This window comes from Planomonospora alba (genome assembly GCF_039534085.1).
Classification (GTDB): Bacteria; Actinomycetota; Actinomycetes; order Streptosporangiales; family Streptosporangiaceae; genus Planomonospora_B; species Planomonospora_B alba.
The window spans coordinates 1-54610 of record NZ_BAAAUT010000016.1 but is presented as its reverse complement, the minus strand read 5'-3'; the positions used below and the strand labels follow the sequence as shown (position 1 = coordinate 54610).

Below are 54610 nucleotides of genomic sequence, written 5' to 3'. Positions count from 1 at the left end.
AGCCCGGGCGGGCCTTCGTCCACCGGCGGCACCCCCTGCCACCGGTCTTCCACCGGCGGCGCCCCCGCCGCCGGTCCCCTTCTTCCCACTCCGGTCCCCTGTCCCGGCCGCCGGGCACGACCGCCCCCGTACGGGGCCATGCCCGGCATGTCGCAAGAATCCCGCCGACGGCTCAACGCCCGATCAATGGACGATCAACCCCTGCTCGACGGCCGGTCGGCCCCCGATCGCCTATGGAGCAGGGGGAAAAGGATCTATATTTGGCAGAAAAGCGTCCCATTAAGGGTGGAGAGTACGGGTCATGGCTGCTCCCGACGGCGAGGGCGGGCTGCGCTTCGCCGTACTCGGCCCCGTCCAGGCGTGGCGCGACGGTGCCGAGCTGGATCTGGGCACCCCGCTGCAACGTTCCATAATCGCGATGCTGCTGCTGCGCGAGGGCCGCGCCGTGACGCCGACCGAGATGATCGACGGCGTCTGGGGAGAGGACGCGCCGCCCCGCGCGCTGGGCGCGCTGCGCACCTACGTCTCCCGGCTGCGCGCCGTACTCGAACCGGGCCGCTCCCCCCGCACCCCGCCGGAGCTGCTCACCTCGGTGGGCCGCGGCTACGCGCTGCGCCTGGGCGGCGCCTGGTTCGACCTGGTCCGCTTCGAGGACGCGGCGCGGCGGGCGGAGGCGGCCCGCCGGGCCGGAGACCTGCGCGGGGCGGCGGAGAGCCTGCGCGCGAGCCTGGCGCTGTGCACCGGCGAGCCGCTGGCCGGAGCCGTCGGCCCCTACGTCGAGCACCAGCGCGGCCGGCTGGCCGAGCGGCGGATGACCGCGCTGGAGACCCTCATGGACCTGGACCTGGAGCTGGGCCGGCACGCCGAGGTCGTCTCCGAGCTCATCGCGCTCACCGCCGACCACCCGCTCCGCGAGCGGCTGCGCGCCCAGCTCATGCTCGCCTACTACCGGTGCGGGCGGCAGGCGGACGCGCTGGCCGTCTTCACCGACACCCGCCAGGCCCTCATCGACGAGCTGGGCGTCGACCCCGGCCCCGAGCTGACCGCGCTGCACCAGCGCATCCTCGCCGGCGACCCCGGACTGGCCGCCCCCGCCGAGCCGGTACGGCTGCGCACCGCACCGCCCGAGCCCCCTGCCGCGCCTCCGGCCCCGGAGGGCGGCGGGTTCGAGCCGCCCGAGCTGCCGCGCCCGGCGCAGCTGCCCGCGGCGGTGAACGACTTCACCGGGCGCCGCCAGATCACCGACCGGCTCCGCGCCGTGCTGTCCGCCGCGGAGGGCGCGGCGGACGGGGCGGGGGACGGCGCCGAGAGTGGCGCGGGCGGCGTCCCGGTGGCGGCCGTCTCCGGCATCGGCGGCGTCGGCAAGACGACCGTGGCGGTGCACGTCGCCCACGCCATGCAGGACCGCTTCCCCGACGGGCAGCTCTACGCCGACCTGCGCGGCTACGGCGACGAGCCGACCGCGCCGGAGTCGGCGCTGGCCGCGTTCCTGCGCGGGCTGGGCCTGCCCGCCGACGTCATCCCGGACGGCCTGGCCGAGCGCTCGGCCCTGTTCCGCTCACTGCTGGCCGACCGCCGGATCCTGGTGCTGCTCGACAACGCCCGCGACGCCGCCCAGGTCGCCCCGCTGCTCCCCGGCGCCGCGGGCTGCGCGGCGATCGTGACGAGCCGCCACAAGCTGGCCGACCTGCCCGCGGCGCGCCTGATCGACCTGGACGTGATGGAGCCGGACGAGGCGCTGGCGCTCTTCGCCGCGGTCGCCGGGCCCGAGCGGGTGGACTCCGAGCGGGCCGCCGCCATGGACGTAGTCGCCGCCTGCGGTTTCCTGCCGCTGGCCGTACGGATCGTCGCCGCCCGGCTGGCCGCCCGCCCCACCTGGACGGTCGCCTCCCTGGTGCCCCGGCTGGCCGACGAGCGCCGCCGCCTGGACGAGATGCGCGTGGGCAACCTCACCGTCGAGTCGACCTTCGCCCTCGGGTACGGCCAGCTCACCCCGGCCCAGGCCCGGGCCTTCCGGCTGCTCTCGCTACCCGGCGGGCCGGACATCTCGGTCTCCGCGGCCTCGGCGGTGCTCGGCCTGGACCCCACCGAGACCGAGGACCTCCTGGAGTCCCTGGTGGACGCCAGCCTGCTGGAGGCCCCGGCCCCCGGCCGCTACCGCTTCCACGACCTGCTCAAGCTCTTCGCCCGCCGGGTCGCCGAGCGCGAGCCCGACCCCGACGGGGAGCCCGGAGCGGACGCCGCGGGTTCCGCGCCGGGCGCGGCCGGTCCCGGGGCGAGGGCGCTGCGCAGGCTGCTCTGCTTCCACCTCGCCTCCGCGCGATCGGCGCACCGGCTCGCCTACGAGGGCAGCACCATCGCCGACCGGCTCGCCGTCTCCGCCTGCGGGCACGACTTCTCCTCCGCCGACGAGGCCGTCACCTGGCTCTCCGTCGAGGCCGAGGGCCTGTTCGCGTCCATCTCCCAGGCCGCCGCCGGGGCGCCGGACGCCGACGCGCTGCTGCCCGCGGCCGACCTGCTGCTGGCCATGGAGCCGCTGCTGGAGTCGGGCAGCCACGTCCGCGAGTTCGACCTGCGGATCCGCGAGCTGCTCGCCGCCGCCCGCCGCCTGGCCGCGCCCTCCTGCGAGCTGCGCTGCCGCTACGTGCACGGCCGGCTGCTGTTCGGCATGAACCGGCTCGCCGAGGCGGAGGAGGAGTTCCGGGCCGTGCTGGAGCTGTCCGCGTCGGGCGACCGGATCGTCACCGGTGAGACGCTCAACGCGCTGGCCGTGGTGGTCGGGCGGCAGCGCCGCCACACCGAGGCCCTGGCGTGGTTCGACGCGGCCCGCAAGGCCTTCCGGGAGATGGGCGCGCCGGGCGGCGAGGCCCTGACGCTCAGCTACTCCGCCCGCGACCACCTGTTCCTCGGCCAGCCCGAGGAGGCGATCGCCGCCGCCGAGCAGGGGCTGGCGATCTTCAGTGAGATCGGCTCCGCCGCCGGCACCGCCCGCGCCCGCTACCACCTGGGCATCGTGCTGTCCCGGGTCGGGCGGCTGAACGAGGCGGTCCACCACCACGCCGAGTGCCTGGCCTTCTTCCGGGCAGGCAACCAGCGGGTGTGGGAGCAGCGGGTCTGCGCCCGCCTCGCCGAGACGCTCATCGCCGCCCAGCGGTTCGCCGACGCGGCCCGCCACGCCGAGCAGGCGCTGACCGTCAGCCGCGAGATCGGCCACCCGTACGGCGAGGCGCAGGCGCTGTGGGTGCTAGGCCGGGCGCTGTCCGGACTGGGCGAGACCGAGCGCAGCCGCGCCTGCCTGGTCCGCGCCCACGACCTCTTCGCCCGCCTCGGCGCCCCCGAGACCGGGGACCTGCGCGCCCTCCTCGACCGCGACCAGGTCGGCGACGGGACCGAGCCCGTCGTATAGGGCGTCGTCGAGGCGCGTCATCCACACGTGGTTGATCACCGGGCTCCCATCTGCGCTGTGCTGACCGCTGTGCCGATTGCGACGCCGCACGCCGCGGCCCGGGGGGCCGGCGCCCTCTCGCGTCAGGGGTCCGGCCGGTCGTCAAGGCCACCGTCCGGCGCGTAGGGGGCCCGGGATATCCGGTACGCCGCTCGGTGACCAGCCGCCTCTCACGACGACCGGCCGGACGTGCGGCGCGGATCCACAACCCCCCGGATCCGCGTCCGCCCCCCGAGCGTCCTCCGCCGCGTTCAACATCCGATCAACAAGCGATCGCCGAAGATGTCCACAGGCTGTGGACAGTCACCCTGTGGATATGTGGAAAAACCCTTCGGCGATCAGCAGGCGGAGCCGCTCCAGGGCCTTGCCCGGCAGCTCGTCGCCGTTCTCCCCGGTCAGGTCGGCTATCGCGGTGAGCAGCGGGGCCAGTGGATACTCGCCGTCGCAGACGCCCGCGAGAGCCGCCTCCACCGTTCCCACCCGCGCACTGCGGCACAGCCCCCGGGTCTGCCGGAGCACGATCGTGGCCGGATCCTCCGCGCCGGGCGGGCCGATGCGCTCCTCCACCACCCCGGGATCCACCACCAGCCGGGCCGCGAGCAGCTCGGCGTCGGACAGCCGGTGCGCCGCGGTGATCGAGCCGAGCACCTCCTCCACGTAGCCGCCCACCGGCAGCTCCACGCGCCCGCCGTACTCCTCCACCCGGACGACCGGGTCGAGGGTGCCGGAGTCGTGCAGGGTGATCCAGCCGAAGCCGACCCCTGTGACGCGCATCGCCTCGAACCAGCCGAGCCAGTCGTCGTAGAGCCCGCGGTAGCGGTCGGTGCCCTGCTCGGCGGCGTCACGCAGCCACAGCTCGACGTACTCGGCCGGGTCCTGGACGTCCCGCTGCACCGCCCAGCCGTCGCAGCCGGCCAGCGTCAGCCAGCCGCCGACCCGGTCGCGCCAGTCCTCCCCCTCCACGTGCAGCCAGTTGGCCAGGAGCTGGCAGGTGCCGCCGGGGTTGAGGAAGCGGGGCGCCTGCCGTACGAGGTCGCGGCAGAAGCCGTCGGCCTCGAAGCCGGACTCGCGGTAGGTGAACCGGCCGGCGGGGGAGATCACGAACGGGGGGTTGGAGACGACCAGGTCGAAGCGCTCGCCCTCGACCGGCTCGAAGAGCGACCCCTCGCGGGCGTCCACCCCCTCGATCCCGGACAGGGCCCAGCTCAGCCGGGCCAGCTCCAGGGCGCGGGGGTTGACGTCGGTGGCGGTGATCCGGCCGGCCCGGCCGGCCAGGTGCAGCACCTGGACGCCGCAGCCGGTGCCCAGGTCGAGGGCGGCGTCCACCGGGCGGCGGGACACCAGCTGGGCGAGGTTCGCCGAGGCGCCGCCCGCTCCGACCACGTGGTCCGCACGGAGCGCCGGGTCCCCCGGCCTGACCTTCCGGTCGGAGACGACGTAGCCGCCGGTCTCCCACGGCTGGAGGTGGACGCGGGAGACGACCCTGGGCCCGTCGGCGGCCAGCAGGCCCGCGGCCGTCAGCTCGGCCGCGGGAAGGCCCGCGGGCGGCTCGACCGGGACGCCGAGCCACCACAGCCGGATCAGCGTGCCCAGCGGGTCTCCGTCACGGGTGGCGCGCAGGGCGGGGACGAGCTCCTCGCGGGAGAGGGCGGTGGCGGCGACGTCGCCGAGGCGCTCGCGCACGCCGTCGATGGTGTAGCCGGTCTCGAGCAGCAGCTCGCGGAGCCGGTCCAGCGGATCTTTCACCGGCCTATCGTCGCACTGTTCCCCACCCCGGACCCAGAGTGACTAAATCGTTACGCAACGTGGTAAGCGTTCTGTAAGCGGGATTCAAGGGCTTGGCGGTAATCCTTTGTATCCGCCCGCACGCGTCCCGGAGGACCCACCGATGCTGATCCCGTGCCTGGCCTGCGAGTCCCGTTTCCGCCCCGACGAGTACTTCCAGGCGTGCCATGACTACAACCGGGGCCTGGACCGGGTCGCCTGGACCTGCCCCCGCTGCGGGAACCGCGACGAGCTGCGGGTGCTGCCCGGGGAGCTCGGCTTCGGCTACCCCCGCAGCGGCAGGTTCGACGTGAGCGAGCGCGTGCGCGTGCCCGGCCTGCGCCGCCGCCGCCAGGAGCTGCGGCTGGACATCTCCCTGGACGAGAAGGTCTGGCGGGTCCCCACCCGCCTGGTGGCGGCGCGCTGACCCGAGGGAGCGGGGTCAGTCCTCGTGGCGCCGCAGGCTCTGCCAGGCGGCGGCGCACAGGGAGGCGATCTCCTCCTCCGTGGGCTGGTGCGCCCCGGCGAACCACAGGCGGCACATCTCCACGGCCGGGCCGAGCCAGAGCACGTAGCACATCGTGGGAGGGACGGGCTGGAGCACGCCGGCCTTCATGTGCGGACGCCACCAGTCGGCGACGTTGCGGAAGAAGACCCGGCGCGACTCGGCGACCTCCGGGCCCCCCGGCTCGTTCCGCTTGGGCGGGCGCTCGCTGATCAGCAGGTGGGCCCGCTCGCGGTGCTCCCCGCACCAGGACATGTGCAGCGCGACGATGGCCTCGACCCCCTCGCGTGCGCCCTCGTGGCTGCGCAGCTCGGCGAGGAAGGCGTCCTGGTACATGTCCAGCGTCTCGGCGTACAGCGTGCCGAAGACGTGCTCTTTGCTCGCGAAGTGGTGGTAGAAGCTGCCGACGCTGACGCCGCTCTCCTCGCGGAGGCTGGCCAGCGTGGTCGCCGAGACACCGTCCTGGCTGAACCGCCGCAGGGCTCCCTCGACGATCCGGGTCCGGCCGTCGCGTCCGTTCTTGGCACTCTTCACGGGGTCAATAGTGCGGCAACAGAACCTTGTTCTGCAAATATCCGCCCGCGTCCGGAGTGCCGATGATCATACCGCATCCGCCGCGGCGGCGTCCCCTCGCCCCCGGCGGCGCAGTTGCGCGACGACCTCCACCGTCCCGGCGGAGACCGCCATGGCCGCGTCCGGCCACCACGCGCGGATCATGGAGAGCACCTTGCGGTTCTCCGCCAGGACGTCCATCCCCACCGCCTCGGCCCCGCGCGCCTCGGCCCGGTGCAGCAGCCGGCGGACGAGCCGCGAGCCGATCCCGCGCCCCTGCCACTCGTCCGCAACCACGACCGAGATCTCCACCCCGCCGTCCCGGTCGAAGCCCATCACGTGCCCGACCACGGTCTCGCCGTGGACCGCCAGCAGCACGTCGCGCCGCTCGTCCACCCTGAGCAGGGCGCGGACCAGACCCTCGCCCGGACGGCCGAGACCGGTGAAGAAGCGCAAGGTCTGCGTGTGCAGGGAGAGCCCGCACAGGAAGGCGCGCATCCGTTCCCCGTCGTCCGCCAGGACGGGCCGGATCTCGACCTCCCGCCCCGCCGCGACCCCCGCCGCGACCCCCGGTACGGCCGGCGACACCGCCGGCGCCGGGTCCCGGCGCGGGCGCACGAGCTGAGTTCTCATCATGGACTCAGCCTCTCGCGGATCACCTGAGTCTGTCAACTAGACTTAGATGCGTTGGAGGTGGTCCCATGGCCGCTTACGATGCGGATATGAGTGAGGCGACCGTCGGTGACGCGCCCCTGCGGGCGGAAAACTGCTCGATCGCGCGCACGCTGGGCATCGTGGGCGAGAAGTGGACCTTCCTGGTGCTCCGCGAGGCGTTCAGCGGAGTGCGCCGCTTCGCCGACATGCAGGCCGGCACCGGAGCCCCCCGCCAGGTGCTGAGCGCCCGGCTCACCCGGCTGGTGGACGAGGGGCTGCTCCGCAAGGTCCCCTACCGCGAGCCCGGCCAGCGGCAGCGCGACGAGTACCGGCTGACCGAGATGGGCCGCGACCTCTATCCGATCATGGTGGCGCTGATGCACTGGGGCGACCGCTACCTGTCCGACCCCGACGGCCCGCCGGTGCTCCTCACCCACCGCGGTTGCGGCGCCCCCATCGAGCAGCACTTCCGGTGCGCCGAGGGCCACGAGGTCGGCGGTCCCCGCGACGTCACCCCGCTGCCCGGCCCCGGCGCCAAGCCGCGCGCGACCGGCACCGACGGCTGAGCACGGATCCGACCGCTGAACACGGATCCGGCGGCGCGCCGGAGACCCGGTCGGCGGACGGGGCGGTCGGTGCGGTGCCTACCCTTGGTGGCGTGTACCGCTTCCTGCTGACCCGCCGCTGGATCGCGCTCCACATCGTGGTGCTGCTGGTCATCCCCGCCTTCGCCCTCCTGGGCCGATGGCAGTTCGGGCGCTTCGAGGAGCGGTCGTCCAGCAGCGACCGGATCGCCGCCAACCTCGCGGCGGACCCGGTCCCGCTCACCGAGCTCACCTCCGTCGGCGGCACCGTCCGCGAGCAGGACAAGCACCGCCGGGTGACGGTCTCCGGCACCTTCGACGCGGCCCACCAGCTCCTGGTCCGCCGCCGCACGCAGAACCGGGCCGTCGGCTTCTACGTGCTCACCCCGCTGGTCACCGGCGACGGGCCAGCCGTGCTGGTGAACCGGGGCTGGGTCCCGGCGGGCGCCACCGCCGAGGCCCTGCCGGAGGTGCCCGCGCCCGCCACCGGCCAGGTGACCGTCACCGGGCGGCTGCGCCCCGCCGAGAGCGAGGAGTCCACGGGCATCCGCGACCTGCGGGGCCTGCCCGCCGGGCAGGTGATGCTGATCGACACCGCCGCGATCGGCGCGGGCCTGCCGTACGAGCTGTTCGGCGGCTACGTGGAGCTGACCGAGCAGGTCCCGGCGGCCGCCGCCGCGCCCGAACCGGTGCCCGAGCCGGACACCGGCGAGGGCGGCGGACTCAACCTCGCCTACGGCGTGCAGTGGTGGCTGTTCATCGGCGTCGCGATCGGTGGCTGGGTCCTGCTGATCCGCCGGGAGGCCGCCGATCTGAGGGCCAGGACCGCCCCGGAGATCGCGGAGAAGGCGAACGCTTGACCTCCGGGATCAACACGAGACCCCATCGCTTGTCCAGCGTGATGCCGACACCGTACCGTTGACCGCGTGACTACGCCGCTACTGCCCGACCCCGAGCCCAGGCGGCGGGACTATGTCATCATCTCGGCCGACGACCACCTGATCGAGCCGCCCGACATGTTCGAGGGCCGGCTCCCGGACAAATACGCCGAGCTGGCCCCGAAGGTCGTCGAGACCGAGGCGGGCCACCAGGTCTGGCGGTACGGCGGGGCGACCTACCCGTGCGCCGGCCTCGACGTCGGCGCCGGCCTGCCGCGCGAGCAGTGGACGCTCGACCCCGTCCGGTTCGAGCACATGCGGCCGGGCTGCCACGACATCGAGGCGCGCATCCGGGACATGGACAGCGCGGGCGTGTGGGCCGCGCTCTGCTTCCCCGGCATGCTCGCCGGCCAGGCCGGCACGGTCTTCTCCCGCACCCGCGACCAGGAGCTGGGCCTGGCGGTCCTGCGGGCGTGGAACGACTGGCACGTCGAGGTCTGGGCGGGCACCTACCCCGAGCGCATCATCGCCCTGCAGCTGCCCTGGCTGACCGATCCGGAGATCGCGGCCAAGGAGATCCGGGACAACGCCTCCCGGGGCTTCAAGGCCGTGCTGTTCCCCGAGTTCCCCACCCGGCTCCGCCTGCCGTCGATCCACGGCGACCACTGGGACCCGTTCTTCCGGGCCTGCGAGGAGACCGGCACCGTCATCTGCCTGCACACCGGCGCGGGCTCCTGGACGCCCGTGCCCTCACCCGACACCCCGGTCGAGGCGATCACCACGCTCGTGCCGGCCAGCGCCATGTTCGCCTGCGCCGACTGGCTCTGGTCGGGCGTGCCGCTCCGCTTCCCCGGCCTGCGCATCCTGATCGTGGAGGGCGGCGTGGGCTGGCTGCCGATGCTGGCCGAGCGGGCCGACTACGCGCTGGACCACCCGGTCGCCGGCGAGGCGTCCTGGGACGGCGGGCTGAAGCCCAGCGAGGTCCTGCGCCGCAACTTCTTCTTCGGCACGCTGAACGACCACGCCCTGTCCGGCGTGCGCCTGGCCGTCGGGCTGGAGCACGTCCTGCTGGAGAGCGGCTACCCGCACTCCGACTCCACCTGGCCCGACACCCAGCAGGCCGTCGCGCGCAACCTCGGCAGCCTGCCGCCCGCCGACGTCGCCCGGGTGACCTACGGCAACGCCGCGCGGTTGTTCGGCCACCCGCTCCCGTCCCGGGCCTGGCTCAGGATGGAACGCCTCTGACGGCGGGACGGGCACGCTCCCACTCGACGTAGCGCCCGCTCTCCCCGAGCAGCGAGCCCGTCAGCCAGAGGAAGACCCCGAAGTCGTCGGCGACGCCGACGAGCGCCAGGAAGTCCGGGACGACGTCGATCGGCGAGATCATGTAGAGCACGCCGAGACCCATCAGGGCGAGCCTCCCCCTGCCGATGCCGGGGTACTCCCCGCGCAGCGCCGAGCCGACCATCCGGGGCAGCGCCCGCAGGCGCGCCCCGAGCTTCGGCGAGCCGGGCCGGCTCACCTCCCGGTACGTCCGCCAGACCTGGGCCGCGCGTGCCGCCTTCGCCATCGGAAACCTCCTCGCAGAACGCGTCCGCCGGAACGGGTACTACCCGTCTCGTTGCGATATAACGCGTCATTCCGCCCGAAGGTTCCGCACGGGACCGTGACCGGCAGGCTCCGCACGGGACCGTGACCGGCAGGTCCCGCGCGCCCCCTCCCGCGCCGGGGAGCCCCGGCTCACTCCATGCCGGGCGCCAGATCCCGTACGGCCTGCGCGATCGGCACCTCGCCTCCGGGAATGGGGGCGAGCACCGGGGTGTCGAGGCCGCATGCCACGTACTCGCGGATCCTGGCCCGGCAGGTGGCCGCGTCCCCGTGCACGATGAGCGCGTCCACGACCTCGTCGGGGATGGCTTTCAGCGCCGCCTGCCGGTCCCCGGCCGCCCAGGCCTCGTGCATCGGCCGCAGCTGCTCGCCGCGGCCCAGCCAGTCGTGGAAGGCCGCGTAGACCGGGACGGTCAGGTAGCTGGCGAGCATCCACCGGCCGAGCTCCCTGACCTTGTCGGCGTCCTCGCTGACGCACACGAACAGCCGGGCGATCAGCTCGGTGTCCGGCCCGATCTCGGCCCGGACCTTCCGCACGTCCTGCGGTGCGAGCCAGTTGGTGATCGCGCCGTCGGCCTCCTCGGCGGCCAGGTGGAGCATGCGCGGCCGCAGCGCGGCCAGCACGATCTTCGGCGCGACCTTGGGCGCGCGCTCCAGCTTGAAGCCCTTGACCTCGAACGTCTCGTACTTCTCCGTGACCTTCTCGCCCGCCAGGGCCTTCCTCAGGAAGCGCAGGGTGTCGCGGGTCCGGGAGAACGGCTTGGTGAACTCCCCGGCGTTCCAGCGCTCGACGATGGCCGGGGAGGAGGCCCCGATGCCCAGCACGAACCGGTCGGGGGCGAGGTCGGCAAGCGTGGCGGCCGACATGGCCAGCAGGGCGGGCCCGCGGGTGGAGGCGGGCACGATCGCGCTGCCGAGACGGAGGCCGGGGGCCCACTCGTTGGCCAGCGCGAGCGGGGTGAAGCCGTCGACGCCGTTGACCTCGGCCGACCAGGCGTCGGTGTAGCCGAGGGCGGGGAGCTCTGCCACCAGCTCCTTGGAGCCGGCCAGTGAGCGGTCGTAGAAGGGGACCGTCATGCCCCAGCGTGCGCCCGTCGCCATCGTGCCGCCTTTCGTGGTCCTTGCCTGTGGTCCCACCGTGGTCCGCCCGGAGGAACGCCTAGAACGACATTCTGGTCCAGCTTGCCGTACCCGACCCGGGAGCCGTCAAGAGCCGACCATACCAACCGGACGGTATGCGAGGGGAGAGGGGATCCGGCCCCTGGCGGCGCCCCGGTCCCGCGGCGCCCCGGAGCACGGATCCCGGGGCGCTCGGTCCCGGAAGCCCTCTCAGGAGCGCAGCTCGTGCACCCCGGCGATGAAGTCGCGGGCGATGCCCCGCAGCCCGGGCAGGTGGGAGAGGGAGACCAGCCGGTCGACCAGCGGCACGGTGAGCTCGATGAACCGGTAGGTCCGTCGGCAGCCCTCGGAGGTGTCGTGCACCCAGAACAGCACGACGCCCATCGAGAGCAGCCAGAGCAGCTCGGGCAGCTCCTCGCGGAGCTCGGCGTCGATCCGGTCCGACGCGCCCTCCACGACCCGGCGGTAGATCGCGATCGACGCCTCGCGCGCGGGCGACGACTCGGCGCTGAACGGGCTGAGCGGGTTGCTCGGCTCGGCCGCGTGCTTGAAGAACTTCACCGCGAACTCGTGGTAGGGCTCGGAGACCCGCACCCACTCCCGCAGCACCCCGTCCAACCGCCCGGCCAGGCTCCGCTCGGCGGCCAGCACCCGCTCGCACGCCGCCTCGTGCTCGGCCTGCGCCCGGTCGTAGTAGGCCTGGACCAGCGCCTCCTTGGAGGAGAAGTAGTAGTAGGCGTTGCCCACCGAGACCCCGGCCTCGGCGGCGATGGCCCGCATCGTGGTCGCCTCGTACCCCCGCTCGCGGAACAGCCGCAGGGCCGTCTCGACGATGACTTCACGGGTCCTGTCGGACCCCCTGCTCCTCCGGGTCGGCTCGGCCACGCTCGTCACTGTACGGCCCGCGTCCCTGTGAGTCATGGCGCCTCACGGTGATCGGCATCACAGTGCAAAGATCCGGTAGCCGGGGCGATCACGTGGTTTCGGCGCCGTTCCGGCGGTGGGATTGATCTCCTCGCGGAAGGGCGAACCGCGACAAGGATCGGATCGATGGGAACACGTCCCACCAGACACAGGGCTGTCCGGCTCGCTGCCGGGGCCCTGCTCGCCGTGCACACGACGACGCTCTTCTCGCCGGCCACCGGCGCCGCCCCGGCCGCGGGCGCACCGCCCGCCGCCACCCCGGCCGGGAACGCCGCCCCGGCCGCGGGCGCACCGCCTGCCGCTCCGGCCTCCGACGCGCCGCCCGCCGCCCGCGTGCCGCTGGCCGCCGTGGCCCGCAGGATGCCGGCGGACCCCCGGAGCGAGGGCAGGACCACCCTGCGGCGGGAGCGCCCGGTCTGGCTCACCCACACCCAGGCGATCAGGAGGCTCGGCCGGGCCGGGCTGGGCCTGTACTCCTCCGGCGGGTGCTCCGACCGGGCGAACAGGCGGTGCACCTCGCTGGAGGCGATCCGGACGGAGACCCTGCGGGGGGTGATCCGGCTCAAGCGCCGCAGCGGCTGCCCGGTCATCCTCACCGGCGGCACCGAGACCGGCCACACGCCCGGCCGCTACAGCCACGCCAACGGCTACAAGCTGGACGTGGAGCCCAACGCCTGCCTCGACCGGTACATCAGGCGCACCGAGCCGTTCCGCGGCCTGCGCTCCGACGGGGCCCTCCTGTACGGCACCGCGCAGGCCCTCTACGCCCGCACGCCGTCCCACTGGGACATCGTCTTCGTCTGAAAGGCCCCGCCCGGACCACGCCCGGGGAGACCCGGGAAGCAAGGCCCGGGCGCGGTCCGGGGCGGCCCGTGAGAACCCCGCCCCGGATCCCGGCGGGCCCCGTGCGCACGTGAGGCCCTCCCGCCGCGCGGCGGGAGGGCCTCACACGAGACAAGGACCGTCCGGGGACTACCCGGCGAACTCGGCCGCGACCAGCTCGGCGATCTCCGCCGCGTTCAGGGCCGCGCCCTTGCGGAGGTTGTCGCCGCAGACGAACAGGTCGAGCGTGTTCGGGAAGTCGAGCGCCTGGCGGATCCGGCCCACGTAGGTGGGGTCGGTGCCGACCACGTCGGCCGGGGTCGGGAAGACGCCGCTCGCGGGGTCGTCCATGACGACCACGGTGGGGGCGGCCTCCAGGATCCGGTGCGCGTCGGCGACGGTGATCTCGCGCTCGAAGGTCGCGTGCACGGCCAGCGAGTGCGTGGTGATCACCGGGACGCGCACGCAGGTCGCCGAGACCTTCAGGTCGCCGATGCCGAGGATCTTGCGGGACTCGTTGCGGAGCTTGAGCTCCTCGGAGGCCCAGCCGCCCTCCTTCAGCGAGCCCGCCCACGGCACGACGTTGAACGCCACCGGCGCCGGGAACGGCGACTCGCCGTCGCCCAGCTTGTTCTGGAGCGCCTTGCGCACGTCACCGGCCGCCTGCCCCACCGTCCGGTCGCCCGCCAGCGCCTCGATCTCGTCGTAGAGCCGGGCCGAACCGGCCACGCCCGCGCCGGAGACCGCCTGGTAGGAGGCGACGACCAGCTCGCGCAGGCCGTACTCGCGGTGGAGCGCGCCCATCGCGGCCATCATCGACAGCGTGGTGCAGTTGGGGGTGGAGATGATGCCCAGCGGACGGTTGCGCGCGGCCTCCGGGTTGACCTCGGGCACCACCAGCGGGACCTCGGGGTTCATCCGGAAGGTGCCGGACTTGTCGATGACGACCGCGCCGCGCTGGGCCGCGACCGGCACCCACTCGGCGGAGACCTCGTCCGGGACGTCGAAGATCGCGATGTCCACGCCGTCGAAGACCTCGGGGGCCAGCGCCTGGACGGCCACGTTCTCGCCGCGGACCTCAAGGACCTTCCCGGCGGAGCGGGCGGAGGCCACCAGGCGGATCTCGCCGTAGACGTCCTCACGGGAGGAGATGATGTCGCGCATGACCGTGCCGACGGCTCCGGTCGCGCCGATCAGTGCGAGGGTGGGCTTGCGGCTCATCGTCCGGTACCTCCGTAGACCACTGCTTCAACCTGGTCGGCGTCGAGGTCGAACGCGCGGTGCGCGGCGGTGACGGCCGCGTCCACCTCGTCCAGCCCGACGATCACCGAGATGCGGATCTCCGAGGTGGAGATCATCTCGATGTTGACCCCCGCGTCGGCGAGGGCGGCGAAGAACGTCGCGGTGACGCCGGGGTGCGAGCGCATGCCTGCGCCGACCAGCGAGACCTTGCCGATCTGGTCGTCGAACTGCAGCGACTCGAAGCCGATCCGCTCCTGGACCTTCTTCAGGGCGGTCAGCGCCGCGGAGCCGTCGGTGGCCGGAAGGGTGAAGGAGATGTCCGTCCGGCCGGTCGCCGCCGCCGACACGTTCTGCACGATCATGTCGATGTTGATCTCGGCGTCCGCCAGCGTTTTGAAGATCGTCGCAGCCTCGCCGACCTTGTCGGGCACCCCGACAACGGTGATCTTGGCCTCGCTCCGGTCGTGCGCGACGCCGGAGATGATCGGCTGCTCCATCTCGTTTCCTTCACTGTCGGGGTCGGAGACGACCCACGTGCCTTCCTTGGTGCTGAACGAGCTTCTGACGTGGATCGGCAGGTTGAACCGGCGGGCGTACTCCACGCAGCGCAGGTGCAGGATCTTCGCCCCGCAGGCCGCCAGCTCCATCATCTCGTCGTAGGAGATCCTGGGGATCTTGCGGGCGGCCGGCACGATGCGCGGGTCCGCGGTGAAGACGCCGTCCACGTCGGTGTAGATCTCGCACACGTCGGCGTCCAGGGCGGCGGCGAGCGCGACCGCGGTCGTGTCGGAGCCGCCCCGGCCGAGCGTGGTGATGTCCTTGGTGTTCTGCGAGACACCCTGGAAGCCGGCGACGATGGCGATCTGACCCGCGCTGATCGCCTCCTGGATCCGCCCCGGCGTCACGTCGATGATCCGCGCCTTGCCGTGCGTGGAGTCGGTGATGACGCCGGCCTGCGAACCGGTGAACGAGCGCGCCTCGTAGCCCACGTTGGCGATCGCCATCGCCAGCAGCGCCATCGAGATGCGCTCACCGGAGGTCAGCAGCATGTCGAGCTCGCGGCCCGGCGGGAGCGGCGAGACCTGCTGGGCGAGGTCGAGCAGCTCGTCGGTCGTGTCGCCCATCGCGGAGACGACCACCACGACGTCGTTGCCGGCTTTTTTCGTCGCGACGATCCGCTGCGCGACCCGCTTGATGCCGGCCGCGTCGGCGACGGACGAACCACCGTACTTCTGAACAACGAGCGCCACGAGATGTCTCCGAAGCAATCTAGGGCTGTGGAGCTCACAGTCTACTGGCGCACTACCAAGGTTCTCCTGGTTTAGACCACTATGTGGACGATCACACCGTTGTGCGCTCTTCGGCCACGTCAAGCCGGGTGTGGGCGACGAGCGACTGCAGCGCCCGCATCGCCGCTCCGGCGTGGTTCCCCCACGTGTTGAAGTAGGAGTACTGCCACCACCACAGCGCCTCCAGCGGCCGCCCCGCCTGGTAGTGCCGCAGCCCGTGGATCAGGTCGGCCGCCACCGCCGCCAGGTCGTCCGAGAGCCGGTACGGCGTGACCGCGGTGTCCTTGTACGGGTCGAAGACCTCGGCGTAGTCGTCCACCGGGCCCAGCCGCTCGGCCAGCGCCGTGCGGAGCGGGTCGACGTCCGGGTCCTCGCTCAGGTGCGGCTCCCAGTTCTCGGTCAGGATCACGTCCTGGCTCGCGCCGAGCTGCGCGCCGGCCGAGCTGACCTGGGCCACCTCCACCAGCAGCAGCGGCAGGATGGCGTCCCCGCCCTCCCCGCCCGCCAGCCTGGTCAGGCCGTCGAGGTAGTTCTGCGCGTGGACCGCGATCCGGTCCGCGACCGCGCTCCACTCATCGGTCGTCTCAGACATCCAGCAGCCTCCGTCCTTCGAACGCCCGGCCCAGGGTGACCTCGTCGGCGTACTCGAGGTCACCGCCCACGGGCAGACCGCTCGCCAGTCGTGTCACTTTCAGGCCCATCGGCTTGACCAGACGGGCGAGGTAGGTCGCCGTCGCCTCCCCCTCCAGGTTGGGGTCGGTGGCGATGATCAGCTCCGTCACCCGGCCGTCGGCCAGCCGCGTCATCAGCTCCCGGATCCGCAGGTCGTCGGGGCCGACGCCGTCGATGGGGCTGATCGCCCCGCCCAGCACGTGGTAGCGACCGCGGAACTCGCGGGTCTTCTCGATCGCCACCACGTCCTTGGACTCCTCGACGACGCAGATGACATGGGGGTCGCGCCGGGTGTCACGGCAGATCCGGCACTCCTCCTCGGCCGCCACGTTCCCGCAGACCCGGCAGAAGCGGACCTTCTCCTTGACCTCCAGCAGCGCGTGCGCGAGCCGCTTCACGTCGGCCGGGTCCGCGGCCAGCAGGTGGAAGGCGATCCGCTGCGCGCTCTTGGGACCGACGCCGGGCAGCATGCCCAGCTCGTCGATCAGGTTCTGGACGACCCCCTCGTACATGGCTCAGAACCCGGGCAGCTGGCCAAACCCGCCCCCGCCGCCCAGCCCCTGGGCGAGCGGACCGAGCTTCTCCTGCTGCAGCTCGTTGGCCGCGCGGACGGCGTCCCGGATCGCCGCGATCACCAGGTCGGCGATGGTGTCCGCCGTCTCCTGGGCGTCGCCGGGGTCCACGGCCTCCGGGCTGATCTTCAGTTCCAGCAGCTCGCCCCCGCCGTTGACCGTGGCCACGACCAGACCGCCGCCCGCCGAGCCCTCGATCTCCGCGTCGTTCAGCTCCTGCTGGGCGCTCACGAGCTGCTGCTGCATGAGCTGTGCCTGCTCCAGCAGCTGCTGGAGGTTGACATCCCCTGGGTTCACCGTCGTGCGCTCCTCGTCAATGACATCAGTCGTCACGAGCCTACGGGGTCGGGGCCGCGTCGTGCACCGGCGCCCGCACGTGTTCCCCCACCGCACGCGGTAAACCTCGCCGGATCCCGGCCCCCCTCCAGACGTCCGGGACCCGGCGCACGCCACCGGAGCGACCACCCGCGGCGGCGTGTGGCGCCACGGTAACGAAGCGCGGGTTGCACACACGTTGCGCCCGACCGGTCACTCATCGCATACGGTTCGGCCGAACCACTTGCACGGCCCCCGCCCGGCGGAGATGCTTCGAGCCATCGGCTCGACTGCTGGGGGTGGCACATGGCCGGCGGCCACCTGGGATCCGCGCCGGTCCCGGACCTGGACGCCTATTCGGCGCGACTGCGCCGCCTGCACGAGACGACACCGGTCGGCGAGCTGCCGGCGAGCGACGTCCCGCGCCGCCTGATCGCCTCGTCCTGGCGGCGCTCCCTCGACGCGGGCGTCGACCCGGACACCGAGGCCGCGCCCGCCGCCTTCGCGCGCGAGGACCTCCGGGACGTCCGCGCCGCGCACCCGCTGGACGCGCTCCTGCCGCTCGTCACCGGCACGCTGCTGAAGACGGTCACCGAGATCGGCTGCATCCTGCTCGCCACCGACGCGCAGGGGCGCGTGCTCTGGCGGGACGGCGACCACCGGACGATGGCGCGGGCCGACGGGGTGGGTTTGGCGGACGGCTTCCACTGGGGCGAGCAGGCGGTCGGCACCAACGGCATCGGCACCGCCCTGGCCGTCCGCGCCCCCGTCCACGTCCGCGCGGCCGAGCACCTGCTCCGCGTGCTCCATCCCTGGTCCTGCGCGTCGGCTCCGATCACCGACCCTGACGGCGGCGCCGTCCTCGGCTGCGTCGACGTCAGCGGCGTGGCGGACAGCCTGCACCCGGCGGTCGTCGCCCTCGTCGAGGCCACGGCCCGGCTGGTCGAGGGCCGCCTCACCCTGCGCATGCGCGAGGACGACGAGCGGTTCCGGGCCCGCCACGAGAGCCGCCTGCGCGCGCTGCACGGCGAGCCGGGCGCCCTGGTCACCGGGACCGGCCGGATCCTCTGGCCGGAGCGGGCCCGGCAGCAGTGGGGGGTCCGGATCGGCCCGCCCGGGTCCGGCGGCGAGGTGACGCTGGCCGACGGGCGCAGGGGCGTGCTCGAACCGCTGGACGGCGGCTTCCTGCTCCGGCTGCCCGGCGGCAGGCGCGCGCCCCTGCTCACCCTGGCCTTCCTCGGCGCGGAGACCCCCACGGCCCGCCTGGACGGGCTCCATGTGCCGCTCTCCCTCCGGCACGCCGAGATCCTCGCCCTGCTCGCCCTGAACCCCAAGGGCCTGACCGCCGACCAGCTCTCCTTCCACCTGTACGGGGACGAGGGCAACCCGGTGACGATCCGCGCCGAGATCCACCGGCTGCGCACCCAGCTCGGGCCGGTCGTCGCGGCCAAGCCGTACCGGCTCACCTGCCCGGTCGAGGCCGACTTCATCGACCTGAAACACCTGCTCGTCACCGGAGACGCGGCCCGGGTCGCCCGCGCCTACACCGGGCCGCTGCTGCCCCGCTCCGAGGCCCCGGCCGTCCGCGCCGAGCGCGAGGAGCTGGAGGGCCAGGTCCGCGCGCGGATCCTGAGCCGGGGCGGCCCGGAGGACCTGTGGGCCTATGCCGGGACCGAGTACGGCAGGAACGACGTCCACGTCCTGCAGCGCCTGGTCGCGATGCTCATGCCGGACGATCCCCGCGCGGTCACCGCCCGGATGCGCCTGGCCACCCTCGACCGGGCCTGACCGGACCGGCGCCGCGCGACCGGCCCTGGCATGGTCCGGGCCAGGCGCCGCGCGACCGGCCCGGCCGGGTGCCGCGCGACCGGTCGCCGCCGGCCGTGGCCGGTCCGGCGGGCCGCCGTCAGCTGTGGTCGATCTCCTCGATGATCTGCCCGCCGAGCTCGCGCTGGATCAGCGCCATGCCGGTGAGCTCGTCGACGTCGGCGTCCTCGTCGTTCAGCGGGTCCACCTCGTCGGCCTCGGAGGCGGGCCCGCGGCCCGGCACCGCGTCCGGCCAGGCGGACGCCCCCCCGGCGGAACGGCCTGCGCCGCCCGGGCGGGCGGCGGGACCTCCGCTCTGCGCGGCGGCCCGGGCGGCCGAGCGGGCCGCCGCGAGACCGGGCCCCGGAGGAGGCGGCGAGCCGGTGTCCTCCGGCAGCGGCGCGTCCGGCCAGGACTCGTCCGTGGCGACCGCCTCCCGGCTCTCGGGAGCGGGGGCCGGAGCCGGGGCCGCGGGGGCCGCCGGAGCCGGAGCCGCCGGGGCGCTCCGCGCCGGCGGGGGAGCGGCCCTCGGCGCGTCCGGCTGCGGGCGGGAGGCGGGGGCCTGCGGCGGGACCGGCGGGTGGTTGCCGCCGAACGGCACGGGCCCGCCGGCGCCGCCCACCACGGCCTCGACCTTCCAGCTGCCGCCCAGCACGTCCTGCAGGGCCGCCTCGACGACCGCGTCCTTGCCCCCTCCGAGGAAGTTCTTCATCGCGCCGATCTGGCTGAACCCCAGGGTGAGGATCTTCCCCTCGACACCGACGACCTGGGCGTTGGTGTTGACGTTCGCCCAGACGACGATGCTGCGCCGCTTCAGTGCGCCGAGCACCTGCGGCCACGCCTGCTGGACGGCCGCCATCTCGGACCCGGAGGGCACCCCCCCGGCGGAAGGCGCAGCGGAAGGCACGGCAGAGGACCCGGCGGGGGACGCGACCGGATGTGCGGGCGGGGACTGCGGCGGGCCTCCGGTGCCCGGCCGGACCGCGGCGGGCCAGTCGTCGGCGGGCGGGCCCGCGGGGGCGACCGGAGCCGGGGTCGTGGACACCGCGGGAACCGGCGCGGAGGCGGGTTCCCGGGCGGCGGGAGCCGTACCGGCCGGAGCGGGCACGACCACCGGACCGGCCTGCGGCGCGGCCGCGGCGGGCGGCGCGTACCCGGCGGCGGGTGGCGCGTACCCCTGGACCGGGGCGGGAGCGGAGGCCGCGTACGCCGGGGCCCCCGCCCCGGGGCCGCTCCGCTCCAGCCGTTCCAGCCGGGCCAGCAGCGCCGCCTCGTCCTGCGCGGCCCCGGGCAGCAGCACCCGGGCGCACATCAGCTCCAGCAGCAGCCGGGGCGAGGTCGCCCCGCGCATCTCGGTCAGCCCCGCGTTGAAGACCTCCGCCGCCCGGGTCAGGTCGGCGGGCCCCATCGAGGCCGCCTGCTCGCGGAGCCGTTCCAGCTCGTCGTCGGGCCGGTCGAGCAGGCCGCTGCCGGCCGCGTCCGGCACGTTGGCCAGGACCACGAGGTCGCGGAAGCGCTCCAGCAGGTCCATGGCGAACCTGCGGGGGTCGTGACCGCCCTCGATCACCCGGTTCACCGTCTGGAAGACCCGGGCGCCGTCCCGTGCCGCGAACGCGGCGACGATCTCGTCGAGCAGGCCACCGTCGGTGTAGCCGAGCAGGGAGACCGCCCGCGCGTAGGTGATGCCGTTCTCGTCCGAGCCGGCGAACAGCTGGTCGAGGATCGACAGGGAGTCGCGGGCCGAGCCGGCGCCCGCCCGCACGACCAGCGGGAGCGCGGCGGGCTCGAACGGGACGCCCTCGGCGGTGAGGATCTCCTCCATGAGCGCGCGCAGCGACGCGGGCGGGATCAGCCGGAACGGGTAGTGGTGGGTCCGGGACTTGATCGTCCCGATGACCTTCTCGGGCTCGGTGGTGGCGAAGACGAACTTCAGGTGCGGCGGAGGCTCCTCGACGAGCTTGAGCAGCGCGTTGAACCCCTCGCGGGTCACCATGTGCGCCTCGTCGATGATGTAGATCTTGTAGCGCGCCGACACCGGCGCGAAGAAGGCCCGCTCCCGCAGGTCGCGGGCGTCGTCCACACCGCCGTGCGAGGCGGCGTCGATCTCGATCACGTCGAGGTGGCCGGGGCCGGTGGGGGAGAGCGCCACGCAGGACTCGCACTCACCGCACGGGTCCGGGGTGGGCCCCTTCTCGCAGTTGAGCGAGCGGGCCAGGATGCGGGCGCTGGAGGTCTTGCCGCACCCCCGGGGCCCGCTGAACAGGTAGGCGTGGTTGATCCGCCCGCTCCGCAGCGCCTGCCGCAGCGGCTCGGTGACGTGTTCCTGGCCCACGACCTCGGCGAAGGTCCCGGGCCGGTACTTGCGGTAGAGCGCCAGACTCATCAAGGAGCTCCCGCCTGCGAGGGGTCCTGCAACGAAGGAACCCCTCGCACACCCGCCAGAGCCCGCTTATCCTTGCTGCCTTCCGGCCCTGGGGAGGTTCACAGGATGACGCCGCGCGAGGGGTCCGGGGACAGTCTATCCCCCGGCGGAGGTACTCGGGTCCGCGAATGTCACACCGTTATGCGGTCACAGCATCCTCGGAAGTCCGCTAAGCTTTCCGGCGGAGGATTCGCCTAGTTGGCCTAGGGCGCACGATTGGAAATCGTGTTGGGGGCAACCCCTCAGGAGTTCAAATCTCCTATCCTCCGCCAGCCCGAAGGGGCCGGTCCGCACACGCGGACCGGCCCCTTCGGCGTTTCGGGGGCGGGCCGGGGGTTCAGGCGGGCGAGATCCCGCCGGACATGTCGGTGATCCGCCCGTGCTCGTCCAGCACGGCGCGCAGGGACATCCCGTCGGCGCGCCGGCCCTCGACCGCGCCCGGCGCGGTGGTGACCTGGAATCCCTGCTGGGACAGGAAGCCCTCGACGAGGGTCCGGTGGTCGACGGGATAGGTCTGGAGGACCTGGGCCAGGACACGCAGCAGCCGCTCCGGGGCCACCGGGGCGCTCACCCGCGGCGGGGTGTCCTCGACGAGGAAGAACAGGGCACCGCCCTGGTACGGCCCGCGGTAATAGCAACGGCCGGTCAGCGCGCCGGCCAGCAGCGCGATCAGGTGGCCGTCGACCTCGCCGAGGCCCATGCCCGGCTCGGTCAGCTCCGCCAGGCCGTACCGGCCGCCGTAGTCGCGCAGCCACAGCGCGGCCCGCAGCACCTCGCCCGGCAGGTCGCTGCCGCTGTTGGCCCAGGCCCACAGCCAGGTGCGGTCGAGGTGGCTCTCCGTGCCCAGCAGCTGGATCGGGAAGGTCAGGTCGTCGCCGAACGTGACCCTTCCGGCGGATATGTCCACCTGCCAGCCCCGTTCGCCGATCAGGTCGCCCAGCGCGAGCTGCCGGGCGAAGGCGGAGGCCAGCCCGGGCGCCAGATGGGAGTAGATGTCGCTCATCGGAGCACCGTATCCACCGGCGAGCCGGCTCCTGCCGCTGCGGGGCGGCCCCGGCGCACCGAGCGCCCGGCCGGTCCCTCGCGCCGCACGCCCCCCTGCGCCCCCGGCGCGCCGCCCCCTCGGGCGCTCCGGGCATACCGCGCCCCGCCGTGGGCAGTGGGGCCTCCCAAGCGGATCGGAAGGGACGCCGGCGATGGATTTCAAGGACGACGTCCAGCTGGACAGTTCACAGGTGCAGAGCGGCGGCCGGGGGCGGATCCCGGGCGGCGGGCTCGCGATCGGCGGCGGCGCGGCCGGAATCATCGCGCTCATCGCCGCGCTGGTGTTCGGGGTCGACATCGGCGGCCTCACCGGCGGCGGCGCCCCCGCGCCGGTCGACTCCGGCTCCGACCTCACCGCGCAGTGCCGGACCGGCGAGGACGCCGACCAGAACGAGGAGTGCCGGGTGGTCGGCGTGGTCAACAGCATCCAGGAGTACTGGCCCACCGCCCTGAACGGCTATCAGGAGGCCAAGACCGTGCTGTTCTCCGGCGCGGTGAACACGGGGTGCGGCGCCGCCGACTCCTCCGTCGGGCCCTTCTACTGCCCCGCCGACCGGCGGGTCTACCTCGATCTGAGCTTCTTCGACCAGTTGGAGAGCAGGTTCGGCGCGCAGGGCGGGCCGTTCGCCCAGGCGTACGTGATCGGGCACGAGTACGGTCACCACGTGCAGAACCTGACCGGCGTCCTCGGCCGCGCGCAGGGCGACCGGCAGGGCCCCGAGAGCGACGCGGTCCGGGTGGAGCTGCAGGCCGACTGCTACGCGGGCGCCTGGGCCAAGAACGCCTACGAGACCGGCCTGTTCGCCCAGCCCTTCACCCGCGACGACATCGAGCAGGCGCTGAGCGCCGCCGCGGCGGTGGGGGACGACAGCATCCAGCAGCGCACCCAGGGCCGGGTCGACCCGGAGGGCTTCACCCACGGCACCTCGGCGCAGCGTGTCAAGTGGTTCACCACGGGTTACGAGAGCGGCGACCCGGGCCGCTGCGACACCTTCTCCGGGGACGTCTGAGCAGGCCGCCCGGCCCGTGCCGGACCGGTGGAGCGGGCAAAAGGCCGGATTGTCTCTTAAACTACGTAGGGTGATCTTCAAGCTGGTCGGCGATGGACGGCCCTACCCCGAACACGGCCTCTCGAATCGCGAGTGGGCGCAGATACCGCCGCGGCAGGTCCGGCTCGACACCCTGATCACCACGAAAGCGGTGCTCGACCTGCACTCCCTGCTCGCCAAGGACTCGACCTTCTACGGCGACCTGTTCCCGCACGTGGTGCAGTGGCGCGGCGAGCTCTACCTGGAGGACGGTCTGCACCGGGCCCTGCGCTCGGCCCTGCACCAGCGCCCGGTCCTGCACGCCCGGGTCCTGGAGCTGCCCGCGGACTGAGGTCCCGCACCGGGGCGTCCGGCCGGGGGCGGACGCCCCCGGGCCCCCGGGCCCGTGAACGCACCGCGGCCGTCCCGCGCGGGCACCGGGACCGCCCGGTGCGGGCACCGGATCCCCGCGGCACGACCCGTGAAGAGGGACGGAACGGAACGCGAAAAGGGCCTCCGACCCGCGACCGGGTGGAGGCCCTGCTCATGGCGGTGGTGGTGGGATTTGAACCCACGGATGAGTTGCCCCATCACACGCTTTCGAGGCGTGCGCCCTCGGCCACTAGGCGACACCACCGCCGAGCAGCTTACCGGATAATCACGGTTGCTCGCGCAGCCTGCGGGCGGCGAAGAACCCCGTGAGCACCCCGGCGCACTCGTCCGCCAGGACGCCCATCAGGACCTCGGGCCGGTGGTTGAGCCTGCGGTCCCTGATCACGTCCCAGAGCGAACCCGCCGCGCCTGCCTTGGCGTCCACCGCGCCGTAGACGACGCGGTCCACCCGGGCCAGCACCGCGGCCCCCGCGCACATCGTGCAGGGCTCCAGCGTGACCACCAGGGTGCAGCCGGTCAGCCGCCACCCGCCCCGCGCCCGCGCCGCCCGGCGCAGGGCCAGGACCTCGGCGTGCGCGGTCGGGTCGGACAGGGACTCGCGGTCGTTGCCCGCCTCCGCCAGCACCTCGCCGCCGGGGCCGAGCACGACCGCGCCGACCGGCACCTCACCGCGCTCTCCCGCACGTACGGCCTGCGCCAGGGCGAGCCGCATCGCCGGGCCGTACTCGGCGTCCGGGTCCGCCACGTCCGGCGCGGCCCTCACCGCAGCCGGTCGAGCTCGTCCGCGAAGGAGAGCCGCTCGGCGATCACCGAGAGCGTGTCCGCGGGGAGCGCCCCCTCCTCCATGCTCAGCTCGATGAGCTCCTCGGGGCTCATGCCCAGGTCGCTGAGGAGCTCGAAGTCACCCGCCGGCCGTACGCCGACCTCGGGCGTCTCGTGCTCCGGCGCCACCCCGGCCAGCTCGCCGAAGAGCTCGCCGAGCGCGTCGGTGCGCGCGGCCTGGGCGTCGGACAGGAAGGTCCGGGGCTCGCCGTCGCCCTGATAGCGGACGATCCCGAACCACTCGTCCTCCACCTCCACGCAGAGCAGGGCGAGCTCGTCGCCGGTGAGCCCGAGGCTCTCCTGCACGGCGTCCCCGAGATCATCGACGATCTCGGCCTCGCCGAGGTCGACCTCGGCGCCGCTCCAGCCGCTCGCGGTGCGGACGAACGCTGCCGAGAAAACACTGCTGCCGGAGGGTCTGGAGGCCATGGAGATCTCCCGGGCTCAGCCGAACATGGAGTCGATGGCGCGCTCGAACGGCTCGGAGAACCCCAGCCGTGCCGCGATGCTGGACAGCACGTCCTCAGGGAGGAGGTCGATGTCCCCGGAGAGGATGCCGAGCTCCATCTCGTCGAGCCCCAGGTCGGCGAAGATCGACAGGTCCCCCGCGGGGAGCACCGCCTCCTCGTCCTGCAGGATCGCGTCGAGCTCCTCCTCGTCGGGCACCGGCACGTCGAGGTACTCCAGCACCTGCTGTGCGAGCGGGAAGTCCAGCGACGCGGCGATGTCGGAGAGGAAGACGTCCACCCGTTCGCCGAACACCCGTAGCGCCACGAAGAACTCATCCCCCACGGCGACCAGGCCAATCGTGCCGCTGATGCTCGGCTGCTGGCACAGCGCCTGGATCAGGCCGTGGAGATCGGAGGTGAGCGCCGCGGGAAGCATCTCCGCCTCCCAGCGGTCATCCTCGCGATAGACCACGATGGCGAAGTCGAGCGCCTCTTCGTCTGTCATCGTCATCCCCACCGAGCCGGCCTGTACGGATGTCAATGCTTTCAGAAGTGGAGCACAACCGTACGCCACTCCGGCCAAATCGTGATCAAAATCCCCTCCTGTAACGGGTGTCATGCCTCGTCCGTTATCCACCCGGTCGTCGTCCGGGATACCGTGGGGGTCCATGGAGACCCTGGTCATCGACCACCCGCTCGTGGCCCACAAGCTGACCGTCCTGCGGGACGCGGACACGGACTCGCCGACCTTCCGGCGCCTCGCCGACGAGCTCGTCACCCTGCTCGCGTACGAGGCGACCCGGCACGTCCGGGTCAGCGAGGTGACCGTGGAGACCCCCGTCGCGTCCGCCACCGGCGTGCGCCTCGCCCACCCCCACCCCCTGGTGGTCCCGATCCTCCGCGCCGGCCTCGGCATGCTGGACGGGATGATGAGGCTGCTGCCGACCGCCGAGGTCGGCTTCCTGGGGATGATCCGCAACGAGTCGACGCTCCAGGCGGAGACCTACGCCACCCGGCTGCCCGAGGACCTGTCGGGCCGTCAGGTCTACGTGGTCGACCCGATGCTGGCCACCGGCGGCACCCTGGCCGCGGCGATCGAGTTCCTCTTCGAGCGCGGCGCCGACGACGTGACCGCGATCTGCCTCCTGGCCGCCCCGGAGGGCCTGGCCTACATGGACGAGGCCTTCGCCGGGAGCGGCAGGCCGATCCGCGTGGTGACCGCGGCCCTCGACGAGCGGCTGAACGAGCACGGCTACATCGTGCCCGGGCTGGGGGACGCCGGGGACCGCCTCTACGGCGTCGCCTGAGACCCGCCGGGCCGCCCGGCCCGGCGGCGGGCCGCGGCCTCTCCCGAGTCGGCGCCCTCCCCGGGCCGACGCCTTTTCCGGGCCGGGGTCCTCCCTTGCCGAAGCCCTTCCGGGTTGAAGCGGTGTCCACCCCTCCTTCCGTTACCTTCTGTGATTAGATGGGTACGGAGTGTCACAGGACGACATCTCTTCGGCGCGCCCGGCCGGTCGACCGCGGCCGCACACCAGGGAGAGGCAGTGAACGAGCGAATCCTCCCGGCCCCGGAGCCGGACCCCTACGCGACCCTCAGCGCCGTGCTGCGCGAGGAGTTCTCCGCGGTCCACCCGGCCGCCACGGTGATCCGCTGCGTCGACGCGGCCCGCTACGGGGCGCTGGAGGTCACCGGCCACGCTCATCCCTGGCTGGTGGAGCGGATCGCCCGCAAACACCTCGAGGTACTGGCGATGGCGGCGAGCGGGCACGACCGGTAGCCCCGGTCCCGCGCCGGGCCGGACGGCTCCGCCCCGGAAGGCCGGCGGGCCCTTCCGCGAGCCCCGCGGGCCCTTCCCCGCGAGCCGCCGCGGGCACAAGACCGGGAGCGGCGCGGGACGGCGCGGTCCGCACCGGGAGGGGAGGGATCCGGTGCCGGAAGGTCCGCCCCGGGCGGAAGACCGAATCGGTTGACACGCTTTATCCGAGCTAAGGCGTGGGTAATGTATACGTCGGGTGCAGTGGGTGAGTGGTAACGGGAGGCTCAAGTGCAGGCCAAGCAGGTTCTGAAATGGAGCGCCATCATCTTCGTGGTGTTCTTCCTGTTCACCCGGCCGGATGACGCGGCCCACACGGTCAGAGGAGCCATCGACTCGATGTACACCGCGGCCGATTCCCTGGCCCAGTTCGTCTCCCATCTCTCATGAGGCTGGTGACTCACGGGGACTCCGCTCCCTCGTCGGTCAACCGCTACCTGCTCCCCCACGAACACCAGGTCATCATGGTGCGGCGTCACCCGGCCGTGCTGCTCCGCCCGGTCGCCGAGGTCTTCGGCGGCCTGATCCTCGCCGGACTGCTCAGCAAGTGGCTCGGCGACCAGAACGCCGGCGGCGGGCTCGTCGTCGTCTGGTGGGCGTGGCTGCTGCTGCTCATCCGCTTCGTGTGGAAGGTGGCGGAGTGGTCGGTCGACTACTTCGTCGTGACCTCCAAGCGCATGCTGCTCACCACGGGGCTGATCACGCGCCGGGTGGCGATGATGCCGCTCAGCAAGGTGACCGACATGAGCTTCCAGCGCTCCCTGCTCGGGCGGATGCTGGGCTACGGCGAGTTCATCCTCGAGTCGGCCGGCCAGGACCAGGCGCTCTCCACGGTCCCCTACATCCCCTATCCGGAGACCCTTTACCTGGAGGTCTGCCAAATGCTCTTCCCGGGCGGGAACGACTCAGACGACTAATGACTCGATGTCCACTGTGACGTAGAGAAGCGCAAAGAGTTTGACCTGGGATCCTGTCTGGGGGTTACCCGATTCGACTGAATCATGCAATCATGGCTGGAACATTGACCGTCCCCCGCCCTGAGAGATCAGATGCCGAGTCAGGGAACCATCGGTGACCGCGTCCGCGGACTGCGGTTGAGCAGGCGTATGTCCCAGGCCCAGTTGGCCGGACCCGACCTCTCCGACAGCTACGTGTCCCTCATCGAGTCGGGCAAGCGCACGCCGACCCCCGTGGTCGCGCGCCTGCTCGCCGAGCGGCTGGGATGCACCACCGAGTTCCTCCTGCACGGCGTCGAGCCGCGTCAGCGCATCGACACCGAGCTCGGCCTGCGCCACGCGGAGCTGGAGCTCCACCACGGAGACCCCGCCGTCGCGGCGGAGCGCTTCGCGGAGATCGTCAAGGCGGCCGGCGACGAGAACGCCGTCCTGGGCGCCCTCGCGCGCTTCGGCCGGGCCAGGGCCCTGGAGGCCCAGGGCCGGACCGACCTCGCCGTGGAGGCGTTCGAGCGGCTCCGCCGCGAGGCCGCCGCCCATCCCGAGCGCCTGGCCGACCTGCCCCTCGCGGTCGCCCTGAGCCGGTGCTATCTGCGGGCCGGCGACGTCCTGCGCGCCCATGACCTGGCCGCCGACGCCCTGGTCCAGGTGAAGCGGCTGGGCCTGACCCAGGGCGAGATCGCCGTGGACCTGGCCTCCGCGCTGCTGGAGAGCGAGGCGTCCCGGCGGGCGGACACCCCGGGCCTGGACTACGTCCGGCAGGTCATCCTGGACGGCGGCGTGCCCGCGGCGGTCAACCGCGAGGCGGAGATCCACGCGCTCTGGCAGGCGAGCACGGCCGCGGCCGAGGGTGAGGACTCGGCGCTGGCCGTGCGCCTCGCCGACGACGCGATCGCCACCGGCCACCCCGCCCGGATGGCGGTCAGGCTGGCCCGGGTCGCGATGGAGTGGTCGCGCCTGATGACCGCGCTCGGCGAGTCCCTGACCGAGGCCCAGGAACTCGTGACCGCGGCCGGAGAGGTCTTCGCCGCCTTCCCCGAGCGCGTCGCCGAGCACGCCAAGAGCCTGGTCGTGCTCGCCCGGCTCCGGCTGCGGAGCGGCGACCCCGAGGGCGCATTCCGCCTGTCCGGCTCGGCCCTCGACCTCCTCGGCGACCGCTCGGGCGCCGTCGGCGCCACCGCGCACCTGGTCCGCGCCGAGGTCGCCCTGGCCCGCGGCGGCGACGTGCTGGCCGGCCTGCACAGCGCCCAGGCGCTTCTGGAGCGTTCCGGCGCCTCCTCCTCCGGCTCCGACCGGGAGGCCGCGCAGGTCTGGCGCCGCCTCGGCGACCTGTACGGCGAGGCCGGTGCGCGGGAGGAGCAGACCGGCGCGTATCGTAAGGCTCTCGAGGCGGTCGGTGTGCGCGGCGCGCTGGTGGGCATGACGGTCGACTCCGCCCTGGTGCGGTAAGACTTCTCTTGCTCCTGGGTCCAGGATTTGGATTTGTGCCTCCGGAATAATTAGGGTCGATCAGTCATTGACTCATAGGATGATTGGTTCCCCATAGGAGGCGGACTGTGAGTCTGCGTACGGCGCACCGAGCGTCGCTCGTCGACCAGGTGATCGATCAGCTCAAGGAGCAGATCACGTCGAACTCCTGGCCGATGAACGCGAAGATCCCCACTGAGACGGTGCTCGCCGAGCAGCTCGGGGTCGGACGCAACACCGTGCGGGAAGCCGTCCGGGCGCTCACCCACGCGGGCCTGCTGGAGTGCCGCCAGGGTGACGGCACCTACGTCCGCGCCACGAGCGAGCTGTCCGGCGCCATGCTGCGGCGGCTGCGCGCCGCCGAGCAGCTGGAGATCTTCGAGGTGCGGCGTGCGCTGGAGGTCGAGGCGGCCCGGCTGGCCGCCACCCGGCGCACCGACGACGACATCGTACGCATCGACGCCGCCCTGGCCGCGCGGGAGCACGCCTGGGAGGCCGGCGAGCCCGACGGGTTCGTCGAGGCCGACCTCGCCTTCCACATGGCGGTCGTGGAGGCCACCCACAACCGCGTCCTGATCGATCTCTACCAGGACTTCTCGGCCGCGCTGCGGGCCAGCATCAAGGCCGCGGGGACCTCGATCAACAGCAGCTACATCCCGCACGACGCGATCGCCCGCGCCATCGCCGCCGGTGACGCGACCGCCGCCGAGCGCGCCGGCCACGCGTGCATGGAGCACATCCTGATCGCGCTCACCGAGTCGCAGGAGATCTCCGCCTGACTCCGTCGGTCACGGCCGATCCGCTCGGCCGCCCGGCGGACGGACGAAGGCACGCCAGGGGCCCGTCCCGGCCGGGACGGGCCCCTCGTCGTCCTCCGGAACCGGTCGCCGGCCCGGCGCCTCGCGGGCGGGGCGCGCCCGCCTCAGACCTGGCGCGCCCGCCTCAGACCTGGCGCAGGGACATGACGAGATAGCGGAACTCGGGCTCGGCGTCGCCGGGCACCTCGGCGATGAGCGCCGGACGCGTCGGGGACTCCAGGTTGAGGCGGACGAACTCCGTCCCGACGCCCGCCAGCCCGTCCAGCAGGAACTGCGACTGGAAGGCGATCTGGATGTCGTCCCCGGACAGCTCGGCGTCGAGGACCTCCGTCCCCCGCCCGACCTCACCCCCGCCCGCCTGCACGGTCACCCTGCCCGGGGTGAACGACAACCGGATCGCGGTGTTGCTCTCGGCGACCAGCCGGATCCGCTTGATCGCGTCGAGGAACGGCGCCGTCCGCAGGTCGGCCCGGATGGACCAGTCACCGGCCAGCCGGGAGCGGTAGTCGATGAACTGCTCGTCGAGCAGCCGGACCGTGATGCTCCGGCCGGCGCTCTCGAAACCGGCGATGCCGTCGCCCAGCCCCACCGTCACCTCGCCGCCGCGGAGCGACCTCGCCGCCTCGACGAGCACCCGGGCCGGGATCACGGCGGCGGCCTCGACCCCGGGCCGCTCCGGCCTCCAGTCGAACTCCCGGGCCGCGATCCGGTAGCGGTCGGTGGCGGCCATGGTCACGCTCTCCCCGGAGATGTCCACCCGGACGCCGGTGAGCATGGGCAGGGTCTCGTCGCGGCTGGCCGCGGGCGCGACCTGGCCGACCGCGCTCGCGAAGACGCCGCCGCCGACCGCGCCGGCCTTCGGCGGCATGGCGGGCAGCGCCGGGAAGTCCTCCACCGGCATGGTGCGCAGGTCGAACGTCGCGCTGCCGCAGGTCAGCACCGCCTCCGCCCCGTCGGCGACGACCTCGACCGCCTCCCCGGGCAGGCTCCGTGCGATCTCCGCCAGGACCCTGCCGGGGAGCAGCACCCGGCCGGGCTCGGACACGTCGGCGTCCACCCGGATCCGGGCCGAGACGTCGTAGTCGAAGGCCGAGAGCACGAGGTCCTCCCCCGCCTCCAGGAGCAGGCAGGACAGGACCGGGACCGCCGGGCGGCTCGGCAGCATGCGGGCGGCCCAGGCCACAGCCTCGGCCAGGACCTCGTGGTCAACCCGGAACTTCACCCAAAGCCCCTTTCTGCGGACGGATGCCGTACTCCGACAGACGTTATCCGCTGCCACCGACACTCGGTCCCGCCCGCGTCGGCGGCCGCCCGGACGCCTCCGGGCGAGCGGACGCCTCGATCAGGAGCGGGCGGCGTTGAGGTAGGCCAGGACCGCCAGGACGCGGCGGTTGTCGTCGTCGGAGGGGGCCAGACCGAGCTTGGTGAAGATGCCCGCGGTGTGCTTGCCGACCGCGCTCTCGCTGAGGAACAGCCGCTGGGAGATCGCGGCGTTGGAACGACCCTCGGCCATCAGCTCCAGCACCTCGCGCTCGCGGGGCGTCAGCGCCGCAAGCGGCTCGTGCCGGGCCGTGCTGACCATCAGCTTGGCGATCACCTCGGGATCCATCGCGGTCCCGCCCGCCGCGACCCGGTGCACGGCGTCGACGAACTGGTCGGCGTTGAAGACTCGGTCCTTCAGCAGGTAGCCGATCCCGCCGGTGCCGTCGGCGAGCAGCTCCCGCGCGTAGAGCTGCTCGACGTGCTGGGACAGGACCAGGACGGGCAGGCCGGGAACCGCCCGGCGGGCGGCCAGCGCGGCCTGCAGGCCCTCGTCGGTGAAGGTCGGCGGGAGCCGTACGTCGACCACCGCCACGTCGGGCCGCTCGCCGGTCAGGGCGGCGAGCAGCTCGGGGCCGGACTCGACCGCGGCGACGACCTCGAAGCCGTGCGCCTGGAGCAGGTGGACCAGGCCCTCCCTGAGCAGGTAGAGGTCCTCGGCGATCACGACGCGCGCGCTCATCGGTCCCGTCCCGGACGGCGCGGGGCCCGTGGGCGGTGCAGGACCCGTGGGCGGTGCGGGGCGGCGTGCGGGCTCATCGGTCCGAAGCTCATCGGTCCGAACATAGGCGATGCGGAGCGGCCTCGGCCATCCAGCGCCGGCGGGAGTGCTGGATCGGGAGCAGGACGGCCGCGGCGTACATGGCGGTGCCCAGGGCGATGTCGAAGACGATCAGCAGCCACGACCACGGATCGGGCAGGTAGAGCGGGAGGATCCAGCTGCGGTCCTCCATCTCGATCAGCTTCATCACCATGGCGACCAGCCCCTGGGGGAAGAGCGGCAGCCAGGCCAGGCCCCAGCCGGTCCCCACGATGACCCACTTCCACCCGGGCATCTTCTCCGCGTTCCGCGGATCGCGGGCGCCCCGCGCGTGCGGGAGCTCGATCACCGCGGTGGTCGGCCCGCCCGGCGGACTGCTCAGTGCGAGCACCCCGTCGAAGGCGGACAGCCGCCGCTCGATGCCGCGCAGGCCGCTGCCCCCGGCCGGGTCGGCGCCACCGGAGCCGTCGTCGGTGACGGTGATCCGCAGCGCCCCGCCCCTGCTGCCGATGTCGATCCAGACGCGGTCCGCGCCCCCGTGGCGCGCCGCGTTGGCCAGCAGCTCGCTGACCGCGAAGTAGGCCGCCGACTCCACCGGCGGCTCGGGCCGCACCGGCAGGTCGACGGTGACCTCGGCCTTGAGCGGGCTGTCCAGGGCCAGGGCGCGTACGGCGTCGCCGAGGCCGCGCTCGGCCAGGACCGGCGGGTGGATGCCCCGGACCAGGCCGCGCAGCTCGGTGAGCGCGGTGGAGGACGCCTCACGCGCCTTGGCCAGCAGCGCCCTGGCCGCCGCGGGGTCGGACCCCACCAGCGCCTCGGCCGCGCCGAGCGTCATCCCGATGGCCACCAGCCGGGCCTGCGCCCCGTCGTGCAGGTCGCGCTCGATCCGGCGCAGCTCGGCCGCCTGCGAGTCCACCGTCTCCAAGCGCTCCTGGTTGAGCCGGTGGACCCGGCTCGCCAGCAGGGACTTGGCCGTGGGACCGAGGAACAGCTCGTTCCACCAGCCGTACAGGGACAGCAGCCGCGGGAGCGCGGCCGGCCCGGCGGCGGCGAGGAGCAGGCCGAGGGGGAGCGTCAGGAGCTTCGGCGGCGTCCACAGCCACGGCAGGGACAGACCGAGGACCGTGACGGCGAGCGGCAGGAGCAGGAGCAGGCCGGCGGCCAGCGGGTTGAGCAGCAGCCAGGCCGTGTCCCGCCAGGTGGCCGGGTCGCCGAACATCCACTGCCAGCGGTTGTGCCAGTCCGGCCAGCGCGGCGTGCGGTAGAGCTGGCGGTCGTGCCGGTACCAGCCGTCGGGCTGCGGCCGCACCGGCGGCGGGGGCGGCAGGTAGGACGGCGCGATCTCCCTGCCGAGCCACCGGCCGCTCAGCCTCCGCGCCAGCCCCGTACGGCGCCGGACCGCCCTGACCGCCGAGGGGAAGAGGAAGATCATCCCCAGCGCGAACGCGAACAGCGCCGTCAGCAGGACCCCCGCCGCCAGGAACAGGTCGGCCACGGCCAGCAGACCCAGGAGCGCCGCCCGCAGCGCGGCCGTCGCGTACCGCCGCACGGCCTTCATACCCTTCATGCCCTGAAGTCTCCGCCATCGGAGCCGGTGCCGCCCAGTGGGGCCGGGCACCGCGCAGGAGTGGAGATAACCCCACCCCCGCCGGGTGCCCAGGCCGATTCTCCCGGCGCGGGCCCGTCCGTAGCGTCGTCGCCATGAAGGTCATCGAGGTCAGCGACCTCCGCAAGCAGTACAACGGCCGGCCCGTGGTGGACGGCGTCTCGTTCGCCGTCGAGGAGGGCGAGATCTTCGGCGTCCTCGGTCCCAACGGCGCCGGCAAGACCACCACCGTCGAGTGCGTCGCCGGCCTGCGCACCCCCGACTCCGGCACCGTGAAGGTGCTCGGCGGCCTGTCCGGCGACCGGATCAAGGAGGAGCTCGGCGTGCAGCTGCAGAGCTCCGCGCTCCCCGAACGCCTCAAGGTGTGGGAGGCCCTGGACCTGTACGCCTCCTTCTACCCCCGTCCCGCGGACTGGGAGGCGCTGCTGGAGCGCGTCGGGCTCGCCGACAAGCGGGACACCCGCTACGGCAAGCTCTCCGGCGGCCAGCAGCAGCGCCTGTCCATCGCGCTCGCCCTGGTCGGCAACCCCCGGGTGGCGATCCTCGACGAGCTGACCACCGGGCTGGACCCGCAGGCCCGCCGCGACACCTGGGACCTCATCGAGCAGGTCCGCGCGGACGGCGTGACGATCGTGCTGGTCACCCACTTCATGGAGGAGGCCGAGCGGCTCTGCGACCGGATCGCACTGATCGACTCCGGCCGGGTCGTCGCCCTCGACAGCCCGGACGGGCTCGTCGCCCGGCTCGACCGGCGGCAGACCGTCCGGTTCCGGCCCTCGCAGCCGTTCGACCACGCCGTCCTGACGGCGCTGCCCGAGGTGGCCGAGGTCCGCCGGGAGGGCGACCGGGTGGAGGTCACCGGCACCGGTGACCTGCTCCTCGCCGTCGCGGGGGCGCTGTCCGCCGTCGGCGTCGTCCCCGCCGACCTCCGCGTCGAGCAGGCCACCCTGGACGACGCCTTCCTCGCCCTCACCGGCAAGAAGATCCACACGGGAGACGACCGATGAACAAGATGATCATGACCGAGACCAGGCTCTTCCTCCGCGAGCCGGGCGCACTGATTTTCGCGATCCTGCTCCCTCTGGGGCTCCTGCTCGGCCTGGGCAGCACCTCGGGCATGCAGGAGGTCTCCGCCGATCTCGGCGGTCAGCGGATCATCGACAACCACTTCCCGGCGATGATGACGATCCTGTCCGTGGTGACGATGGCGCTGACCATCCTGCCCAGCACACTGGCGACCTACCGGGAGAGCGGCGTCCTGCGCCGCATGGCGACCACGCCGGTCAGCCCGGTGCGGCTGCTGACCGCCCAGATGGTGATCAACCTCGCGGTGGCGGTGGTCTCCACCGCCCTGCTGATCGGACTGGGCCACCTCTTCCTCGACATCCCCCTGCCGGGGAGCCCGCTGCCGTTCGCGGGGGTGTTCCTGCTCGGCACGGCCTCGATGTTCGGACTGGGGCTGCTGATCGCCGCCCTCGCGCCCACCGGCAAGTCCGCGCCCGGCATCGGCTCGCTGCTGATGTTCCCCCTGCTGTTCATGTCGGGCATGTGGATCCCCCGGGAGATGATGCCCGACCTGCTCCGGAGGATCGGCGACTTCCTGCCGATGGCCCCGTTCGGCCAGGCGCTGCGGGACACGTGGGCCGGCGGCGCGCCGCAGGCGCTGCACCTGGTCGTGATGGCCGCGACCCTGCTGGTCCTCGGCGGCCTGGCGGCCCGCTTCTTCCGCTGGCGCTGACCCCCGGACCGGGTCAGTCGCAGCCGCAGCTGCAGCCGTCACCGCAGCAGCCGCCCTCGCCGCAGCAGTTGCAGCAGCACTGGCAGCCGTCGCAGCACGAGGAGCACGCGTCGCAGCACTGCCCGCAGGCGTCGCAGCCCATGCGCTCGTACCAGGGCAGGTCGCGCTCCTCGTCCCACGGCGGCCGGTAGATCCCGCAGGTGCAGGCCATGAAGCTGAGCGCGAAGCAGAGCCGGGGCCCGCAGTCCGGCTTCACCGGGCGCTTCGGGGTCCGGGGCAGGACCGCCTCCGGGTGGCCCGGCGGCGGGGCGCCCACGGGGGCGGTCCTGCCCCGGACCTCCCGGGCACACGTCCCGGCGGTCCCGGGCGCGTGCCGCGCGAAGACCCGCTCCACCGAGCGGCGGACCTCCTTGACCAGCAGCGCCCGCACCAGGCTCCGCTCCGCGAGGTCCAGGTCGTCCACCGCCAGCCGCAGGCCCAGCAGCGCGTCGTCGCAGAGGCGGCGGGCCTCGGCCGTGCCGGTGCCGGTGGCGAGCAGCGGGTTGTACGCGCCCGAGACGCGGTCCTCCTCCAGGTCCTCCACCGCGTCCACCAGGTGGGCGATCCGGCCGAAGCAGCGGCCGGCCTCGGCCAGCGCGGCGGCGTTGTGCGGCTTGCCTGCGAGCACCGCGGTGTGCGCGAACGCCGCGGCGACCGCGTCCTCGGTGGGCGCGGTCAGGTCGAGCAGGACCCGGCCGGGCTCGGCCTCCAGCCGGGCCTGGCGGGCCACCGCGTCCACCAGCACCCCGGCGTCGAACCCGACGGCGGCGGCCGTCCGGGTGCCCGCCGCCTCCCATCGCGCGGCCACCCGGCCCGCGACGGCGGCGACCGGGCGGCGGGCGTACATCCCGTCGCGGTCGGCGATGTGGTCGCCGACCTTGCCCGAGGCCAGGATCAGCGAGGTCGCCGCGGCCAGCCGCACCCCCTCGGCCCGCGCGCCGACGACCTCGGCGCCGGAGAACCCGCGCAGCGCGCAGGGCGCGGCCCGGCGGCGGGGGGAGAGCTCGGGCGCCTGCGCCTCGGCCAGGACCGAGACCAGCAGCCCGTCGTAGTTGGTCACCAGGCGCGCCGCGTGGCCGTGCTCGTCCCGCAGCGCCAGGCAGAGCCCGCACAGATGGGCCATCCACGACGTGAACAGCCCCCGGCACATCCCGTGGCGGCACGGCCGAACGATCCCGAACATCCTCACCCCGCACTCGTTGCGACTGACGCAAACCATGCCACAGGCGACTTGAGGATGACTTGACCGGCTCCGCACCCGGGACCGCGGACATGCGAGGCTGTCCGCATGCTGACCCTGGCCCATCTGAGCGACATCCACATCGACGGCACCCCGCGCAGCGCCGAGCGGACCCGGGCCGTCATGCGGCACCTGGAGAGCCTCCCCGGCCCGCTGGACGCCGTCCTGGTCACCGGCGACATCGCCGACCACGGTGCGGTGGAGGAGTACGAGACCGCCCGTGACCTGCTGGCCTCCCGCTTCCCCACGGTCGTCTGCCCCGGCAACCACGACGCCCGCGCGCCCTTCCGCAAGGTCCTCCTCGGCGAGGGCGGCGCCGGGGACGGGAACGACCCGGTCGACCAGGTGCTCCGGCTCGACGGCCTCACCATCGCCCTGTGCGACTCCAGCGTGCCGGGGCGGCCCGAGGGCTTCCTGCAGGACGAGACGCTGGCCTGGCTGGACGCCGTGCTCGCCGAGGACCCCGGGACCCCCGCCCTCGTCGGCATGCACCACCCCGCCGTGGCCCTGGGCGTCCCGTACGTGGACGAGATCGGGCTGCGCGCCCCGGAGCGGCTGGCGGAGGTGCTCCGGCGCCACCCCCGGGTGGTGGCCGTGCTCGCCGGGCACGCGCACACCCCGGCGAGCACCGTCTTCGCGGGCCTGCCGCTGCTCGTCGCCCCCGGCGTGGTCAGCACCGCCCTGACCTCCGCCGAGACCGCGGAGCGGGTCCCGATCGACCGCGAGCTGCCGCCCCAGATCGCCCTGCACGTCTTCGACGGCGGCCGCCTCACCACCCACGTCCGCCCGGTCCTGTAGACCCGTGCGGCCGGCGTCCCGGGAGCGGGCGGCACTCCCCCGGATCCGTACGGGGCCCGGACCCCGTACGGGCCGAAGGTTCCGAGTCCACAGGCTCCGGCTGCACAGGACGGCGCCCGCGGGCGGATCCGTGGTTTCATGATTCATGAGCCATGGAGGGCGCCATGACCGATCACCGGAAACTTCGGGCCAGTGATCAGGACCGCGACAGGGTCGCGGAGCTGCTCCGCGTCGCCGTCGGCGAGGGGCGGATCAGCCTGGAGGAGCTGACCGAGCGGATCGACCGCGCCTACACCGCCCGCACCCTGGGCGAACTGGACGAGATCGTGTCCGGCCTGCAGCGGTACGGCGCGCCGTCCCCGGCCGCCCCGTTCCCCGCACCGGCCGGGGGTGACGTGCTCCGGCTCCACGCGGGCGGCGGCAGGATCGCGCAGACGGGCCGCTGGACGGTGCCCCGGCACGTCAGCGCCCAGGCCGGCAGGTGGGGCAAGGTGCGGATCGACTTCACCCTGGCCGACTGCCCGCACCGGGAGGTGCTGCTCGACGTCGAGATCACCTCCTGGTTCGGCGACATCGTCGTCGTGGTGCCCCGCGGCTGGGTGGTCCGCGACGGGGAGGTCGTCCGGCACCGGATGGGTGCCGTCCACAACCGTCCGCCGGTGCCCCTCGCGCCCGGCGGCGTCACCGTGCGGCTCACCGGCTACGTGCGGACCGGCGACGTCTGGGTGCGCTACCGCAGGGTCACGGGCCGGGGAGGACCGGAGCTCGGCCCCGGCCCTCGGTGATCCGCGCGTGCGGGCTCCGCGGACGAACGCACGGCGTCACCGCCGTCACCCGGCAACCGCGGCGGACGGACGCCCTGCGGGCCCTGGGGCCCTAATGGGCGGCCATGTCGACGAAGCGGCTGTAGTGCCCCTGGAAGGCGACGGTGATCGTGGCGGTCGGGCCGTTTCGGTGCTTGGCCACGATCAGGTCCGCCTCGCCCGCCCGGGGCGACTCGCGCTCGTAGGCGTCCTCCCGGTGGAGGAGGATGACCATGTCCGCGTCCTGCTCGATGGAGCCTGATTCGCGAAGGTCGCTGACCATCGGCCTTTTGTCCGTCCGCTGCTCCGGGCCGCGGTTCAGCTGCGAGATCGCGATGACCGGGACCTCCAGCTCCTTGGCGAGGAGCTTGATCGCACGGGAGATCTCGGAGACCTCGTTCTGGCGGCTCTCGGTCTTCTTCGGCGACGACATCAGCTGGAGGTAGTCGATGACGACGAAGCGCAGGTCGTGACGTTGCTTCAGGCGGCGGCACTTGGCCCGGATCTCCATCATCGACATGTTCGGCGAGTCGTCGATGAACAGCGGGGCCTCCGCCACCTCGCCCATCCGCCGCGCCAGCCTCGCCCAGTCCTCGTCGGTCATCGAGCCCGAGCGCATGGAGTGCAGCGCCACCCGGGCCTCGGCCGAGAGCAGGCGCATCGTGATCTCGTTTCTGGACATCTCCAGCGAGAACACGACAGTCGTCATGCCGTGCTTGATAGCGGCAGATCTGGCGAAATCCAGACCCAAAGTCGACTTGCCGATCGCGGGTCGCGCGGCCACGACGATCATCTGGCCGGGGTGGAGGCCGTTGGTGAGGGCGTCGAGGTCCTGGAAGCCGGTGGGCACGCCGACCATCTGGCCGCTCCGGCCGCCGATGGCCTCCAGCTCGTCGAGGGCCCCGGGCATGATCTCGGACAGCGGGGCGTAGTCCTCGGAGGTGCGGCGCTCGGTGACCTTGTAGATCTCGGCCTGGGCGCGGTCGACGAGGTCGTCGACCTCCTCGTCCTGCCCGCCGTACCCGTAGGAGACGATGCGGGTGCCGGCCTCGATGAGGCGGCGGAGGATGGCCTGCTCACGGACGATCTTCGCGTAGTAGCTCGCGTTGGCGGCGGTGGGCACGACGGCGGTCAGCGTGTGGAGGTAGGCGCCGCCGCCGATCCGGGCCACCTCGCCGCGCTTCTGCAGCTCGTCGAAGACCGTGACGGCGTCGGCCGGGTCGCCCTTGCCGTACAGGGTGGTGATGACGTCGTAGATGATCTGGTGGGCCGGGCGGTAGAAGTCGTCCGAGCGCACGATCTCGACGACGTCGGCGATGGCGTCCTTGGACAGGAGCATGCCGCCCAGCACGGACTGCTCCGCCTCGATGTTGTTCGGCGGCGTGCGCTCGAACCCCGGCTCGAAGACCGGTGGATCTGCGATGCTCACCGCGCACCCCCTTCGTGCTCCATCGCGGCCGTGCTGCCTTCAATTTCTAGCCGACCGGTCTGACAGTCTCGCCGCTCCCCGCAGGTGCGGCAACGCGGCCTGTCGACAGACCTGTGGATAACGTGTGCAGTTCTCCCCCAGACATGTGAAAACCCTGGGGACAGCCCTGTGGATAACTCTCGCCCTGAGTCCACAGCACCTCTCCTGCCTGCGAGAACGTCATCCACCGCCTGTGGAGGAAAGAAAGTCGGAGTTCCACGCCCGGACCGCGCCCGCGGTGCCCGCCGTACCCGCCGGAACGGCCCGGGGTGCCGCCCGCACGGGACGGAGGACCGGGAACGTGCAGGAAGGAAGCACGGGAGCACACGGACCCGACCGCCGGGAACGGGTGCCGCCCCGGCCGCAGGTAAGAGGCACAATGAATCGGTGCCCGTTACCCCCCACCCCGACGACCGGCGGATCCTCCGGCTGGCCGTCCCCGCCTTCGGCGCGCTGGTCGCCGAGCCGCTCTTCCTCCTCACCGACACCGTGATCGTCGGCCGTCTGCCCTCGCCCGCGCTCGGCGCGCTGGGGGTGGCGAGCACCGTGCTGAGCCTGCTGGTGGGCATGTGCGTGTTCCTGGCCTACGGCACCACCGCGTCGGTCTCCCGGCAGCTGGGAGCGGGTGACCGGCCGCGGGCGCTCCGGCAGGGGGTGGACGGCCTCTGGCTGGCCGCCGGGGTCGGTGTAGTGATCATCGTGGTGGTGTGGCCGCTGGCGCCGTACCTCGTCCAGGTGCTCGGCGCGGAGGGCGAGCTGGCCCGGCAGGCGGTGACCTACCTGCGGATCAGCCTGCTCGGCGTCCCGTCGATGCTGCTGGTCCTGGCCGGGACCGGGGTGCTGCGCGGCATGCAGGACACCGCCACGCCGCTGCTGGTCTCCGTCGGGGCCTTCGCGCTCAACGCGGTGCTCAACGGCGTGTTCGTCCTCGTCCTGGACTGGGGGGTGGCGGGATCCGCCTGGGGCACCGTGCTGGCCCAGACGCTCGCCGCCGCCGTCTACCTGGCGATGATGTTCGGCCGGTACCGCGCTCCGGTCCGGCCCGACCTCGCCGGGATCAGGGCCGCCGGATCGGCCGGGATCGCCCTGGTGATCCGCACGCTCTGCCTGCAGGCGGTGCTGCTCATCGCGACGGGCGCGGCCACCCGGATGGGCGAGGAGCAGCTGGAGGCCCACACGATCGCCTTCCGGATCTGGACCCTGCTGGCCTTCGCCCTGGACGCGATCGCGATCGCCGGGCAGGCCATCACCGGGCACACCCTGGGCGCGGGCGACGTGGCGGGGACCCGGGCCGCGACCCGGCGGATGGTCGCCTGGGGCATCGGCTCCGGGGTGGTGCTCGGGCTGGCGGTGGTGGCGGCCAGGCCCCTCACGCCCGGCCTGTTCGACGCGGGTCCGGGGACGGCCGGGGAACTGCTCGCCGCCCTCTGGGCGGTGGCGCTCCTGCAGCCGGTCGCCGGGATCGTGTTCGTGCTGGACGGGGTGCTGATCGGGGCCGGAGACCAGTCCTACCTCGCCTGGGCGGGGGTGTGGACGACGCTGGCCTACCTGCCCGCCGCCGGGCTGGTCGCCCTCTCCGGCGGGGGCCTGGTCGCGCTCTGGGCGGCGCTGGGCCTGTGGATGGTGGCCCGGATGGTCACACTGGGCCTGCGCGCCCGCGGCGACCGGTGGCTGGTGACCGGGGCCTGACGCCCCTCAGCGCCCCGCAACGTCTCACGGCGCCCCGCGGCACCCCATGCGCCTCACGCATTTCACCGGGTCCGGCAGTCCCGGACGACCGGTGCGTGACCGCGAGGTGTCCACGCCGTAATCGCTTCTCTATTGTCCGGCGTGACCTCCTGCGGCACTGTGAACAGATCCGGCAACACAGGGTGTTGCTCCGATCATGATTGGCCGCGCCGTGTCCGAGGACCGCTCTTCATCGATCACCCGCCGCCTCCCGCCGAACGAGGCGACGGAGCGCTGGACCGGCGCGCGCCACGGCATGGCCACGACCTACCGGCCGCGCGACCTCATCGTGCTGGGCGTCGGCGTCATGATCGGGGCGGGCGTCTTCAGCCTCGCGGGCCGCCAGGCGGCCACCATGGCCGGCCCCGGCGTGATCCTCTCATTCATGATCGCCGGAATCACGAGCCTGCTCGTGGCCTTCTGCATCGCCGAGCTCTCCTCCGCCATGCCGGCCTCCGGCAGCGCCTACACCTTCACCTACGTGATCTTCGGCGAGGTCTGGGCCTGGATCGTCGGCTGGGCCCTGGTGCTGGAGCTGATCCTGGCCGCCGCGGTGGTCTCCCGCGCCTGGTCGCTCTACGCCGCCCAGATGCTGGCCGACTTCGGCGTGCCCATCCCCGGGGCACTCTCCGGAGTCGTCGGCCGGGCCGAGGGCTTCGACCTGTTCACACTGTTCATCCTGGTGCTGCTCACGGCCGTGGTGGCGCTCGGCGCCCGGGTCGGCCTGCGCGCCCTGTGGATCATCGTGGTGGCCAAGCTGCTCGCCATCGGGGCGGTGATCGTGGTCGGCGCCCTCCACTTCGACCAGGGCAACCTCGGCGCCATCCCGGCACCGTCCGCTCCGGTCCCCGCGGCCTCGGAGACCCTGCGGTCCTCGGTGCTCGGGCTGCTCTTCGGCCAGACGGACGCCTTCGGCTGGTTCGGCATCTTCGCCGCCTCCGCCACGATCGCCTTCGCCTACATCGGCTTCGACGTCGTGGCCACGGCGGCCGAGGAGGCGGAGGACGCCCCCCGCGCCATCCCCCGCGGCATCATCCGCAGCCTGGTGATCACCACGGTCCTCTACATCGGGGTCGCGGTCGCCATGGTCGGCATGACCTCCTACGACGAGATCGACCTGGGTGCCCCGCTCGCCAGCGCCTTCCGCCAGGCGGGTGTGGGCTTCATGGTCCACGTCATCAACGTCGGCGCGGTGCTCGGCCTGACCACGGTGGTCCTGGTGCTGCTCGTCGGCCTGACCCGGGTGGTCTTCGCGATGGCCCGCGACGGGCTCTTCCCCCGCTCGCTGGCGAAGGTCAACCGCGCCTACCACAGCCCGACCAGGGCCACCCTGGTCATCGGCGCCGTGGCGATCCTGCTCGCCGAGTTCGTTCCGGTGCTCACCCTGGAGCCGCTGGTGGTGATGGGCGCGCTGACCGCGTTCATCGCCTCGGCCGCCGGGGTGCTCCGGATGCGCCGGACGATGCCCGGCCTGCCGCGCGGCTTCCGCGCCCCGCTCTCGCCCTACGTGCCCGTCGCCACGATCCTGGCCTGCCTGTGGCTGATGGTGAACCTCCAGGTCGTCACCTGGCTGTACTTCGCCGCCTGGATGGTCTTCGGCCTGCTGGTCTACCTGCTGTACGGCAGGCGCGGCAGCGTCCTCGCCTCCGGCGGCGGCAGGCCTCCCGTCGAGCCCGAGTACGGCAACCGCGGCCGGCACCGGCGCTGACGGCGGCCGGAACCGCCCGCCCCGGGCAGGAGGCCGGACGACCGGAGGACCGCCCGCCCCGGACGGGGACCGGACCGCCGGAGGACCGCCCGCCCCGGACGGGGACCGGACCGCCGGAGGGCTGCTCCGGCCTCACCCCCACCGGAGGTCACGTCACCTCCCGCGGGCCCCGGTCCGGAGCACGCCGCGTCACATCCTGCGGGCCTCGATCACGTTCCGCAGGAACTCCCGGGTCCGCGGCTCCTGCGGGTCGGTGAAGATCTGCTCGGGGGTGCCGCGCTCCAGGAGCACGCCCCCGTCGAGGAAGCAGACGGTGTCCGCGATCTCCCGGCAGAAGCCCATCTCGTGGGTGGTCAGGATCATCGTCATCCCGCCCTCCTTGAGCTCCCTGATGACGCCCAGCACCTCCGCGACCAGCTCCGGGTCCAACGCCGAGGTGACCTCGTCGAGCAGCATCAGGCGGGGCTGGGTGGCCAGGGCCCGGATGATGGCGACGCGCTGCTGCTGGCCGCCGGAGAGCCGGTCGGGGTATGCCTCGGCCTTGTCCGCCAGCCCGAACCGGGCCAGCAGGTCGCGGGCCTGCTCCTCGGCCCGCGCCCGGCCGACCTTGTGCACCCTGCGCGGAGCCAGCGTGATGTTGTCCAGCACCGTCATGTGCGGGAACAGGTTGAAGGACTGGAAGACCATGCCCACGCGCTTGCGCACCTCGTCGGCGTCGGCCCGGACGTCGGTGATCTCGACGCCGTCCAGGTGGATGGCGCCGTCGTCGACGGTCTCCAGCAGGTTCACGCAGCGCAGCAGCGTCGACTTGCCGGAGCCGGAGGCGCCGATGAGGCAGACCACCTCGTGCGCCTCGACCGTCAGGTCGATCCCGCGCAGCACGCTGTGGCCGTGGTAGTCCTTCCAGACGCCCTCGATGGTCAACAGGCTCATGCGCCGCGCCGCCTCTGCGAACGGGCCGCCAGATGGTCGGTCAGGCGGGCCATGGGGATGGTGAGCGCGACGAACATCATCGCCGCCACCAGGTAGGGGGTGTAGTTGAAGGTGCTCGCCGCGTCGATCTGCGCCTGGCGGAGCGCCTCGATCACCCCGATCGTGGAGACCAGGGCGGTGTCCTTCTGCAGCGAGACGAAGTCGTTGAGCAGCGGGGGCACGACCCTGCGCCAGGCCTGCGGCAGCACCACGTGGCGCATGGTCCGGCCGTGGCTCAGCCCCAGGGAGCGGGCCGCGGCCCGCTGGCTCGGGTGGACCGAGTCGATGCCCGCGCGGAAGACCTCGGCGACGTACGCGGAGTAGGAGAGCACGAGGGCGATCACCCCCAGGGTGATCTCGTCCGTGGGCGTGCCCTGCAGGCCGAGCGCCGGGACGCCGAAGCCGACCAGCAGGATCACCAGGATGGTCGGCACGCCGCGGAACACGTCGGTGTAGGCCACCGCCAGGGCGCGCAGCGGGAAGAAGACCGGCGCCCGCAGGTTCCGGGCCAGCGCGACGAGCAGGCCGAGGACCAGGATGACCGGCTCGGCGATCAGGAAGATCCGGACGTTCGTCCAGAACCCGTCGAGCACCTCCGGCCAGGCCCTGACGAGTGCCTCACCGCTGAAGAAGGTCTCCCGGACCCGGGGCCAGCCCGGTGAGCCGGTGACCACCGCCGCCAGCACGCCGAGGAAGACGATCGTGGAGACCGTGGCGATCGTGCCCGAGCGCACGGCCCGGGTCCGGCGGAGCCTCTCCCGCCGGATCTGCCGCTCGCTCTTGATCCAGGTGGTCTCGCTCATGCGCGCCGTCCGCCGGGGAGCGGGACGCGGGCACCGCGTGCGCTCCCGGTGTCCCGGTGGGTCACTTCAGCTCCGGGGCGCCCGCGGCCGAGCCGAGCCAGGTGCTCTCGATCTCGGCGAGCTTGCCGGACGAGGAGAGTTCGCCGAGGACCTCGTTGACGCAGGAGACCAGCGTGGCGCCCTTCTCGAAGACCAGGCCGAACTGCTCCGGGGTTCCGCCGGCGGCGCCGAACTGCCCGACGATCACGGAGTCCTCGACCTGTGCGGCGGTGACGTAGAACGCGGTCGGCAGGTCCACCACGATGGCGTCCACCTGCTTGTTCTTCAGCGCGTTCACCGCGTCGACCTGCACGTTGTAGACCTTGGGCTCGGCGGTGGGCCGGATGACGTCCTTGACCGCCTGGAGGCTGGTGGTGCCGACCTGCACGCCGATGCGGGCGTCCTTCAGCGTGGCCAGGTCGGTCGCGGAGGCGAACGCCGACCCCTTGATCGCCACGACGGCCTGCTTGACCGTGTAGTAGCCGTCGCTGAAGTCGACGACCTTGGCCCGGTCGGGGGTGATGGAGATCTGGTTGATGTCGAAGTCGAACTTCTTGGCACCGGGGGCGAAGGCGGCGTCGAACGGCACCGTCTGCCAGACGACCTCGTCCTTGGTGAACCCGAGCCCGTCGGCGACGGCGTAGGCGACCGCGCTCTCGTACCCCTCGCCGCTGGCCGGGTCGTCGTTCTTGAACCACGGCTCGTAGGCGGGCTTGTCGGTGCCGATGGTCAGCTTGCCCGGGGTCTTCAGGGTGAGCTTGTCCTTGGCGCAGGCGTCCGCGGCCGGGGAGCCGGCCGGGGCGGAGGGGCTCGCCTGGCCCGCCGTGTCGGAGGCCGGTGCGCAGGCCGCGGTGGCCACCGCGAGGGCGCCGAGCGCGAGCAGCATCGAGGGACGAACCATGACAAACCTCCGGGGGAGCGCGATGACCCCCGAATTCTATGTACAGCCGCCGACCAGCGGAAAAACGGCCTCCGCAACGGACGTACGGCTCCCGCGTGCCCGGGCGCCCCGGCGGCACCGCGCACGGACTCCCGGGCAGGCCGCACGGAGGCCGTACGGAGGCCGCACACGGGAAGGGCCCCTCCCCGGAACCGGGAAGGGGCCCTCGTGCACGCTGCCGGTCAGACGCCGACGACCTCGACGTCGAGGGCGGCGGAGACCTCCGGGTGCAGCTTGACGGTGACCCGGTGGGAGCCGACGCTCTTGATCGCGTTGGGGATCTCGATGCGGCGGCGGTCCAGCTCGGGGCCGCCGGCGGCCTTGACGGCCTCGGCGATGTCGCCCGTGGTGACGGAGCCGAAGAGGCGACCGGCCTGGCCGGCCTTGGTCTTCAGCGACACCTTCAGGGACTTGAGCCGGCCCGCGACCTCCTGGGCGGTGCCCAGGTCGCGGATCTCACGGGCCTCGCGGGCCTTCTTCATCGAGACGATCTGCCGCTCGCCGCCGCGCGTCCACGGGATCGCGAAGCCGCGGGGGAGCAGGTAGTTGCGGCCGTAGCCGTTCTTGACCTCGACGATGTCGCCGGGGGCGCCGAGGCCGGTGACCTCACTGGTGAGGATGAGCTTCATTGGTCCGGACCTCCTTAGCGCGCGGTGCTCATGTACGGCAGGAGCGCCATCTCACGAGCGTTCTTGATAGCGGTCGCCACGTCACGCTGGTGCTGGGTGCAGTTGCCCGTCACCCGGCGAGCACGGATCTTGCCACGGTCGGAGATGAACTTCCGAAGCAGCGCCGTGTCCTTGTAGTCGACGTAGGAGATCTTGTCGTGGCAGAACAGGCAAACCTTCTTCTTCGGCTTGCGCAGTGCCGGCTTGGCCATCGTGGTGCTCCTTTCAGAGCCCCGCCGTCAGGCGGGAATGGTCGCTGCGGATACTGGGACTGGGGTGGACGGGCCCGCGACGGCCACGGGGACCGCCGCGGATCGTCCGCTTAGAAAGGCGGCTCGTCGCTGAAGTCGCCGCCGAAGCCGCCGCCCTGCTGGGGGCCGCCGAAGCCGCCGCCCTGAGGACCGCCGCCGAAGCCGCCGCCCTGAGGACCGCCCCCGTAGTTGCCGCCACCGCCGCCGTAGCCCCCGCCCTGGGGAGCGGGCGCCGCGGAGGCCCACGGGTCACCGCCGCCGAAGCCGCCGCCACCACCCTGACGGGTGGTCTTGTTGACCTTGGCGGTGGCGTTGCGCAGGGACGGGCCGACCTCGTCGACCTCGACCTCGTAGACCGTGCGCTTCTCGCCTTCCTTGGTCTCGTAGGACCTCTGGCGCAGCCTTCCCTGGACGATGACCCGCATGCCGCGCTGGAGGCTCTCGGCGACGTTCTCCGCCGCCTGCCGCCAGATGTTGCAGGTCAGGAAGAGGCCTTCGCCGTCCTTCCACTCGTTGGTCTGCTTGTCCAGATAACGCGGAGTGGACGCGACGCGGAACCGGGCCACGGCTTGCCCCGCGGGGGTGAAGCGCAGCTCGGGGTCGTCGACGAGGTTGCCGACGATGGTGATCTGAGTGTCGCCTGCTGCCATGGCTAGCTTCTGCCCTTCCTGCGGCCTTGGCTGGTTGTCGGCTCAGAGTACGGCTGCCGCCCGACAAAAACGCCGGGGATCAGTGCACGTCCGGGCGGAGCACCTTGGTGCGGAGGATGCCCTCGTTGAGGCCCAGCTGCCGGTCGAGCTCCTTGACCGTGGCGGGCTCGGCGGTCAGGTCGATGACGGCGTAGATGCCCTCGGACTTCTTGGCGATGTCGTAGGACAGCCGCCGCCGGCCCCACACGTCGACCTTCTCCACCGTGCCGCCGTCATTGCGGACGACCGAGAGGAACTGGTCGAGGGACGGGGCCACCGTGCGCTCATCGAGCGAAGGGTCGAGGATGACCATCACTTCGTAACGACGCATGCTGGCTTCCAACCTCCTCTGGACTGTTGCGGTCACGACACCGTGCCGTGACAGGAGGACGCTGACGTCTTCACCCCGCGCGCCCACTTCGGCGCCCGGAGCGGAGGGCGGCCCATGACACGCCCATACAACGCAGCCGAGCCAGCCTACCAGGCTGTCAAGGGTTGGGCGGACGTTCCCCGGGAACCTCCGTAAACAGGGGGAAGGAGGTGGTGATCCATGTCGCAGACGACACGAACGACCCGTCCCACCAAGCGGCGGGCGCCGAAGTTCGCACGGCTCCCGCTCCTCGACGCCGACGGCCGTCCCCATCCGCTGGAGAACGGCCTGAGCATCGCCACGTTCACCCTGGGGGTGATCGCCTTCGTCTGCGGTCTCTTCCCGGGGGCGCACGTCGCCGCGGCCTGGCTGGGCGCGGTCGGGTTCTGGGGGGGCTTCTACTCCCAGTACGTCTCGGCGACGACCCCGGAGCGGGCGCTGAACATCATCGGCATCGTGGCCTCGTTCGTGGGTGTGGCCATGGGCATCTACCACGGCGGCTTCCTCCCGTAGCGACCCGGCCGGTCCGGCGGCTCCGCGGGGCAGCCGGGCCGGGCCGTACGGCTAGCCCAGGTGCAGGTCCACGCCGAGCAGGACGAGGAACCAGAGCAGGACGGCGAGCAGGGCCTCGGCGACGTCCCGCAGCAGCGCGGGGGTGATGTAGTCGTAGACCCAGGCGACGTAGAGGCCGACCAGCAGATAGATGAGGCCGACCAGGCTGATGCCTCTGCGGTAGCGGTACGCCATTTCGACTCCTTGGCTGGGCCCTTCGGGGGGACGGGGGCAGGGCGCGCACCGGCGACTTCCCCTCCTCGGGGCCCTGAAACCGGCGGGCCCGCCGACCTGGGGCGAGAGCCGCGGCGGCCGGCCCGCCCCGTACGGCGGCGCGCGCCGCACGGGAACCGGCCGCGGACCGCTGGGGGACGGCGCCGCGCAGCGGTTAGGCTCGACGCATGCCACGCATCGGAGCCCACGTCGACTCGGACGACCCGCTCGCCCACGCCCGGGCCATCGGAGCCGAGGTCGCGCAGTTCTTCCTCGGCGACCCCCAGGGCTGGAAGGGCCCGGTCATCGGCGAGCGGACCCGGGAGATCGCGGGCTCCGAGGTGGACGTCTACGTCCACGCGCCCTACGTGATCAACGTCGCCACGCTCAACAACCGGGTCCGCATCCCCAGTCGCAAGCTGCTGGGCGCGCACCTGGCCGCCGCAGCGGAGCTGGGCGCCAAGGGCCTGGTCGTGCACGGCGGGCACGTGGGCGCCGGCGACGACCCGGCCAAGGGTGTGGAGAACTGGCGCAAGGTGTTCGAGCGCATGGAGGACCGGCCGGTCCCCGTGCTCATCGAGAACACCGCGGGCGGCGGCAACGCGATGGCCCGGACGCTGGAGCGGATCGCCCGGCTCTGGGATGCGCTCGACGGCTTCGACGTGGGCTTCTGCCTGGACACCTGCCACGCGCACGCGGCCGGGGTGGAGCTGCCCGACGCGGTGGACCGGATCAGGGCGGTCACCGGCCGGATCGACCTGGTCCACTGCAACGACTCGCGCGACGCCTTCGGCTCCGGCGCCGACCGGCACGCCAACCTCGGCGCGGGCACCATCGACCCCGAGCTCATCCTGGAGGTCTGCCGCAGGGCCGGTGCGCCGATCGTGCTGGAGACCCCGCCCGCCGGGCAGGCCGAGGACCTCGCCCTCCTGCGGAAGAATCTCTGATCCACGGTCGAGGGCGGTTGTCCCCAGCCTGTGGATAACTTCCCTGGATTACTTTCCGGCAGAAAGGGGTAAGGCGCCTCACCCCACCCAGGCGCCCTCCATGAAGCTCATCGTGTGGAAGACCGCCAGCGGCCCCATGACCAGCGCGTAGACGGCGATGACCCCGGTCCGCCACCGCGGTCCGGGGGTGGAGACCCGGGCGACGAGCAGGAAGAGCGGCCACCACAGCAGCGCCGAGCGCGGGATCGACAGATAGTAGGCCGAGCAGATCAGCGCGCCCACCTGGAGCCCGACGTAGACCAGCTCGCTCCAGCGGCGCAGCAGGAGCAGCACGACCACCAGCGTGACGCCGACCGCCGCCCCGGCGAGCTCCATGCGGAACGCCCAGGCGAACTGCCCCTCGCCCATGGCGGAGCTCCACGTGGTGGCCAGCGACTCCCACGGCCAGACCATCGTCCGGCCCCACCCCGCCTCCTGGGCGGTCTTCCACGCCATCCAGTCACCGGTGCGCCCGTACTGGTAGGCCGAGTAGGCGGCCAGCGGCAGGAACGGCACCGCCAGCCAGGGCGCCTGCCGTACCGGACGGCGCTGGACGGCGAACTCCACGATCAGCGCGAGCGCCAGGAACAGCCCGGTGATCCGCACGCAGGACGCCCCGGCCGCCAGCGCCGCCGCGAGCGGCCAGCGGCCCCGGCGGGCGGCCAGCCAGGCGGGCAGCGCGAAGGCCAAGAAGAGCGACTCGCTGTAGCCCGCGAACAGGAACACCGACATCGGCCAGAGCAGCAGCGCCAGCACCGCGCGCCACCCCGCTCCGGGCGGCCCCTCGGACTCGGCGAGCCGGGCCAGCGCGACCACCGCGACGGCGCCGGCCGCGAACGAGATCAGCAGCCCGGCGAGCGTCCAGTCGCCCGTGACGAGGTTCACCGCGCGCAGCGCCAGCGGCATGCCCGGGAAGAAGGCGGGCAGCCCGGCGTCCGGGTCGCGGGACGGGTCGCCGCCGTAGCCGTGCTCGGCGACGACGGCGAGCAGGTCGGCGTCCCAGTGCCGCCAGCGCTCCAGGAACGGCGCAACGTTGTCTCCCTGTGCCACGGCCGCCGCGGAGGCGGCGGCCAGGACGACGATCCCCAGGCGGGAGGCGATCCAGAGCGTCAGCGCCTCCGCCGCGGAAGCGCGTGCCCGCCCGGCGGCCTCCGCCGTCTCCCGCCCGGTCTGCTCCACGGCGTCCGCGGTCCCTCCCGCCACGTCAGGCGAGGGCGAGCCGGAACCGGTCGGGGGCCTCGTCGAAGACGCCGCCGGACCGGTCGTCGCTCCCGTCCTGCCGGACCGCGTCGCGCTCGGGGCGGAGGACGTCCCGCACCACGAAGGCCATCATGATCACAATGGTGATCGCCCGGCCCCAGACCGCGGTGAAGTAGGTGTCCCCGGCGATGCCCAGGTGCGCGTTGCCGTCCTGGATGCCGACCAGGTAGAGCCAGATCGCGAAGAAGTACCAGCACTCGGCGACCATCCACAGCGCGATCGGCTTGGCGTTCGGCCGGGCCAGCACCGCGAAGGGGATCAGCCAGAGCACGTACTGCGGCGACCAGACCTTGTTGGTGAGCATGAAGGCCGCCAAGGTGAGGAAGCACAGCTGCATCAGCCGGGGCCGCTCCCGCGCGGTCAGCGCCAGCAGCGCGATGCCCGCGCAGAACGCGGCGAGCGAGAGCACGCCCAGGGTGTCGAGCCGCTCGGCGTCGCCGAGGATCGGCCACTGCTTCTGGTTGAAGAAGTACCAGAGCGAGCCCCAGTCGGCCGGGCGCTCCTCGCTGAAGACGTAGAACCGCTTCCAGCCGTCGAAGGCGAAGAGCATCACCGGGACGTTGACGGCCAGCCAGGCGCCGGCCGTACCGGCCATGGTCTGCAGGAACGGCTTCCACCGGCCCGTCCGCCAGGTCAGCAGGAACAGCGGCCCGATGAACATCAGCGGGTAGAACTTCGTGGCGATGGCCAGGCCCAGCAGGATCCCGGCCAGCCACTGCCGCCGCTTGGACCAGGCGAGCAGCGCGCCCAGCGCCAGGGCGTTGGCGGCCAGGTCCCAGTTGATGTAGGCGGTGAGGATCAGGGCGGGCGCCAGGGCGTACCAGAGCGCGTCCCAGCGGCGCGCCGGGCCGGCCAGCGCCGCCATCAGCAGCACCCCGACGACCAGGCAGACCGCCATGAGGATGACGGTCAGGTCGTAGAAGACCGTGCCCGCCGCCGTGGTGTCCGGGTCCCCGGGGATGATCCGCCGGAAGAACTCCATGATGGCGCCGATGCCGACGGGATACTCCACCGGGAAGTCGAAGTACGGGACCTGGCCCTCGTTGAGCTTCTCGTTCCACCACAGCGGATAGATGTCGGTGTAGCAGAAGTTCGTGAACTGCAGCGTGCCGTGGTTCCAGGCGCCGCCGAAGCGGCACGGCCACTTCCACAGGTAGGCGAGGACCGCCCCCAGCCCCGCGAACAGGGCCAGGGGCAGGTACGGCACCGCCCGCTGCCCGAAGCCGGTCAACGTGTCCTGCAGCGGCTCCCGGGCCGACTCGGCGCTCCTCATGTGCTCCTCATGTCAGGCGCTCCCCCTGTCAGGGGCGGCCGCTCGGTGTCGGGCTCGGGAGGGTCGCCTCGCCGGGGGCGCCGCCGACGCTGGTGTCGAAGGTGCCGTCGCCGCCGGTGCCCCCGTCGTCAGGGATGCCGTCGTCGCCGCCGGGCTCGCCGACACCGCCGTCGGCCCCGGACTCGCACGCCCAGTCGCCCGGCGCGCACTGCTGGCCGCCGTCGGGCAGGTCCGGATCGCCGCCGTCGCCGGGCCAGTCACCGTCGCCGCCGTCGTCGAACCGCTCGGTGGGCGTCGGGCTGGGCGTCGGCTTGGGCTCGGCCAGGTTGTTCACGGTGCCCACCCCGACCTTCGGCGGGAACTGCTGGACCTCGTGCTTGGCGGTCACGGCGGCCATGTAGTCGTGCCAGATCTGGGTGGGGGTGCCGCCGCCTCCGATGAAGGAGGGCATCGGCTCCTCCTTCCAGAGCGCGTTCTTGACCTTGGTACTGGCGACCTGGCCGTACTGGTTGACCTTGAGCCGCCGCTTGCCGTCCATGGTGTACGGCACCTCTTTGTACATGCCGACCGCGGTGACGACCTGAGGGGTGAAGCCGACGAACCAGGCGTCCTTGTAGTCGTTGTTGGTACCGGTCTTGCCGGCCACCGGGCGGGTGCCCAGGTTCGCGGCGCCACCGGTGCCTCCCTTGACCACGGCCTGCAGGGCGTGCGTCACGTCGGCCGCCGCCTCCGGGGTGATGACCTGCTTGACGGTCTTCTGCTCCGGCAGGATCTCGACGCCCTCGACGTCGACCACCTTGATGACGGTGTGCCAGTCGACGTGCTTGCCCTCGTTGGCGAAGATCGAGTAGCCGGCGGCCTGCTCGACCGCGGTGACCGCGGCGCTGCCGATGGTCACCGCGTACTTGTGCTGCTCCACCGACCAATCGACGGCGTTCTTGCCGCCGTAGGAGGGGTTCACCTTGGCCCGCTCGCCGACCCCGGCCTCCTTGGCGATCTCGGCGACCTTGTCCAGGCCGACCTCCTGGCCCATCTGGACGAAGACGGTGTTCACCGACTTGGCCATGGCCGTGACCATGTTGATCGGGCCGAAGGCCGCGCCGCCGGCGTTGCTGATCGGCTTGGTCCCCTCCGCCTCGATGGTCTTCATGCCGTCGACGTAGCTGTCCAGGGAGTAGCCGGCCTCCAGCCAGGCGGCGAGCACGTACGGCTTGAACGCCGAGGCGGCCTGCTTGGCGGCGTCGAAGGCGCGGTTGTAGGAGTCCTTGATGAAGTCGTCACCGCTGTAGAAGGCGAGCACCCGGCCGGTCTTGGGGTCCACCGAGGCCACCGTGGCGTGGATGGTGGGGTCGAGGCCCTTGGTCCTGGCGTTCACCACCTTCTTGGCGGTCTGCATCATCCCCTTGTCGAAGGTCGTGGTGACCCGGAGCCCCTGGGTGTTCAGCATCTCCTCGGTGATGCCCCGGCTCTCCAGCTCCCGGCGCACGATGTTGAGCATGTAGCCCCGGATGTCCTTGTTGACCTCGGCGATCTTGTAGTCCCTGATCTTCAGGTCCTCGAACGGGGTCTTGGCGTACTTGCCGTACGCTTCGGGGTTCACCGTCGCCATGCCGCCGAGCGCGTACTCGTAGCGCTCCTTGGTGGCCGCGAAGTTCCCGCTCTGCTCCAGGGAGTCGAACCGGCTGGGGTTCTGGATGCGGCCGGCGAGGTAGGCCGCCTCGGGCACGCTCAGCTCCCAGACGTTCTTGTCGAAGAACGCCTGCGCGGCGGCCTGGATGCCGTTGGCGCCGCGGCCGAAGTAGATGGTGTTGAGGTAGCGGGTGAGGATCTCCTCCTTGCCCAGGTCGTCGTTGACCTTGACCGCGACGAAGATCTCCTTGATCTTCCGCTGGATCGAGACCTCTTTGGTGATGCCCTCGTAGTAACCGCGGACGTACTGCTGGGTGATCGTCGAGGCACCCTGCACCTGGGTGCCGCTGAGCGTGCTCCACACCGACCGGGCCATGCCGGAGAAGTCGATGCCGCTGTCCTCCCAGAAGCTGCGGTTCTCCGCCGCGACCACCGCGTCCTGGACGTGCTTGGGGATCTTGTCGAACGTCACCGGGGTGCGCTTCACGCCGAGCCGCGCGAGCACGGTCTTGCCGTCCCGGTAGTAGATGACGCTGCCCCGGTCCTGGGCCTCGTCCTGCACGTCCGTGGGGACGGGCGTGTTGGCGTAGGCGACCGCGATCATGCCGAAGACGCCGGCGGTGAGGATCGTGGCGCCCGCCATCAGGATCTTCCAGTTGGGGATGAAGCGCTTCCAGCTCTTGCGCTCCGGCGCACCCTCCGCGTCCGGGCCGGTGGGACCACCGGGGCCGCCCGGTCCACCGGGTCCGCCGGGGCCGCGCCCGCCCCTGCCGCGCCTGCCGCGCCCGCCCCTGCC

55 protein-coding genes, 2 tRNA genes and 1 other RNA gene are annotated in these 54610 nt (G+C 72.7%); 24 read left to right on the top strand and 34 right to left on the bottom strand.

Annotated features, from left to right (window positions below; translation table 11 throughout):
* The first annotated feature begins 301 nt into the window (after window positions 1-301).
* Entirely contained in the window at window positions 302-3406 is a 3105-nt protein-coding gene (locus ABD823_RS12010; protein WP_344858825.1) for an AfsR/SARP family transcriptional regulator, read from the top strand.
* A 342-nt stretch (window positions 3407-3748) separates the two neighbouring features.
* Here the strand turns inward: ABD823_RS12010 and ABD823_RS12005 are convergent, their stop codons facing one another.
* The gene (locus ABD823_RS12005; protein ID WP_344858823.1) at window positions 3749-5191 is read right to left on the bottom strand and encodes a DUF7059 domain-containing protein; all 1443 of its coding nucleotides are present in this window, start codon (window positions 5189-5191) and stop codon (window positions 3749-3751) included.
* A 142-nt stretch (window positions 5192-5333) separates the two neighbouring features.
* Here ABD823_RS12005 and ABD823_RS12000 point away from each other — a divergent pair, with 142 nt between their 5' ends.
* A complete protein-coding gene (locus ABD823_RS12000; protein WP_344858821.1) occupies window positions 5334-5636 on the top strand; it encodes a hypothetical protein in 303 nt (100 codons plus the stop codon).
* A gap of 15 nt (window positions 5637-5651) precedes the next feature.
* Here the strand turns inward: ABD823_RS12000 and ABD823_RS11995 are convergent, their stop codons facing one another.
* Both ABD823_RS11995 and ABD823_RS11990 read right to left on the bottom strand, forming a co-directional pair.
* Entirely contained in the window at window positions 5652-6248 is a 597-nt protein-coding gene (locus ABD823_RS11995) for a TetR/AcrR family transcriptional regulator (protein ID WP_344858819.1), read from the bottom strand.
* Between the two features lie 66 nt (window positions 6249-6314).
* Complete coding sequence (locus ABD823_RS11990; RefSeq protein WP_344858817.1) at window positions 6315-6902, bottom strand: GNAT family N-acetyltransferase; 588 nt, start codon at window positions 6900-6902, stop codon at window positions 6315-6317.
* A gap of 86 nt (window positions 6903-6988) precedes the next feature.
* Between ABD823_RS11990 and ABD823_RS11985 the strand changes: the two genes are divergently transcribed.
* From ABD823_RS11985 to ABD823_RS11975, 3 genes are all read left to right on the top strand, one after another.
* Window positions 6989-7486: a winged helix-turn-helix transcriptional regulator gene (locus ABD823_RS11985; protein WP_344858815.1), complete on the top strand. Its 498-nt coding sequence runs from the start codon at window positions 6989-6991 to the stop codon at window positions 7484-7486.
* 92 nt (window positions 7487-7578) lie between these two features.
* The gene (locus ABD823_RS11980; protein WP_344858813.1) at window positions 7579-8364 is read left to right on the top strand and encodes an SURF1 family cytochrome oxidase biogenesis protein; all 786 of its coding nucleotides are present in this window, start codon (window positions 7579-7581) and stop codon (window positions 8362-8364) included.
* A 66-nt stretch (window positions 8365-8430) separates the two neighbouring features.
* Window positions 8431-9627, top strand: coding sequence for an amidohydrolase family protein (locus ABD823_RS11975; protein WP_344858811.1), 1197 nt, complete (start codon window positions 8431-8433; stop codon window positions 9625-9627).
* Here the strand turns inward: ABD823_RS11975 and ABD823_RS11970 are convergent.
* From ABD823_RS11970 to ABD823_RS11960, 3 genes are all read right to left on the bottom strand, one after another.
* A complete protein-coding gene (locus tag ABD823_RS11970) occupies window positions 9608-9952 on the bottom strand; it encodes a YkvA family protein (RefSeq protein ID WP_344858809.1) in 345 nt (114 codons plus the stop codon). The two genes, ABD823_RS11975 and ABD823_RS11970, sit on opposite strands and share 20 nt — an antisense overlap.
* A 170-nt stretch (window positions 9953-10122) precedes the next feature.
* On the bottom strand, window positions 10123-11091 hold the full coding sequence (locus ABD823_RS11965; RefSeq protein WP_344858807.1) for an LLM class F420-dependent oxidoreductase: 969 nt from the start codon (window positions 11089-11091) through the stop codon (window positions 10123-10125).
* 228 nt (window positions 11092-11319) lie between these two features.
* Window positions 11320-11994 (bottom strand): TetR/AcrR family transcriptional regulator, encoded by a 675-nt coding sequence (locus ABD823_RS11960; protein ID WP_344858805.1) that lies wholly within the window; start codon window positions 11992-11994, stop codon window positions 11320-11322.
* 165 nt (window positions 11995-12159) lie between these two features.
* Here ABD823_RS11960 and ABD823_RS11955 point away from each other — a divergent pair, with 165 nt between their 5' ends.
* Complete coding sequence (locus ABD823_RS11955) at window positions 12160-12837, top strand: hypothetical protein (RefSeq protein ID WP_344858803.1); 678 nt, start codon at window positions 12160-12162, stop codon at window positions 12835-12837.
* Between the two features lie 168 nt (window positions 12838-13005).
* Here the strand turns inward: ABD823_RS11955 and ABD823_RS11950 are convergent, their stop codons facing one another.
* The 5 genes from ABD823_RS11950 to ABD823_RS11930 all read right to left on the bottom strand — a co-directional run bounded on the left by ABD823_RS11950 (window position 13006) and on the right by ABD823_RS11930 (window position 16927).
* Window positions 13006-14076: an aspartate-semialdehyde dehydrogenase gene (locus ABD823_RS11950; RefSeq protein ID WP_344858801.1), complete on the bottom strand. Its 1071-nt coding sequence runs from the start codon at window positions 14074-14076 to the stop codon at window positions 13006-13008.
* Complete coding sequence (locus ABD823_RS11945) at window positions 14073-15347, bottom strand: aspartate kinase (protein ID WP_344858799.1); 1275 nt, start codon at window positions 15345-15347, stop codon at window positions 14073-14075. Before ABD823_RS11945 ends, ABD823_RS11950 begins: the two co-directional genes overlap by 4 nt.
* 91 nt (window positions 15348-15438) lie before the next feature.
* A complete protein-coding gene (locus tag ABD823_RS11940) occupies window positions 15439-15978 on the bottom strand; it encodes a DUF5063 domain-containing protein (RefSeq protein ID WP_344858797.1) in 540 nt (179 codons plus the stop codon).
* Window positions 15971-16570, bottom strand: a complete 600-nt coding sequence (gene recR, locus ABD823_RS11935; RefSeq protein ID WP_344858795.1) for a recombination mediator RecR — start codon at window positions 16568-16570, stop codon at window positions 15971-15973. Before recR ends, ABD823_RS11940 begins: the two co-directional genes overlap by 8 nt.
* A 3-nt stretch (window positions 16571-16573) precedes the next feature.
* A complete protein-coding gene (locus ABD823_RS11930; RefSeq protein WP_344858793.1) occupies window positions 16574-16927 on the bottom strand; it encodes a YbaB/EbfC family nucleoid-associated protein in 354 nt (117 codons plus the stop codon).
* A 324-nt stretch (window positions 16928-17251) separates the two neighbouring features.
* Here ABD823_RS11930 and ABD823_RS11925 point away from each other — a divergent pair, with 324 nt between their 5' ends.
* The gene (locus ABD823_RS11925; RefSeq protein ID WP_344858791.1) at window positions 17252-18733 is read left to right on the top strand and encodes a GAF domain-containing protein; all 1482 of its coding nucleotides are present in this window, start codon (window positions 17252-17254) and stop codon (window positions 18731-18733) included.
* 118 nt (window positions 18734-18851) lie between these two features.
* On the opposite strand, the gene ABD823_RS11920 is transcribed toward ABD823_RS11925, so the two are convergent.
* Both ABD823_RS11920 and ffs read right to left on the bottom strand, forming a co-directional pair.
* Window positions 18852-21134, bottom strand: a complete 2283-nt coding sequence (locus tag ABD823_RS11920) for a DNA polymerase III subunit gamma and tau (protein ID WP_344858790.1) — start codon at window positions 21132-21134, stop codon at window positions 18852-18854.
* Window positions 21135-21164: 30 nt separating this feature from the next.
* Window positions 21165-21263: signal recognition particle sRNA small type (gene ffs, locus ABD823_RS11915), an RNA gene on the bottom strand.
* A gap of 93 nt (window positions 21264-21356) precedes the next feature.
* On the opposite strand from ffs, the gene ABD823_RS11910 reads away from it, so the two are divergent.
* Window positions 21357-21445: transfer RNA gene (locus tag ABD823_RS11910), tRNA-Ser, on the top strand.
* Window positions 21446-21510: 65 nt separating this feature from the next.
* Here the strand turns inward: ABD823_RS11910 and ABD823_RS11905 are convergent.
* Window positions 21511-22176: a DUF6882 domain-containing protein gene (locus ABD823_RS11905; protein ID WP_344858788.1), complete on the bottom strand. Its 666-nt coding sequence runs from the start codon at window positions 22174-22176 to the stop codon at window positions 21511-21513.
* A 193-nt stretch (window positions 22177-22369) separates the two neighbouring features.
* Here ABD823_RS11905 and ypfJ point away from each other — a divergent pair, with 193 nt between their 5' ends.
* Both ypfJ and ABD823_RS11895 read left to right on the top strand, forming a co-directional pair.
* Window positions 22370-23227, top strand: a complete 858-nt coding sequence (gene ypfJ, locus ABD823_RS11900) for a KPN_02809 family neutral zinc metallopeptidase (RefSeq protein WP_344858786.1) — start codon at window positions 22370-22372, stop codon at window positions 23225-23227.
* A gap of 70 nt (window positions 23228-23297) precedes the next feature.
* A complete protein-coding gene (locus ABD823_RS11895; protein ID WP_344858784.1) occupies window positions 23298-23597 on the top strand; it encodes a type II toxin-antitoxin system VapB family antitoxin in 300 nt (99 codons plus the stop codon).
* Window positions 23598-23792: 195 nt separating this feature from the next.
* Here the strand turns inward: ABD823_RS11895 and ABD823_RS11890 are convergent.
* The 4 genes from ABD823_RS11890 to ABD823_RS11875 all read right to left on the bottom strand — a co-directional run bounded on the left by ABD823_RS11890 (window position 23793) and on the right by ABD823_RS11875 (window position 25414).
* Window positions 23793-23882: transfer RNA gene (locus tag ABD823_RS11890), tRNA-Ser, on the bottom strand.
* Window positions 23883-23903: 21 nt separating this feature from the next.
* Window positions 23904-24350 (bottom strand): tRNA adenosine(34) deaminase TadA, encoded by a 447-nt coding sequence (gene tadA, locus ABD823_RS11885; protein ID WP_344858942.1) that lies wholly within the window; start codon window positions 24348-24350, stop codon window positions 23904-23906.
* A 47-nt stretch (window positions 24351-24397) separates the two neighbouring features.
* Window positions 24398-24889, bottom strand: coding sequence for a tRNA adenosine deaminase-associated protein (locus tag ABD823_RS11880; protein ID WP_344858782.1), 492 nt, complete (start codon window positions 24887-24889; stop codon window positions 24398-24400).
* 15 nt (window positions 24890-24904) lie between these two features.
* On the bottom strand, window positions 24905-25414 hold the full coding sequence (locus ABD823_RS11875; protein WP_425566597.1) for a tRNA adenosine deaminase-associated protein: 510 nt from the start codon (window positions 25412-25414) through the stop codon (window positions 24905-24907).
* 163 nt (window positions 25415-25577) lie between these two features.
* Between ABD823_RS11875 and upp the strand changes: the two genes are divergently transcribed.
* The 6 genes from upp to ABD823_RS11845 all read left to right on the top strand — a co-directional run bounded on the left by upp (window position 25578) and on the right by ABD823_RS11845 (window position 29922).
* Entirely contained in the window at window positions 25578-26216 is a 639-nt protein-coding gene (gene upp / locus ABD823_RS11870; RefSeq protein WP_344858778.1) for a uracil phosphoribosyltransferase, read from the top strand.
* Between the two features lie 237 nt (window positions 26217-26453).
* On the top strand, window positions 26454-26687 hold the full coding sequence (locus tag ABD823_RS11865) for a hypothetical protein (RefSeq protein ID WP_344858776.1): 234 nt from the start codon (window positions 26454-26456) through the stop codon (window positions 26685-26687).
* A 267-nt stretch (window positions 26688-26954) separates the two neighbouring features.
* A complete protein-coding gene (locus ABD823_RS11860; protein ID WP_344858775.1) occupies window positions 26955-27113 on the top strand; it encodes a hypothetical protein in 159 nt (52 codons plus the stop codon).
* On the top strand, window positions 27110-27640 hold the full coding sequence (locus tag ABD823_RS11855) for a PH domain-containing protein (RefSeq protein WP_344858773.1): 531 nt from the start codon (window positions 27110-27112) through the stop codon (window positions 27638-27640). Before ABD823_RS11860 ends, ABD823_RS11855 begins: the two co-directional genes overlap by 4 nt.
* A 177-nt stretch (window positions 27641-27817) precedes the next feature.
* On the top strand, window positions 27818-29125 hold the full coding sequence (locus ABD823_RS11850) for a helix-turn-helix domain-containing protein (RefSeq protein WP_344858771.1): 1308 nt from the start codon (window positions 27818-27820) through the stop codon (window positions 29123-29125).
* A 107-nt stretch (window positions 29126-29232) separates the two neighbouring features.
* Complete coding sequence (locus ABD823_RS11845; RefSeq protein ID WP_344858769.1) at window positions 29233-29922, top strand: FadR/GntR family transcriptional regulator; 690 nt, start codon at window positions 29233-29235, stop codon at window positions 29920-29922.
* Between the two features lie 163 nt (window positions 29923-30085).
* Here ABD823_RS11845 and dnaN read toward each other — a convergent pair whose 3' ends face one another.
* The 3 genes from dnaN to ABD823_RS11830 all read right to left on the bottom strand — a co-directional run bounded on the left by dnaN (window position 30086) and on the right by ABD823_RS11830 (window position 33608).
* Window positions 30086-31183 carry a DNA polymerase III subunit beta gene (gene dnaN, locus ABD823_RS11840; protein ID WP_344858767.1) on the bottom strand — a complete coding sequence of 366 codons (1098 nt, stop codon included), beginning with the start codon at window positions 31181-31183 and terminating at the stop codon, window positions 30086-30088.
* Window positions 31184-31303: 120 nt separating this feature from the next.
* The gene (locus ABD823_RS11835) at window positions 31304-31963 is read right to left on the bottom strand and encodes a response regulator transcription factor (RefSeq protein WP_344858765.1); all 660 of its coding nucleotides are present in this window, start codon (window positions 31961-31963) and stop codon (window positions 31304-31306) included.
* A gap of 88 nt (window positions 31964-32051) precedes the next feature.
* Window positions 32052-33608 (bottom strand): sensor histidine kinase, encoded by a 1557-nt coding sequence (locus ABD823_RS11830; protein ID WP_344858763.1) that lies wholly within the window; start codon window positions 33606-33608, stop codon window positions 32052-32054.
* Between the two features lie 134 nt (window positions 33609-33742).
* On the opposite strand from ABD823_RS11830, the gene ABD823_RS11825 reads away from it, so the two are divergent.
* Both ABD823_RS11825 and ABD823_RS11820 read left to right on the top strand, forming a co-directional pair.
* On the top strand, window positions 33743-34654 hold the full coding sequence (locus ABD823_RS11825; protein WP_344858761.1) for an ABC transporter ATP-binding protein: 912 nt from the start codon (window positions 33743-33745) through the stop codon (window positions 34652-34654).
* Window positions 34651-35385 carry an ABC transporter permease gene (locus ABD823_RS11820; RefSeq protein WP_344858759.1) on the top strand — a complete coding sequence of 245 codons (735 nt, stop codon included), beginning with the start codon at window positions 34651-34653 and terminating at the stop codon, window positions 35383-35385. Before ABD823_RS11825 ends, ABD823_RS11820 begins: the two co-directional genes overlap by 4 nt.
* Before the next feature lie 13 nt (window positions 35386-35398).
* Here ABD823_RS11820 and ABD823_RS11815 read toward each other — a convergent pair whose 3' ends face one another.
* The gene (locus tag ABD823_RS11815; protein ID WP_344858757.1) at window positions 35399-36607 is read right to left on the bottom strand and encodes a DUF5685 family protein; all 1209 of its coding nucleotides are present in this window, start codon (window positions 36605-36607) and stop codon (window positions 35399-35401) included.
* A gap of 105 nt (window positions 36608-36712) precedes the next feature.
* Between ABD823_RS11815 and ABD823_RS11810 the strand changes: the two genes are divergently transcribed.
* A complete protein-coding gene (locus tag ABD823_RS11810; protein ID WP_344858755.1) occupies window positions 36713-37462 on the top strand; it encodes a phosphodiesterase in 750 nt (249 codons plus the stop codon).
* Between the two features lie 164 nt (window positions 37463-37626).
* Window positions 37627-38247, top strand: a complete 621-nt coding sequence (locus ABD823_RS11805) for a DUF1707 SHOCT-like domain-containing protein (protein WP_344858753.1) — start codon at window positions 37627-37629, stop codon at window positions 38245-38247.
* 91 nt (window positions 38248-38338) lie between these two features.
* On the opposite strand, the gene dnaB is transcribed toward ABD823_RS11805, so the two are convergent.
* Window positions 38339-39694: a replicative DNA helicase gene (gene dnaB / locus ABD823_RS11800; protein ID WP_344858751.1), complete on the bottom strand. Its 1356-nt coding sequence runs from the start codon at window positions 39692-39694 to the stop codon at window positions 38339-38341.
* A 426-nt stretch (window positions 39695-40120) separates the two neighbouring features.
* Here dnaB and ABD823_RS11795 point away from each other — a divergent pair, with 426 nt between their 5' ends.
* Window positions 40121-41422: an MATE family efflux transporter gene (locus ABD823_RS11795; protein ID WP_344858749.1), complete on the top strand. Its 1302-nt coding sequence runs from the start codon at window positions 40121-40123 to the stop codon at window positions 41420-41422.
* Window positions 41423-41633: 211 nt separating this feature from the next.
* Window positions 41634-43169 carry an amino acid permease gene (locus ABD823_RS11790; protein WP_344858747.1) on the top strand — a complete coding sequence of 512 codons (1536 nt, stop codon included), beginning with the start codon at window positions 41634-41636 and terminating at the stop codon, window positions 43167-43169.
* 189 nt (window positions 43170-43358) lie between these two features.
* On the opposite strand, the gene ABD823_RS11785 is transcribed toward ABD823_RS11790, so the two are convergent.
* The 7 genes from ABD823_RS11785 to rpsF form a co-directional block, all read right to left on the bottom strand.
* Entirely contained in the window at window positions 43359-44102 is a 744-nt protein-coding gene (locus ABD823_RS11785; RefSeq protein WP_344858745.1) for an amino acid ABC transporter ATP-binding protein, read from the bottom strand.
* Window positions 44099-44944 carry an amino acid ABC transporter permease gene (locus tag ABD823_RS11780; protein ID WP_344858743.1) on the bottom strand — a complete coding sequence of 282 codons (846 nt, stop codon included), beginning with the start codon at window positions 44942-44944 and terminating at the stop codon, window positions 44099-44101. Before ABD823_RS11780 ends, ABD823_RS11785 begins: the two co-directional genes overlap by 4 nt.
* 61 nt (window positions 44945-45005) lie before the next feature.
* Window positions 45006-45884, bottom strand: a complete 879-nt coding sequence (locus ABD823_RS11775; protein WP_344858741.1) for an ABC transporter substrate-binding protein — start codon at window positions 45882-45884, stop codon at window positions 45006-45008.
* A gap of 221 nt (window positions 45885-46105) precedes the next feature.
* Window positions 46106-46552, bottom strand: coding sequence for a 50S ribosomal protein L9 (rplI, locus tag ABD823_RS11770; RefSeq protein WP_344858739.1), 447 nt, complete (start codon window positions 46550-46552; stop codon window positions 46106-46108).
* A 14-nt stretch (window positions 46553-46566) separates the two neighbouring features.
* The gene (gene rpsR / locus ABD823_RS11765; RefSeq protein WP_012895699.1) at window positions 46567-46803 is read right to left on the bottom strand and encodes a 30S ribosomal protein S18; all 237 of its coding nucleotides are present in this window, start codon (window positions 46801-46803) and stop codon (window positions 46567-46569) included.
* Between the two features lie 110 nt (window positions 46804-46913).
* Window positions 46914-47492, bottom strand: coding sequence for a single-stranded DNA-binding protein (locus ABD823_RS11760; protein WP_344858737.1), 579 nt, complete (start codon window positions 47490-47492; stop codon window positions 46914-46916).
* Between the two features lie 79 nt (window positions 47493-47571).
* On the bottom strand, window positions 47572-47862 hold the full coding sequence (rpsF, locus tag ABD823_RS11755; protein ID WP_344858735.1) for a 30S ribosomal protein S6: 291 nt from the start codon (window positions 47860-47862) through the stop codon (window positions 47572-47574).
* 219 nt (window positions 47863-48081) lie between these two features.
* Here rpsF and ABD823_RS11750 point away from each other — a divergent pair, with 219 nt between their 5' ends.
* Window positions 48082-48414, top strand: a complete 333-nt coding sequence (locus ABD823_RS11750; protein ID WP_344858733.1) for a hypothetical protein — start codon at window positions 48082-48084, stop codon at window positions 48412-48414.
* Between the two features lie 51 nt (window positions 48415-48465).
* Here the strand turns inward: ABD823_RS11750 and ABD823_RS11745 are convergent, their stop codons facing one another.
* Window positions 48466-48648 (bottom strand): hypothetical protein, encoded by a 183-nt coding sequence (locus tag ABD823_RS11745; RefSeq protein WP_344858731.1) that lies wholly within the window; start codon window positions 48646-48648, stop codon window positions 48466-48468.
* A 206-nt stretch (window positions 48649-48854) separates the two neighbouring features.
* Between ABD823_RS11745 and ABD823_RS11740 the strand changes: the two genes are divergently transcribed.
* A complete protein-coding gene (locus tag ABD823_RS11740; RefSeq protein WP_344858729.1) occupies window positions 48855-49613 on the top strand; it encodes a deoxyribonuclease IV in 759 nt (252 codons plus the stop codon).
* Window positions 49614-49691: 78 nt separating this feature from the next.
* Here the strand turns inward: ABD823_RS11740 and ABD823_RS11735 are convergent, their stop codons facing one another.
* The 3 genes from ABD823_RS11735 to ABD823_RS11725 form a co-directional block, all read right to left on the bottom strand.
* Entirely contained in the window at window positions 49692-50855 is a 1164-nt protein-coding gene (locus ABD823_RS11735) for a hypothetical protein (RefSeq protein ID WP_344858727.1), read from the bottom strand.
* Between the two features lies 1 nt (window position 50856).
* Window positions 50857-52185, bottom strand: a complete 1329-nt coding sequence (locus tag ABD823_RS11730) for a glycosyltransferase family 87 protein (RefSeq protein ID WP_344858725.1) — start codon at window positions 52183-52185, stop codon at window positions 50857-50859.
* 28 nt (window positions 52186-52213) lie between these two features.
* The coding region (locus ABD823_RS11725) for a transglycosylase domain-containing protein (RefSeq protein WP_344858723.1) at window positions 52214-54610 on the bottom strand (2397 nt) is incomplete at its 5' end.

What these genes read in the sequence shown, in the direction of transcription:
- ABD823_RS11970 (WP_344858809.1), bottom strand. Translation starts at nt 9,952, where the DNA reads ATGGCGAAGGCGGCACGCGCGGCCCAGGTCTGGCGGACGTACCGGGAG.
- ABD823_RS11875 (WP_425566597.1), bottom strand. Translation starts at nt 25,414, where the DNA reads ATGACAGACGAAGAGGCGCTCGACTTCGCCATCGTGGTCTATCGCGAG.
- ABD823_RS11780 (WP_344858743.1), bottom strand. Translation starts at nt 44,944, where the DNA reads ATGAGCGAGACCACCTGGATCAAGAGCGAGCGGCAGATCCGGCGGGAG.
- ABD823_RS11985 (WP_344858815.1), top strand. Translation starts at nt 6,989, where the DNA reads ATGAGTGAGGCGACCGTCGGTGACGCGCCCCTGCGGGCGGAAAACTGC.
- ABD823_RS11760 (WP_344858737.1), bottom strand. Translation starts at nt 47,492, where the DNA reads ATGGCAGCAGGCGACACTCAGATCACCATCGTCGGCAACCTCGTCGAC.
- ABD823_RS11810 (WP_344858755.1), top strand. Translation starts at nt 36,713, where the DNA reads ATGCTGACCCTGGCCCATCTGAGCGACATCCACATCGACGGCACCCCG.
- ABD823_RS11905 (WP_344858788.1), bottom strand. Translation starts at nt 22,176, where the DNA reads ATGAGCGACATCTACTCCCATCTGGCGCCCGGGCTGGCCTCCGCCTTC.
- ABD823_RS11740 (WP_344858729.1), top strand. Translation starts at nt 48,855, where the DNA reads ATGCCACGCATCGGAGCCCACGTCGACTCGGACGACCCGCTCGCCCAC.
- ABD823_RS11825 (WP_344858761.1), top strand. Translation starts at nt 33,743, where the DNA reads ATGAAGGTCATCGAGGTCAGCGACCTCCGCAAGCAGTACAACGGCCGG.
- ABD823_RS11855 (WP_344858773.1), top strand. Translation starts at nt 27,110, where the DNA reads ATGAGGCTGGTGACTCACGGGGACTCCGCTCCCTCGTCGGTCAACCGC.
- ypfJ (WP_344858786.1), top strand. Translation starts at nt 22,370, where the DNA reads ATGGATTTCAAGGACGACGTCCAGCTGGACAGTTCACAGGTGCAGAGC.
- ABD823_RS11880 (WP_344858782.1), bottom strand. Translation starts at nt 24,889, where the DNA reads ATGGCCTCCAGACCCTCCGGCAGCAGTGTTTTCTCGGCAGCGTTCGTC.
- ABD823_RS11820 (WP_344858759.1), top strand. Translation starts at nt 34,651, where the DNA reads ATGAACAAGATGATCATGACCGAGACCAGGCTCTTCCTCCGCGAGCCG.
- ABD823_RS12010 (WP_344858825.1), top strand. Translation starts at nt 302, where the DNA reads ATGGCTGCTCCCGACGGCGAGGGCGGGCTGCGCTTCGCCGTACTCGGC.
- ABD823_RS11920 (WP_344858790.1), bottom strand. Translation starts at nt 21,134, where the DNA reads ATGAGTCTGGCGCTCTACCGCAAGTACCGGCCCGGGACCTTCGCCGAG.
- upp (WP_344858778.1), top strand. Translation starts at nt 25,578, where the DNA reads ATGGAGACCCTGGTCATCGACCACCCGCTCGTGGCCCACAAGCTGACC.
- ABD823_RS11815 (WP_344858757.1), bottom strand. Translation starts at nt 36,607, where the DNA reads ATGTTCGGGATCGTTCGGCCGTGCCGCCACGGGATGTGCCGGGGGCTG.
- ABD823_RS11730 (WP_344858725.1), bottom strand. Translation starts at nt 52,185, where the DNA reads ATGAGGAGCGCCGAGTCGGCCCGGGAGCCGCTGCAGGACACGTTGACC.
- rplI (WP_344858739.1), bottom strand. Translation starts at nt 46,552, where the DNA reads ATGAAGCTCATCCTCACCAGTGAGGTCACCGGCCTCGGCGCCCCCGGC.
- rpsR (WP_012895699.1), bottom strand. Translation starts at nt 46,803, where the DNA reads ATGGCCAAGCCGGCACTGCGCAAGCCGAAGAAGAAGGTTTGCCTGTTC.
- ABD823_RS11965 (WP_344858807.1), bottom strand. Translation starts at nt 11,091, where the DNA reads ATGGCGACGGGCGCACGCTGGGGCATGACGGTCCCCTTCTACGACCGC.
- ABD823_RS11750 (WP_344858733.1), top strand. Translation starts at nt 48,082, where the DNA reads ATGTCGCAGACGACACGAACGACCCGTCCCACCAAGCGGCGGGCGCCG.
- ABD823_RS11940 (WP_344858797.1), bottom strand. Translation starts at nt 15,978, where the DNA reads ATGTCTGAGACGACCGATGAGTGGAGCGCGGTCGCGGACCGGATCGCG.
- ABD823_RS12000 (WP_344858821.1), top strand. Translation starts at nt 5,334, where the DNA reads ATGCTGATCCCGTGCCTGGCCTGCGAGTCCCGTTTCCGCCCCGACGAG.
- ABD823_RS11955 (WP_344858803.1), top strand. Translation starts at nt 12,160, where the DNA reads ATGGGAACACGTCCCACCAGACACAGGGCTGTCCGGCTCGCTGCCGGG.
- ABD823_RS11950 (WP_344858801.1), bottom strand. Translation starts at nt 14,076, where the DNA reads ATGAGCCGCAAGCCCACCCTCGCACTGATCGGCGCGACCGGAGCCGTC.
- tadA (WP_344858942.1), bottom strand. Translation starts at nt 24,350, where the DNA reads ATGCGGCTCGCCCTGGCGCAGGCCGTACGTGCGGGAGAGCGCGGTGAG.
- ABD823_RS11830 (WP_344858763.1), bottom strand. Translation starts at nt 33,608, where the DNA reads ATGAAGGGTATGAAGGCCGTGCGGCGGTACGCGACGGCCGCGCTGCGG.
- recR (WP_344858795.1), bottom strand. Translation starts at nt 16,570, where the DNA reads ATGTACGAGGGGGTCGTCCAGAACCTGATCGACGAGCTGGGCATGCTG.
- ABD823_RS11805 (WP_344858753.1), top strand. Translation starts at nt 37,627, where the DNA reads ATGACCGATCACCGGAAACTTCGGGCCAGTGATCAGGACCGCGACAGG.
- ABD823_RS11990 (WP_344858817.1), bottom strand. Translation starts at nt 6,902, where the DNA reads ATGATGAGAACTCAGCTCGTGCGCCCGCGCCGGGACCCGGCGCCGGCG.
- ABD823_RS11785 (WP_344858745.1), bottom strand. Translation starts at nt 44,102, where the DNA reads ATGAGCCTGTTGACCATCGAGGGCGTCTGGAAGGACTACCACGGCCAC.
- ABD823_RS11835 (WP_344858765.1), bottom strand. Translation starts at nt 31,963, where the DNA reads ATGAGCGCGCGCGTCGTGATCGCCGAGGACCTCTACCTGCTCAGGGAG.
- ABD823_RS11745 (WP_344858731.1), bottom strand. Translation starts at nt 48,648, where the DNA reads ATGGCGTACCGCTACCGCAGAGGCATCAGCCTGGTCGGCCTCATCTAT.
- rpsF (WP_344858735.1), bottom strand. Translation starts at nt 47,862, where the DNA reads ATGCGTCGTTACGAAGTGATGGTCATCCTCGACCCTTCGCTCGATGAG.
- ABD823_RS11775 (WP_344858741.1), bottom strand. Translation starts at nt 45,884, where the DNA reads ATGGTTCGTCCCTCGATGCTGCTCGCGCTCGGCGCCCTCGCGGTGGCC.
- ABD823_RS11925 (WP_344858791.1), top strand. Translation starts at nt 17,252, where the DNA reads ATGGCCGGCGGCCACCTGGGATCCGCGCCGGTCCCGGACCTGGACGCC.